A 48,131-nucleotide genomic window follows, 5' to 3' on the forward strand; every position below is an offset into this window, starting at 1 on the left:
ATGTCAATAATTGCAATGCTTTTAGTAATTTTTTAATACAATTTTTAATATCCTTTTGAATTTGTAACTAATAATTTAGCATAACAAGTACTGAAGAACCATCAAATCACAGTGCCAACCCAGTCAGTGGTTTGTTGAAAGTTTGCAAAAGCTTGATTTAATTCAGACTTTGTTCGAGTCAGCCCAATAGAGGGTATTAAGTGAAAGCCCGGTGCGATCGCTCAGATACAGCACTTCCGGCGGCTATGAGGTACATCCTCAAAACTGAAAGCTATGATAGGAGAGGGGCAAGAGGAAAATCGTATTGCATAATAGCCGGAAGCGCTGTATTCTTGGGTAAAATGCTTGCCCCAAGTCTCCTCAGATTCTGCTTGCTGTTTTGCAGCTTGAAATTGCTGCCACCCTTGAGGTGATAGGATCACCCCTCGAACCCGCCCATGAGAGGAACTACCGTTCCTAGATTTGGCCACATTGGAATCCATAGGCAAGTCACCACTAATAAAGGGCAGAGCGAGTCCTTTCCTACAGTTCTGCTAAAGCGCTACGGGTAACTTCGCTCTTTGCAGATAAATTAGTAAATTATTTCCCTTCTTACTGAAGACTATCAGGTTTAACCAAGTCATATCACTTCTCGTCACTATTTCACTGTCAAGATATGCCTATGGGAATAGGAAGATTAAATAGTATCTTAACTCAACGAACTGGAGTGGTCTAATTTGAATTAAAGTTGAAGAATGAAGAAAACAAGCCGCTGAACTGACTCGAACAAAGTCTGTAAATCAAGTAAGACTTTTGCAAATAATCAACAAATAAGTAAGGATTTTAGACTACAAAAATCATGTTTCAATTCGAGAAATAACTTAGTGCATTAGCACTTTTAACGATTACTTCGGTTGGTGGAACTATGTTAACCGTTGCAAATGTATTTGCTCAAACTCAACCATCAGGAGTTGTAAAAGATGTAACTCTGTGGGCTGCGGATTTAATTAAAGACCAAGGTTGCGTTTTACAACTTTGAAAACAGCATATTTAACCCTTCGGTCATCGTGGGATGAGTCAAAACGCCATCACGCAGAACGGTGTAAGGCATCTGAGCTTGCATCACCATCTGCACCGTCGAAATCACTTCTCCCGCTTCATGACACAACAGGGAACACCCTAAAATCCGACCTGTCTTGGTATCCACGATCGCCTTCATCAGTCCATCAGTTTGACCAAGAGTTTTTGCTCTAGGAATCGCTGAGGCATCCAGTTTTGCCACGCGGATGGCATACCCTTGTTGCTGTGCTTCGGTTTCGGTCAGACCCACATGAGCCAGTTCGGGATCAATGAACAGACAGGATGGAATCAAGCGATCGCACGTGCTGCGGTTGCCACCATCAATCAGATTCGCTTTGATAATTCGGTAATCGTCGAGCGAGACATGAGTATATTGCAGTCCTCCATTGATGTCGCCTAACGCCCAAATCCCCGGTATGTTTGTTTCCAGGCGATCGTTGACTACAATAAACCCGTGGTCATAAGTTACCACACCAGCAGCGGCTAAATTTAAGCTATCAGTGGTTGGCGCACGACCGATAGCGACGAGCAAATATGAACCTTGGAGGCTAAGGGAGCGATCCAGGGCGAACGCATCTTATTTACTAATAAAAACTAAAAAAGATTTGAAAATGACATAGATAATCCTAGAAGTTGCTACAATTATAAATAAAATAAATCCCTAAAACTTCAACAGTATAGATTAGCTTATCTTTTGAAAAATCACTATATATTAATATTAAAAAAACTCATTGAGCGGTGCAGAAAAGTATACTTTTACTCCAGAAAAGTGAAACTTTCACCTAAAAATTTAGTAAGGATTCAGGTCTAATATTGGGGAAGCAAAGAAGGGCGAGACAGATGACTATTAGAAGCAGCAATTAGAGCTTGTACAAAAAAATCAATCACAGATTGATCTTGAGGATGACAGGTTTGCACTACCGTCAACAAATTGGCAGTGTGTTGAAACCGCTCCATTGAACGGGAACCACCACTCACCTTACGTTTTGTCACAGCCAAACGTAGCGATCGTTCAGCCTGATTGTTATTAGGGGGGACTTCAGGATTTTCAAGAAAATACCACCATTGAGAAGCTTTATCCCGTAAAGAACGTAAAAGCTGGCCGGCTTTTGCTCCTGCCTTGTCAATCCACTGATTGAGCGTTTGTTGTAACTTAGATTTAAATTGATTTACCCAGTCGTTGTAACTGGTGGAGTCAAGAGTTTCAAACCATTGAGCGTAATTTTTAAAGGCTTCATCAATTAAATCAACAAAAACTTCCCCAATAGCCTGGTTGTGAAGACCTGGAAGTTGAATTAATTTTTTAAAGTGGCGGCGTGGATGAGCCAAACATTTCTGTTGGGCAAAAACTGGATAGCCATTGTAAACACTAAAATCGTCGGAAGAGATTACACCTTGATATTGAGTGCCTAAAATTGCTTCTAATTCTGCTCTAGAACGAGTATCAGCCGCAGTAAACAGGCAGAACTCAGAATTGGCAACTACCCACAGCCATTCTTTGACTCCTTTAACTGACCAAGGTGTTTCATCCACATGAATGTTAGGTTGTGTCTGTTTTACCCAACTACTTAACTCAATAATGCTCGGTTCAATCGCTTGAGTAACTCGTTCATTAGTTGCGACTAAAGTTCCTAATCCAATATCAACTTGTCCCAATTCCCACAGCATTTCCTGCTGTTTTTCATAGGGCATGTGTGCATAATTATTCACCCAACCCAAAAATGCCTGTAAAGACACTCCTAAATCTTGTCCAGGGATGATCTCTTGTGGCCAGGAGGCTGTTTGTACATTTCCACAGCACCCACATACGCACGTATAGCGTTGATACTCCACTATTTCAATAGGACGTTCCACTAATTGCGCTACAGACTGTTTTTCTACTTTTACTGCCTCATGACCAAATGCTTTTTGACCACAGTAAACACAATCCTCTGGACGTAAGATTTCATAACGATCTACTTTGCCAAAACCCTTACGAGTTCTCCCTGTATGTCCTGGCTGCCCACCTGGTTTTCTTTTTGGATGATTCGATTCAGATGGCGGTGCTTGTTTGTTTTCGGTCTTAAAGAGAATGTCACTAGATGGCGGTTTCGATGAGGTTTTGCTGTCTGAATCTCTGTTGGCTTTTAAACGTTCTACTTCAAGCTGTAGTTCTACAATTATTTTCTGTAACTCACGTATTACTTTGCTCTGCTCAATGATAATATCCACCAGTTCTTCTTTGGACAACTGGCTCAAACTTTCTCTGTCTACTTCTTGAGGCAGGTTTTGGTTCATAGAAGTGATACTCTTCCTCAAGTGTCACCTTTGTCAAGACTCTGCTACCTGAATCCTTACAAATCTTTGATAATTCTTAACTTGTTCTAAAACAGCATCTAAAGCAGCAGGTTGATTAGGAATTAATTTAAATGCTTCAAGCCATGTTTTTAAACCAAATCCCCTTTTCCGTTCTTCGGGTTTAACAATATAAATCCCAATAAAATTAAATTTATTACTATATCGCACTACAGAAATACAACTAATAGGTTGACCGTTTAATTCTCCAATTAAAAAACCGCCTGGGTCGGCACTATAAAAATTGTCAACATCATCAATGCCCAGATTCCAACCCTCAGAAGCAGCCCAACTTAAGGCAATTTTTAGATCATCTTTAGTCATGGAACGAACTCGAAAATTATCTTCTGTCATAGTTATTTTTTACTCCTATAAACCTGTCAGATTTATTGTGATGTAATATGAAGATGGAGCATAGAGTTGCGCGTATTCACCTTGATGGAGTTCGTAGTACGGCAAGCTCTCCAGAAAACTCAACAATCTTTGCCTGGTCTTTATGATGGTAATCCAAACCGAAAAACCCATCGCCCATCTGCTGAGAAAATGCTTCAGGCTTTTTGTAATTTAACTCTCTATTTCCTGACTGATTGTACCATTTTTATCACGCCTCTGTCTGACTGGAGTTTAGACTAAGCTATGCAAAATAGAACTCTTGCAAAAGTGTTTTGTGGTATTATAAAAGGTTTGACCAATTGCGAGCAGGACTTTGATTGACAGTGAAAATAGGAAAAGCCAAACAGCTGACTTCAAATAAATTTAAGCGTATGACAGGAGTAAGTCGTCGAACCTTTGAACTAATGGTTGGGGTAGTCAAAACTGATGAGCAAAAGAAAAAGAAACCAGGTCGTCGTCCTAAATTAATTATTGAAGACCAAGTTTTAATGGTTCTTCAATATTGGAGAGAATACCGCACTTATTCACTGAAACCAGATTTGCTGCTAATTTTTTAAAATTAGCGGTAAGCGTTCGCGGAGCGTCTCTAAGAGTTGCCATGCCTATTTTAATTGCCAAATCTCAAATTAAAATAACCAAAAATTGTACCACAAAATATTTATGCAATAATTCTTCTTGTTACGGATTTAGACTTGAAATATAACGAGTTTCTTTTTTCTCTACAATTTTTGTCCTGTACTTAGATTCTGTCCTTAACCAGTTTTTGCAACACAACCTTTAAATTGGTATAAGTTGTATGAGTTCTACTAAAACCTTCAAAAGGTAGAGGTCATCTTGAACAAGTTTTGCAACCATTTAATCAAAGGTAGAAGCAATCCAAGCTGAGATATAATCGAAACTCGACCAGGATAGAGCTAAACTTGAGAACCTCAATATACTTGACTAGAGAAATCATCATGAGTACTGCGATTGACAACTTCACTAAAAAGCTTTATGCCCGACGCGATGTGCCCAACAAAACGTTAATGTAAGTTTTGTCCACTCGTCAAGAGTCGTTCGTTGATTGCAGATGAGGATGAATCTGCTTATCCAGTTCAGGCGCATATTTCAACACCCATCGATTAATTGTGGCATGATCCACCTTAATGCCTCGCTCTCTCATCATTTCCTATTTTGTCTGGCTTTTATGTAGAGGCGCGACTAGCAGCAAAATTTCATTCTGATGCGATCACGAAACAGCGGAGATTTTTAACAGATACAATTGTTCTGACTACAAAGATGTACTTGAAGAATATGACCGCAACAGAACAAGCCGAACAACACCTCTGCGTCCGATCGCAGTTCCGACATGATATGTCAGCCTAATGATCTCACAATTGCTCAAGGCTACTATTCTATTAGAGTCTAAGAGGCAGGCGGTACAGGCAAATCTTAGCAATTAGTAAGTGTTGAGCAAAGGCACTTATTTCCGATTCAGATAGAACAGGTCATAAAGAGCGATAGAGAAAAAAGTAGCCCGTCAGCAACCAAAGAAATAAAACCGAAAGAGAAACGTCAGTGTGGGCGACCAAAAGGAAGTAAAAACAAGAATAAAACCCAGGTACTTCTCACATCTGAATTACTCAGAATTCAGAAGATGATTAAGTCGCTATTTAAGTTATTAGCTAAATTTATCACTCTTACTTAGTGTTAAATGGACACTTTACTAACAATAATGCTTTGCAGATGGTTCGGCAGTTTATTATGTCAAAAGTAAAAATTAAATATTTAAATACTTGTATTACGATTCAGAAATATCTGAATCAGCAACTTTTTAAAGAATCAACATTGTTAAATTTTTGAAAGGCTTGGCATGATTACAAAATTCGACAGAAGCTACAAAAAGCTGAGATAATGACACGATTAAGCTATTAAAAAAATCCTACAAATATGACACAATTATCCTATTAGAGGGATGTTTACAGTTAGAAAATGAGGTTAAATAATAGTAAATCAACCAAAAAATAAGTTTTTAACAGCAAAACTCAATCAGGAGAATAATTTATGTCTATCTCAAAAATACTGAAATCAATTATAAATGGGGCTATGCAAGTAATCTCCTATATTTTAGGTGCAGTCAGTAGAATTTTTGGACCTAGAGATGATGATTACCCAGCAACAGGAGTTCAACCTTTTGAAGGTGATATTGCTAATAATAAAGATGGGTATTGAGCGTACATAGGCATACTGAATTCGGAATATTCAAATAATCTTAGATGCGTTTGCACTGGAGCCTGACCTCCTTACACTGTACTTGGAGAAACTAATGAGACACTTTACCCTGTTTACTTTTCTGTATCTAGCAGCAGGAGTTTGCCTAACAGCGCTCGCACTTGGGCATCCTAACATCGCTCAAAACCTTAAAATAACCCTGCTAGTTAATGCTGGAGTGTTATACCTTGCCTCTGTCCTCAGTACCTTTCGATTTTGGCATCAAAGCGTACTACGGAACCAAGCAAGACTCCGCGATAAACCTGCTTGGCAACGGAATTTTATCACGATCGCACCAATGCTTATCATTGCATTGACCCTTGTTACAGACATCCCCGACCTGGTGAATCACAACTGGGCCACCGAGACGATCGCCGGAGCATCTGTAGGGCTACTGCTCATACTCGTAAGTGCAGAACAACTCTTTATTAGAAGCCAAATTCGGCAATAATCCTGATTACTAGACAGCCAGCACAGGTCGAGCGATAGGCTTTATGCTTAAGCTGCGCTTATCGCAATCAGGCGGGTACTTAGTCCTTCTTCTAGCAAAGACGCTGCGCTCCCGCTTGCTTGCCACTTGTGAGAGGTTAAAATAAAGCGCATTTTGTCAACAAGTTAATCGATATCATGACCATTGCCGTATGTGCGGTAATTTGTGGGGCAGATGGATGGGTAGCAATAGAAACTTATGGTTGTGCGAAGTATGAATGGTTACAAACATTTTTAGAGTTGCCAAATGGCATTCCGTCTCATGATACTTTTGCGCGAGTATTTGCACAAATAAATCCTCGACAGTTTTAAGAATGTTTTCTTTGTTGGATGAAATCAATACAGAAGATAACTGAAATTACCAAACAGTGTTAAGTTCGCAATACTTAATTTTGAACGAGTTTGGATAGCTGATGGGTCTACATTAGAAGCCTTATTCCGCTTTTCTATAAAGCCTAGAACACCTGAAAACAGGGTAACTAGCAGGGAAGATTTGTACGGTTATTGATTTGGTTAACGGGACTTAAACAAAACTGGAGATGAAAAAAGAGTATAATGCTTAACTAGCATAGCTTTCACATTAAAAAAAGCTCATGAAAGAAACTACCCCCGCAGCCATGCCCCAAGATGAGAAAGATGGTGTCAACGGTTTGATGATGTGTTTACTCATAAAGCTCAAAAAAGAGAGTTTAGGCATCCTCCACGGAGGATTATTGGGTGAAAGCGAGAGAAAAAATCTATTTTAGATTGCAGAAAACGCTATAGGGGTGAATTACTATCAATTACACCACTTTTTAACTGAAGCACCTTGGTCTGATTCCAAGATAAATGAACGGCGCTTAGAGGTTATGAACAAGTGTAGTCAAACCAGGATTAGTAGAGGATTTAGTTTAATAATTAAAGTTTGCCAACCGAGCAATGGAAAATACATTGTGTTCGCTTTGCCCCCAATTGTCCAATACAAAATCCAATTGAAGATATCTGGTTACAAGCCAAAACATGGGTTAAACGTTTTTGTACTTTGGTTCCAACATTTTCTCATTTAAAGTGGATGTTTGAGTGGTTTATTAGACACACTACCTTTGATTTCGACACTTTACAGATGTACGGAGCTTATTCAAAAATCAAATAGGATTCCTATACTCTGGCAATTGTTGGGCTTTACGGTCAACGCTGGGATGTTGAACTAGATTTAAGACATTTAAAAACTACCTTGGGTATGGATATTCTGCGATGTAAAACACCCTCAATGGTACGTAAAGAAATTTACGTTTTTTTGCTTGCTTATAATCTACTTCGGAGTTTGATGTGGGATGCCAGAACTACTTACACTACTCCTCCATTACGCCTATCGTTGCAAGGTACTCGCCACCATTTAATTAACTTTATTCCCTCTCTTATTAGCAGCAACTTCAACAAAATGCCTCCGAATTTATTGCACTTTGCTAAAAGTTATTGCTCACAAGGCTGTTCCTGAACGCCCAGGTCGCAGTGAACCACGAGTCCGTAAACGGCGTCCCAAAATTTACCCTTTAATGACCAAACCCCGGCATGAATTACGAAACCAATTGCAAATTGCTTGAACCACAAGGGTTTCGGCTTTTCTTAGTGCCATTCGTGCCATTCCATCATGATCCAATTAGCACAATACAAGGTTTGGTTAATCAACATCAGGAACTCCTGTCTATGCTTGAGTTTTAAGCTCTTAAATACTGATTAGACAGCCAGGGCACCAGACCGTGGTGGTCTTACCAGTCAAACATCGATAATCAAATACGAGTCCTACATATTGATTAATTCAAAAAGACTGAACCATTTCGTTCAATTCTCATAGCACTTCTGCCTTGAGCCGCATTGGTTGCTTCCTTAAATCTAACTTCTAAGCTTCCTGGCTCTGAAGAAGTAGTTTGTGGAGTCACTATCAACTGTCCGCCATCTTCTCGTTGAAATGTCACCGTTACTGGTGCCCTTAGACCTTGCAATGTTACATCAGACTTACCTTGTAGCGATCGCGGTCCAGTATCGCCAATCACTTGGAAAGTTACATTAGCCGCAGTGTCATTTACCAACCTGACATCAAATTTACCATTAGTCAGTGCGATCGTTGCGCTAGGGGCTTGCCGTGGTGGTTGTGGTTGGTCGCTGGAAACTGCACCTGGTTCTGAAGCTTGATCGCTAACACCCAATCTTGTTTGCTCTGGTGATGAATTAGTAGGGGCGGGAAGAAGCTCTTGAGCATCTAGTCTTAGTGTTAGCGCATTAGGAGGACATCCCGGCGGCACCACAACCTGACTATTATGTGGTTCTTCGTAGAAAATACTAGGGCAGGGGTTAATTTTGGGAGGAGATTGTTGTGCTAATGCTGGAGAAATTGCTGGCGCACTAATCAGTAATCCTCCAAAAATAGCACTAAATAGTTGAGCAAACTTGCGAAAATTTTGAGACTTCATATTCTTTTTTGACTCCTAGAAAACTTCAATTTTTTTCTTAGATGAATGATTTTTCAAGCAGTAGATTAAATTAGGGATTATTATTCGTTGAATACATTTAAAATGTAACAACCCATTCGATTTTTCGTATCTAGCTAAGGAAGCGGAAATAATCTGAAAAAATAAATATATTTCATTCTTAAGACTGAAAATCTCAATGACAAGTTCTTAGAATCCTCCGACTTGAGTCGTAGGGTGGATGTCAAGCTAATTAGATACTTACTAAATAAGCCGTCGAACTTACGTTGATTTATATCGTCGGCGCTGGCGTATTGAAGATGCTTTTCACACGGTAAAACGCTTGTTGGGACTATCTTATTTATGGACTAATTCTATTAATGGTATCAAATTGCAGGTGTGGGCTACTTAATTATTTTATTTAATTTTTTTTAGCTCATATCATACAACTTATACTCTACTAAACCGCTTGCTCAAACATGATTTCAACTACTCAAATGTCATACTAAAAATAATTAGCAAATTATATACAACCAAGTGAAATAAATAGCTGATATTTAATGCCGCCGTTACCTCATAGGCTTTGAAAATGACAAATTTATTAACGAGTCAAAATCAAAACCCATTTCCCAAAGGATCAGATAAAGAACTGGCATATTATGCCCTACGGAATGCGGTAGAAAAAATCTGTCAAAATGAGTACCAAGCCGAATGGGAAAGCTACAAAAAACGGCATGGAAAGAAAGCCAATAAAGATAGATTTCACAACCTTACTCGCCCTGTACCGCCAGAAATAGTGAATGAACTAATAAAGATGATGGACGACTTAGGGAGAAATAAAGTCTCTCCCGAACAGGTGATGGCAACTCTGTTGCATAACTACGATATTAATGAGGCAAGATTTCCTAAATAACGAGGGAATCTAGAAGTGCGATCGCCTGTCTATCACCACACGCGATCGCACTTCCCACTCATCAACCCCGTGAAATTCCTGATTTTATAAGTTCGTTCCCAAAACAGGGAAACATACACCACTTCCAGAGGTGTACTCAAAACTTTTGGACAAAAATTCCGCGTTGTTCAACCTTTAAAACTAGCTAAATTGAAGTCAGAACACATAAAGTTCTGACTCCTAAATAAGATTCGGTACTGGTATCAAGAACTAGTGTCATTTCCATTCCCTCCCATGCCTTGAGAAATTGCTCCACCAGAGGGTAATAGAAAGTTTCGGCATTAATTTTCGGGTTATGGAGAAAGTAGTTTAATCTTTCCATGTGGCTGCGAGCTTCACAATCTCGATGACTCAAATAAGGCAACCAGTTGCTTAAACAGGCGCTTTGAGCTTGTAAAATCGCTGCTATGTTTTCGCAAAATACTTGGAGATGGCGTTTATCCATTGACTTAATTGGGCTTGTACTTGACGATACAGCGCTTCCGGCTATTATGCAATACAGTTTTTCTCCTTGCCCTCTCCTATCAAAGCTTTCAGATTTGAGAATGGACCTCATAGCTGCCGGAAGTGCTGTATAGATGGGGTACTTGCATGGTATGACTTTTTGTGTGGAAACTTGAGCATCTCATGCTGTGCCCCTTCCTGTCACCTCTGTCTGTTTTTATGACAATGAATTAAGAGATTACCAGCATAAATGGATAAAAGATATCTGGAAATCTTGGCAATTAGGTAATAGGATAGGTAAGAATTCAGTATCCAGGAGCGGAGCCAGAGATGCTCTGCCTCCGGTCAGAAGTCAGAAATTATATCTCCGGATGATTCTTTAACTATTAACCCAAATTGCTAGTTATTGATTCAGGCAACGCGCTTTCTTGCCCAATTCAGCATAGAGCCAAAAATTTCGGATGTTTTTCTTTCCCCTCCTTTTCATCAACGTTCATAGTGACCGCGAATCCATACTCGATGGTGATTTCTTCTCTCCCAATGTCCAGGAATCCACCTGTGATGATGATGCCCACCAATATCGATTACTAATGCTGATGCTTGTTTTGGCATGGCAGCAATAAATAGTGGTAATGCAACTAATAGACCTGCAAGCATCCGTTTCATAACTAATTTTCCTTTGTTGAACTATTGGAGATTAAGTCAGTTAAATTGTTTGTGAGTTATTTTTCAGCAATTTAACTGATTTCTAAATTGAGACTGCTGCTTTTTTCAAAAGGTTTAATTTAGTGTATAGGCTAGTACCGCAAGGCGGAGTTCAAAATTCAAACAGGTATACAGCGTAAGCATTTCATTGATTTTGGATCGGTGGTTTATTTACGCCGTGTTGTACGTGTTCTATTAGTGAAACTCGTTTCATCGGGACTGGCTTCTGCCTTATAAAGCTATTTCTTCTTCTTTGTGGGTAATAATCGTGCAATCTGAGGTTGGATGAGCAACACAAATTAGTACATAGCCTTGAGCGATCTGCTCATCGTCTAAATAAGACTGTTCTGACTGATCAACGGAACCATCAACCAACTTTCCAGTACAAGTCGAGCAGACTCCCTGACGACAGGAATAGGGTAACTCCATCCCCTCAATTTCAGCAGTTGAGAGAATATATTCATCTTCGGGAACATTTACCGTTTGGTTAATTCCTTCTTCTTGATTCATAAATTGAATTTTCTATGTCGTCGTCATAATTGTAGACCTCGTTATGAAAGTAATACTCTTCAATTGTTGCGGAATCAACACCAGATATTGTCAGAGATTGGAATCAGCAAATACCAATGGCTTTTAGAAGTAAGTCTAACTTGATGATTTCGGCTTTTTCTCTCCCATAAGTTCAGGAAATACTGCTAATTTATTCTTCTGAGAGAGAGATTTTATAAAGTGTAACAACCAGACGTTTGAAATCAAGTATATACAAGAGTTTGATGGATAGTTGAATTGTATAAGTTGATTAACGATGCAGATAAAACCTAGCCAGATTAATTTTAATTAACCAACAAAGCGATCGCCATTCCCTCTCCTGAAATTACTTTTGTTGCCCTGATGATTTTTCAGGAGAAAGCAGAAGAGAAAATATTTAGTTCTTGAAGCCTGTTTCGCAGATATAACCCAAGTTGCTAGTTACTCTTATAAGCGATCGCTTTCGGACGATAATTGATAATTATTTACATTAGTTAACAATAAACTTATGGGTTAACTGATAAAATTTACTTAACTTTGTAGGTTAAATACTGAGCCTCGGCAAGGGGATGGGAAATTGTTCTGGGGTGGATTGGGGTGGGTGCGATTGGCTCTGCCACTGCCCCTTGGGCAATCGCTGTTCTAGCGGTCTGCTGATGGTAGAATAAGTCTAAAATTAAGAATATTCATAATGTTACATAAATTTCTCTTAGCAGAACGTGACGAAATTCTCGCCTTGTGTTCAAAAAAGATCGCGCGTCTTGCTGATTCCATGAGTTCGAGCGACGAAATGGAAAGAGGATTACCTGTGTTCTACGATGAACTCATTGAGGTATTACGTGGTGATGCTGATATAGATGAATCTAGGGAACCAGATAACAATTCTATAGAAAGTCTTCACAAAGCCTCCGCAGAGCGTCGGGGGAAAGAGTCGTTAAAACTTGGCTACAGCATTTCTCAGGTTGTTCATGGCTACGGCGCTATTTGTCAAGCTATCACTGAGTATATTCAGGAGAATACTAATCAAACAACATCCCCTCGTGAATTCAATCGATTAAATTTCTGCCTCGATATCGCTATCGCTGAAGCGGTTACAGAGTTTAATCGAGGTCAGCGCGAGAATGCAGAGCGGGATGAGGTTCTACGTCTGGGATTTCTAGCACATGAGTTGCGAAATGCGTTGACCTCTGCTAGTTTAGCTTCCCAACTTATAATCACAGGGAAAGTCGGAGCCAATGGAAGTACATCTCGTATTCTTGAAAATGCCCATAGGCGTATGAGAGAAATTATTGATCGTTCACTTGTTGAGGTGCGACTGCGGAACGAATCAACCGGACAATATAAGAGATGTCGAGTTATTCACCTAGTTAGTGAAGTTGAGGCTACTGCATGGTTTGAAGCAAGTGCGAAATCAATTAAGGTGTGTGTTGAGGTAGCGCCGGAATTGGAGGTTTTAATAGATCGTCACCTAATAATATCTGCCTTATCGAATCTGGTTCAAAATGCCATTAAGTTCACCAAGCAGGGTGGGATTGTATGGATACGCGGTAACGCTGTAGGTGGGCGTGTTTTGCTTGAAATAGAGGATCAATGTGGAGGACTCCCGCCTGGTGAGGTGGAAGAACTTTTTAAGCCTTTTTCTCAGATGGCAACAGATAAATCTGGATTGGGGATTGGGCTTACAATTTCACGACGTGCCGTATCGTTAAACAAAGGTCTACTCTCAGTTCGGGATATCCCCCATCAAGGATGTGTCTTCTCAATTGATTTACCCAAAGCCTCCTCCCCTCTCCCCACTACATAATCCTCTAACTCCATCTTCGCTGCGCTCACTTATGTAAACTCCAACTATTTTTCTAGTCTTTTTATCCAAAGCTAAAAATAAATAATTTTAGTTATTAAATCTCTATTATCACTACATATTTACCACTACCAAAATGTTTAGAATTGCTAAAAATAAACTATATGTTAGTATTTCCAAAGCATAACGGCAACCAAGGTTAGGACTCAACTATTTAACATTGAGATTAAGTATTGCTCCAAGTTTCAAATGTATAAAATAAGTTAGTAGTGTTTGAGTTGATGACAAAAATTAATATATGTAACAGGATCTCACTAGAGCTAGAGTATTTTTTCTTAATTGTGTATATCCTTAACCAAGGAGAGAGTGATTACCACAGAAAAAACTCTAGGATGAAAGATGTTAATAAAAGTTTGAGTGCTTGATTTTAGGATCAAGTTTACTTCCTATGGTCAAGCGATCGCTCGAAGCATCACTCACTGGGATTCAAGAGGCTAAAAGAGCGTTTGTTCGCAAGGGGTGGACACAAGACAATCTAGCAGCAGAAGTCAACCTCAAGACTAGACAACCAATTTGGCGGTTTTTCAGTGGTCGTCCAGTTGAGCGTCATACCTTTATTGAAATTTGTTTGATTTTAGAACTGAATTGGCGGGAGATTGCGACTAATCCTCCAGCAGAATTCTTGTCACGAGAAGAATACGCCCAGCCTCTTGCGTCGGATATTGATAAGTTAGTGCAGAAAGTGCGATCGCAACGCTTTGACAAAATTCAAGACCAGTGTGGTATTTTGCAATTATTGGATATCGGCCGTCCAGTTGCGATCGATGACATATATATAGATGTGAATATTTTGGAGTCAATTGCCAGTCTTCAGTGGTTAGAGATCACTGATCTGCAAAACCTTGATCCCAAAGAATTTGACCGTTTTGGCTTAGGTGAAGTTGACGAGAAACAAATACCTGGTACAGAGGCAGTTGAAACTTACTCCAAAATTAGGGTACTAGGTAAACCAGGAGTAGGTAAAACCACCTTTTTGCAACATCTTGCCATTCAATGTAACCAAAGCGCATTTGCGGCAAATCAAGTACCAGTCTTGATCACACTGAGAAACTTTGCCCAAGAGTCTAAGATTACCAACGAGTTCAGCCTATTAAACTACATCCGCCAGGAATTTATCACATCTGGAATTTCCGATCCCTCAGTCATCGAAACCTTGCTGAATGAAGGTAGGGTATTACTGTTGCTTGATGGCATGGATGAAGTTCTTAACCAACAAAGCAATGCTGTCTTAAACGAAATTCGGAGGTTTTCAGAGAAGTATCACAAAAATCGGTTCGTGGCGACCTGTCGAACAGCAGCTCAAAAACTCAGACTCCGAGGCTTTACCGATGTTGAAATTGCCCCATTTACCTTAGAACAAATCCGAGCTTTCGCTCAAAAATGGTTTGTGGCCTTTACCAAGACCAACCAAAAAGATGGTCTTGCCCACTCCGTTAAGTTTATTCAGAAGTTGGAATTAGATGAAAATTGGCAATTTCGCCAACTCGTCGTCACACCTCTATTTTTGCATCTTGCCTGTTGGGTGTTTCACGGTAAAGAAAAATTTCCGACTAAGCGGACTGACTTTTATAAAGAAGGTTTAGACCTTCTATTAGGCAAATGGGATGAAGCCAGAGGCGTTGAACGGGATGACGTTTACCGAGGGTTTTTATTATCACAAAAGCTCAAGTTATTCAGTCAAATTGCCGCAGCGACATTTGAGCAGGGTCAGTACTTTTTTGAGCAACGCATCGTTGAGCAATACATTGGTGACTATATTGACAATCTAAGCAACGTGCCAATGGATGCAGAAGAACTGCAAATAGAAAGCGAAGCAGCGCTGAAGTCAATCGAGGCTCAACATGGGCTACTGGCAGAACGGGCGCGGGGAATTTTTTCCTTTTCCTATCTAGCATTTCAAGAATATTTCACAGCGAGGAAAATCGTTGCCAGCCATAACTTAGAGGCATTTGGGCAAGCGCTATCCGGTCTAGTCAGTCATATCACCGACCCCCACTGGCGCGAAATCTTCTTGTTTACCGCCACCATGCTCAAGAGTGCAGACTCTCTAGTACTGTTGATGAAGCAAGAGATTGATACACTGGTTGCCCAAGACGCTTATTTACAAGAGTTTTTGACCTGGGCCAGCCAAAAATCTCGCAGTATTCCCATCCAATCCAAAGATGCGACAGTTCGAGCATTTTACCTAGCCTTGAGTCGGACTCCTCACATAGCTTCTCACTTTGCCTTAGCCAGCAGCCTCGACCAGGGGATGTTTCTGGATGCGGCATTAGATGACCTGCTGGTGGAGTGTGCAATTGATGGGAGCCAGGACTTTGCCCACATCCACGCCTGCGGAGATGCTATGAGCAACATTCTGGGTATTGTTCTGGATGTTGGACTCCATAAATCCCTGCAACAACTCTCTGACCAATTGCCAAATTCTCATCAAAGTCAACAACGGTTTGAGTTATGGTCGCAAACGAACTATTCAGCTTGGGCTGAACAGGTAAAGATGACGGTGATTAATTATCGCAATATTAACCACGAGTGGCAGTTTAGCTCTGAGCAACAGCAAGTGCTGCAACGCTACTATGATGCCAATCAACTACTACTCGATTGCCTGCATAGCAATTGTGAAGTAACATTTGCTATCAGGCAGGAAATTCAAGCCACCTTATTGTTGCCGATAAAGGAACTTGAGGATAGGGAATGGCAATAATTCTTTTGGTTAATTCTTGAAAGAGGTTTGGATTGTAAAAATCATCTTGAATAAGTTTTGTGTCGTAGTTAATCAACTAATTCACAAAATCAAACAACACTAAATCATAGTACAGGAGCTAGGCTAATACGAAAATTCCGAACATTTATATCTTCAAAAGAAAAAGAAATTCCAGCGATCGCTTTTACTGGCAATTCTGAGGGACCTTGCGTCTGTAGATCCAAAAACCTTTGGTGAAGCAGTTAGTAACAGAAACAGCAAAACTGCACGGCGTAAATAAACCACCCATTCCAAATCAATAAAACGCTTACGCTGTATTCATTTTGAATTTTGCTAGCGCAGCGTAAAGCCTTCTCTTTCAGAGACGCTAACGCGAACGGCATGGCAACTCTTAGAGAGGCTGCACCAACGCTTAGAGCGAGTCTGCGTACTCTTTCAGAGAAGCAAGCTACGCTTTTAGCGTCTGTCTGCGACACGCTGCGCGAACGTAGAGAGCGTCATTTTGAATTTTGAATTCCGCCTTGCGGTACTAGGTTCTTAGGTATATCCATATTTCTTGATGAACCAAGTTTTCACAAATTGAGTCAATACACAATAGCAAGTTAGGATTAAAGCTAACCAAAGAAAATAAACGGCTGGCAAACGAACAAACCCCAAACTAGCTCCAATTGGAGAAAATGGCAGATACATTCCGACTCCCATCACAGTGGCGGTGATCAACAGCATGGGCAAAGAAGCCCGACTCTGGAAAAAAGGGACTTTAGCCGTGCGAATCACATGGACAATCAGCGTTTGAGTCATCAGACTTTCGACAAACCAACCTGTTTGGAACAAAGCTTGATTCTCTACAGAAGTCGCCCCAAATACAAACCACATCAGGGCGTAGGTGGAATAGTCGAAAATGGAGCTAACTGGGCCAATGAAGATCATAAAGCGCCGGATATTATCAACTTTCCATTTCGGCGGCTTGATTAGGGCTTCTTGATCCACATCATCGAATGGGATGCCCGTTTGCGAAAAGTCGTAGAGGAGATTATTTATTAATATCTGCACTGGCTGCATCGGTAAAAATGGCAGAATCGCACTCGCACCCAAGACGCTAAACATATTCCCAAAGTTAGAGCTAGTGCCCATTCTGATATATTTGATGATATTGGCAAAAGTCTTGCGACCTTCGATTACCCCAGATTCCAGGACTAACAAGTTTTTTTCTAACAAAATAATGTCTGCCGACTCTTTGGCAATATCAACTGCCGTATCAACTGAGATGCCCACATCAGCCTCCCGCAGAGCAGCTGCATCATTGATGCCATCTCCCATGTATCCGACAACGTTGCCTTTTTTTCGCAGCACCTGTATAACTTTGGCTTTTTGAGTGGGAGAGAATTTCGCAAAAATAGTTGTGGTTGCAGCAGATGAAGCTAATTCATCATCTGATAAAGATTCAATATCGCTACCTAATAAAACATTTTGGACAGGCAAGCCAACATCTTTGCAGATTTTACGAGTAATGATTTCATTATCCCCGGTGATAATTTTTATCTCAACTCCATTGCGTTTAAGTGCTTTAATTGCTTGGGCTACGGAATCTTTAGGCGGATCGAGAAACGCAATATTGCCCAACAGAACCAAATCACTCTCATCGGGAATGCCGTAATGCGATTGATCGGTTGGCATGACTTTGTATGCCACTGCAACTACCCGTAACCCTTCAGAGTTTAGTTTTTGTTGTAAATCGGCAACCTTGGTGCGGACTGACTCATCCATTGGCAAAACCTTGTCATCAACTTTGAGTTGGGTGCAGACTTTTAGAACTTCTTCAACTGCACCTTTGCAAATCAGGATATGCTGTTTTCCCATTTCTTCAACGACAACAGACATCCGACGACGCACAAAGTCAAAGGGAATTTCATCAAATTTCTGGTAGTTTTTCTCAATGTCTAAAGATTCAAGTTCTTGATTGTGAGCGAGAACGGCGACATCTAATAAATTTTTTAAGCCAGTCTGGTAAAAGCTATTGAGATAAGCATATTTGAGAACATCTGTACTCTCTTGACCGTAGGGATTTAAGTGTCTCTGCAAGACGATTTTATCTTGAGTTAGTGTACCTGTTTTGTCAGTACACAAAATATTCATAGAGCCAAAATCTTGAATTGCATCAATGTTTTTGACAATCACTTTTTTGTTAGACATGGTAATTGCCCCCTTGGCCAAATTGGCCGTGACAATCACAGGTAACATTTCTGGAGCCAATCCCACAGCAACAGATAAACCAAATGTGAATGCCTCGATCCAATTGCCTTTAACCACCCCATTGATCAAAAAGACTAGTGGAGCCATGATCAGCATAAAGCGCAACAGCAGCATAGTCACGCCATTCACGCCTTTGTCAAAGCTCGTTCGTGGTTTGCGTCCACTAACGGTTTTAGCCAGTGATGCTAAATAAGTATGACTACCCGTTTCGGCGACAACGGCTGTTCCAGAACCACTGACTACGGTAGTGCCCATGAAACAGAGATTAACTAGCTCCAGTGGGTTTTTCTCATTGTGATCTGGGAGTTCTGGGTGTTTTTCAGTGGGTAGAGACTCTCCGGTGAGGGTTGACTGACTGAGGAATAAATCTTTGGTAGCAATCAGCCTCACGTCAGCTGGAATCATATCTCCGGCTGAAAGAAAGATGACATCACCAGGCACCAGCAACTTTACGGCAATTTCCTTTCCTGCTGTTATTCCCTTCTCTTTTTTCGGTGCGGCACCCAAGCGACTCACTGTTGCCGTTGCACTCACCATTTCCCGCAGCTTTTCGGCGGCTTTGTTCGACTGAAATTCTTGTGAAAAGCGCAGCAACCCACCGAAAATCACCATCGCAAAAATGATCAAGGCGGCTGTCGGACTCCCAGTTAACAGTGAAATCGTCGCTATAACAATGAGTAAAAGCGAGAGGGGATTAGTCACCGTTTTCAGCAGTTGGATATACCACGCGATCGGTTTTTCACGGGCGATCTCATTCAGCCCAGATTTTCCTAATCTCTGCTTGGCTTCAGTCTCAGTCAGCCCCTCCAGGGAAGTGTCGAATAAGTGTAGAACTCCATCTACATCATGTTGAGCGATATCGATGAGCGCGTTGGATGCATCTCCAGATGAGCTAGATCCCGTTTTAGGCTTTTTGGATGAATTGGGAGACTGGCTTAAGGTCTTCATAAGGTAAGCTCCAAAACGTGGAGAGTTGGGGATTCATCGGTTTGATTTTTTAGGTTTAATCAACTGATTTGCGTTAAATCTTTTTGCTGCCTTTTTGCTAACGCGACTCGGCAAAGTGGTGTCGAATCTTCACCGCGATCTGACGCTCCGTCATCTTGTCAACTGTTTCAATACCTACGATGCTTCCACTGAGGTTATTTCCTTCAAGACGTTTTTTCAGTTCATCCTTTGCCTCGCCTGGGCCAAATATCAAAATAGACTCTGCATCACGAATACTCGCAATGACCGCATCATAAGCTAATCGGCATTGAAGTTGCATGATCAAGGTGGGCAAGATGCCCACCCCATAAGAATTTGATAAAATTTAATATGCAAATTAGATGTGTTTTAGCTTAGTAAATATTGAGTTGTCCTGTAAAATTTCTCTGGAGGCTATCATCTGCGGGTACTTGATGTGATTCGTAAGCACCCTTAAGAGGTGAATCACCAGAACGGCGAGGCTGTTTTTCTACCTCCGATATTATCTCTTTTATCTCTTCCCCTTTCTCCGTAACAGTCACGACAATAGCTTTCCTATGGTCAATCCACAGCCCTACTTTTGTTCTCATCGATATCTCCTTTATTTACTAGTTACATCTAACTAAGTATTTATGAAAATTCATCTTGCATTTTTTAAGTCTGTATCCCTCATTGGATAGGGTAGAGAGTCAAATCACTGCAAATAATTTTGCCTGACTATTTATTAATAGGTCTAAGTAAATACATTTCAACCTTTAACTGAAATTGTTGAGTAAGGCTTGATTAATATGGCTATCATTCTGCCACTTGCAACGTAGTTTATTGTTAGCTTACCCTTTAAAATTGGCGAAGGTATTGTTCTTGAGGAAGATTTTCTATGAAAGCAAGGTTTTATTTAATTTGCGATACTTTGGAAGTTATTGGTCTAAATCTTGTCGTGCTAATGCTTGAATTTCAGTTCGCAGTGCGGCGACTTCTGCTTGCAAGGCTTGAATTGATTTTGCACCTGCCAGTTCTGCTTGATCATTCTCGGCATCCTGATCAACAAAAAATACTGCTAGCGTTGCCGTTGCATAACCACAGACCGCGATCGCATACAGTGCTAGTAAAAAGCATAATACCCTTCCTTCTGCCGTCTTTGGAAAGTAATCAGATCCCATCGTGGTCATCACCATTGCCGTCCACCACAGTGCAGTGCCATAGTCAGTGATGCCAACAGTACCAACAGAAAGTTTGTGTTCAAACGCATAAATTCCAGTTGCTCCAACCAGGATGACGAACGCGGTTAGTCCCACCACATAGCCTACTCCTCGACGCTGAACACTTGTTGCAAGTAACCGCATTCCTCTATTGGTTCGTGCCATAACTCCCAACAAATGTAACCCACGAATCACATGAACTGATTGCAAAGACTGTATGACTCCCACAATCCGAAAGGTTCGCACAGCCGGGATCAGCAGAGAAAAGACGATTAACCAGTTGTGTTTGAGGTAAGAAATTTTGCGGGGAGCGAGAAGAAATTTGATCCCAAAATCCACGATAAAGGTGATCCAAATGATGGCGGCGATCGCTACTAGGAGAGGATTCAATCCCCAAACTAGCTCAACGATAAACAGTCCTAACCAAGCGAAGCCCAGCACCAGCATCGGCATTTCTAGCCAATCTTCCCACTGTTGCAGCACTTCGCTGCGCTCTTGATCTAACGCGGGCTTTGACCGTTGGTTCAGATCGCTCATAACGGGTTCGTTCGCGTAGCGTGTGCAAAGCACTCTGGATGAGACTGATACACCTTTAGCTGTGCCCGTAATTGGGCAATTTCAGTCGTCATATCTAGCACCATTGCCGCTCCGACTAAGTTCAGCCCCAAATCTCGACGCAAGCGTTGAATCTGAGCAATTCGCGCAATCTCGCGGGAATGCAGCAAATCACCGATGGGTTCGATTACGCCTAACTCAACATAAAACTTCACCAGGGTAATCGAAGTCTTAGTGATTAACGCAGCATAACCAAAGGTGTAGAGTTGCTCACCTTCGGGTGAAACCACGATTTTGGAAAGGCTGAAGGTCATAACTTAATCTCCTCTAATTGGGTACGTGGGTTAAAGCTAGTGTTTGCCTGGATTTTTTCGTAGTATTCTTGCTCGATCGCACTCAGGTCTTTTGGTGTGACAATTTGAAGTTTGGCAAATAAGTCACCTCGTCCCCCTTTGGGCAATGTCCAGCCTTTGCCGCGCAGCCTGAGCGATTGCCCCGATCGCACCCCTTTAGGAACTTTCATCGTCACGCTACCATCAGGGGTTGGCACGCTGATTTGTGCCCCTAAAACCGCTTCATCGGGGCGAATTGGAATGTCACAAACCAAATCATCGCCCTCAAATCGATAGAAGGGATGGGTTAAAACTTCGATAGTTAAATACAAATCGCCACGCTGTTGAGAGAACGGACTAGGAAGACCTTTACCCTTGAGCCGAATTCGACTACCTGGTTTTGCGCCTGCGGGAATACGGACGTTGATCGTTTCCTCATCGAGTTGCAAACGCTTCTGGACACCGTGAAATGCTTCAGAAAATGTGAGTGCGATCGCAGCTTCAGTATCCGGTGCAGGTGCTTGAGAACGAAATCCCCCATTAAAATCATCAAAGCCACCAGTGGAGGTTTTACGTCTCGAACGACCCAGCAGATCGTTGATAAACGAATCAAAATCGCCGTACTGATCGAAGTCGGTCGTACCAACATTAGTGGAACCGGGTGGCGGCGCTTCAGTGTAACCAGGGTGATTCCAGTGCTGACCAAAGCGATCGTACTTTTGCCGCTTCTCTGGATCAGATAATACCTCATTCGCTTCGTTCAGTTCTTTGAACTTTGTTTCTGCGTCTTTATCTCCAGGATTCAGGTCAGGATGATATTTGCGGGCAAGCTTGCGGTAAGTCCGTTTGATTTCTTCAGGAGTTGCGGTTTTGCTCACTCCCAAGATGGCATAGTAGTCTTTAAAGTCTGTTGCAGTTGGCATCACTGACCTCTCGATTGCGGGCTATTTTTGAATTTTGAATTGTTAATCTCCTTCTTCTTGGTTGGAAGAATCTGCTGGAGATTGAGGAAAATCATCGGGTGGTTGAGTTCTTGCCATACGTTTCTGCTCCTTCGATACCCATTCCCATGCAGTTAAACAACCAATGGTTAAACCTGCTAGCATCAGTGCTAATGTCCATGAAAACTGACTGGGAAATCGGAAATCGAGCCAGATGCCTAGTGCCATCGCTAACAAAGTTGGTGCGACCACTGACCAACCGATCAAGCCTGCAAAACCTAAACCAAACCAAACACCACCATAAGGTTTCGCTTGGCGAGCATAAAGTTTGCGACGTTCTTTATTAGCGATCGCATTGGCAAATAGATGGGTTTGCGACTTTCGGGAAGGAGTTTTCATGTATATTCACCTAACTCAATAAAGTGCCGAATCGTGTTTATCTCTAGCTTTTCTAAAACGGAACGTGCTGTTTTTTCGCGTTCATCGATTAAGTGAAACTGCTGCTCAACGGTTTTTTTCAACATTCCCAAATCGCCCCCTTGGACGGCATTTTGGGTAGCAACTGTTACCTCATCGCCATGTTTGATCAAAATTCCTTGGTCGATGGCAAAGAATTGTTCTTGTCCTTGCGGTGAGATGAAGGATAGCAAACTCGGTATCAACGTCGCCACAAAATCTATATGGCGAGGTAGTAAGCAAAATATCCCATTCTCCGCTTCAGCAATCACTTTAATCGCGGCTGTTTCGATCAGGATTTTGGTGGGTAAGACAACTTTGAGCCGCATTTCTGATGGTGTGGAGGTCATGATTTTTTATCACTGATTTAACTGATTTAAGGATTTCACGGAATGAAGGATATGACAGTAAATGAAAGGTTTAATACCCATTACAAAACTTAATTACGAATTACGTTAGCGTTCGCGTAGCGTGCTGTAGGCATAGCTCCTCTGAAAGAGGCATTACGAATTATTTAAGACTTCATTAATTGAGCCGATCATGTAGAGCGATCGCTCTGGTGTCTCAGAAAACTCGTCATTGAGAATGCGATCGCATCCATCTAGTACATCGTCTAATTCGACTAATTTCCCTGTCAAACCTGTAAACTGGGCAGTGGAAAAGAAAGGTTGAGTCAGAAAGCGTTCTAAACGTCTCGCCTGGGATACCACTTGGCGATCGCCTACCGATAATTCTTCTAAGCCCAACATGGCGATGATATCTTTCAGTTCTTCGTAAGTGGTAATGGTTTTGCGGACTGCTTGAGCGATCTGATAATGGCGATCGCCAACGATATGAGGCATCAGCATTTTGGAATTGGATTGCATCAAATCCACGGCGGGATAAAGCCCTTCACTCGCCCGTTTGCGTGACAACACAATTGCAGCTGACAGATGCGAAAACACAGCAACAGCCGAGGGATCGGTGAAGTCGTCCGCAGGGACATAAACCGCTTGAATAGAAGTAATCGCCCCTGCGGATGTATTGCAAATGCGCTCCTCTAGTTGAGCGAGTTCAGTGGCGAGGGTTGGTTGATAACCCACCCGCGAAGGTAGTATCCCCATCAGTCCCGATACTTCTGAACCCGCTTGGATAAAGCGAAAGATATTATCGATCAAAAGCAATACATCTTTTTGGGAGCGATCGCGGAAATATTCTGCCATTGTCAGCGCCGCGTGTCCTGCCCAAAATCTGACTCCGGGCGGTTCATTCATCTGTCCAAAGACCAAGACAGCATTTTGGAGAACGCCCGTTGCTGCCATTTCTTGATATAAATCCAGACCTTCGCGGCAGCGTTCGCCAATGCCACAAAATAAACTTACGCCTTGGTGCTGCTTGACCATGTTATGGATCATTTCCGTAATTAGCACCGTTTTACCAACGCCTGCACCGCCAAGCAAACCTGTTTTACCGCCCCGTTCCAAAGGTGTAAGCAGATCGATCACTTTGATCCCAGTTTTGAGGATTTCGGCTTTGGTGACTCGTTCTGACATAGCGATGGGCGTGGCATGAATCGATCGCCATTCGCCACCTGTGATCGCCTCTTTCTCATCGATCGCTTCGCCAAATAGGTTTAACATTCTCCCTAAGAGGCGATCGCCTACGGGAACTTGTAATGGGTGCTGAGTATCAATGACAATCTCGCCGCGTGTCACCCCAGCGGTTGGGACAAGTGCTACACCCCGCACTACCTGAGCGCTCAGATGTGCAACCACCGCGATCGCAATATTACCTGCTTGTAACTGGGTATGTATATCTGGCAACCGTTTGGGAAAATGGATATCGATGATGCTGCTCCGCACGGAGAGGACGGAACCAAGATTTTGCTCTTGGGAATGATTTGAGGTGGAAGATGTAGAATTTTGCATAAATTCGTGGCGAATTGAGGGTGGAAATTTAAACGCAGAGGAACGCAAAGGTTAACGCAAAGGAACACAAAGGTTTAATTAAGGCAATTCTTTTTGCTAGGAATTTGTGAAATTATGTATTTAGAACATCCCCTTCCAAGTTTCCCCAGTCCCTAATCCCCAGTCCCTTTTTCAATGGCTTAATTCAAAGGCTGAAGTAATTTCTAGTAATTCATCTGTAATTGCAGTTTGGCGTTGTTGCTGAAATTGACCAGTAAACTCTGTAAGCCGCTCTGCGATGTTTTTCTCGGCAACTTGCATAGAAGCGAGACGGCTAGCATTTTCGCCGGCGAGGGACTCACCAAAAGCACGATAGAGCAAGATAAAGAAATATTGTCGTAATAGAGACGCAACCAAAGTATCGCTCGGCATCGTAAAAGTTGGTAGAGTCCGCGATCGCGGTTCGACTGCGCTCACCTCTGGCCATGTTTCGTTTTCGATATGTTGTAGCCATGCGCGATCAAGTGGCAACAGTTGCAGCTTGTACGGTTCGCATAAGGTATTGGAATGTAAGTGGTTGTAGAATAAGAAAATTCGGACAATTTGCTTGCTATCGCGCCATTCGGCAATGTGTAGTAAAATTTCTTGAACCATTGATGTAATCTCAGTTAGCGAACCTGCCATAGGGAAAGTTTGCTCGATCGCATAGCCTGCGGTTTCTAAATGGGAGATAATTCTCGATCCGACGGCAAAAATCGCCAGATGTTCGGGTGAGATATTCAACTTCTCTAATTCCGCGATCGCATAACGGCTAATCTGTTCGTTAAATTGACCGCACATCCCTTGCTCAGAGCCAAAGATAATCACGCCGCAGGAAGCAGAGGGTAGGGGGCAGGGGGCAGGGGTATCAAGCCCCCATATTTGTCTCCCCTGCTCCGTTCTCCCTGCCCCCTGCCTCTCATGTATTGCCTTTAGTACGACATGCAAACCCATTTCGATTGTATGGTTATACTCAGCGAGGGAAGTAACCGCCTGTTCATACTGATGGATATTTAACGCCGCTAATACTTTCATCATTTTCACCACGGCTTGCAGTTCTTGTGCAGTGTTGATTTGGCGTTGGAGAAGCTCAATAGATGACATAGCTACTCCTTTATATCTTTTGTATCAACTGGATCTTTTGAATCCTTTGTATCAGTTGGCTCTTTTGTATCAGTTGGCTCTTTTGTATCAGTTGTATCCTTTACAACTGTAGCGATAGCAGTTTTGGCAGTCTTTAGTAAGAGATCGCGATCGCCATCAGTCAATACGGCTCCGCTTTCGATTTGCAGGCAAAGATCGGCTAACTGGGTGGATATGGCTTGGGCGATCGCTTGCTCTGCAATGGCAATTTTAGCGATGGGGACGGCATCGAGCAAGCCTGCTGTCACCGAAAGCATGACGGCTATTTGCACAGCAGCCGGCATTGGTGCATATTGCTTTTGTTTAAGCATCTCGCGCACCCGTTGTCCGCGTTCTAAAGTGAGGCGAGTCGATTCTTCTAAGCGCGTACCAAAGCGAGAGAAAGCCTCTAGTTCTTCAAATTGAGAATAGGAAAGACGTAAATCTCCTGAAACAGCGCGATAAGCAGGAAGTTGAGTTTTACCACCCACCCGCGAAACCGATTTACCGATATCGATCGCTGGCAATACTCCCTTTTGAAAGAGGATTGGTGAAAGATAAATCTGTCCATCGGTAATGGAAATTAGATTAGTTGGGATATATGCAGCAATGTTTTGTGCCTCTGTTTCGACAATTGGCAGCGCAGTTAAGGAACCACCACCTCGTTTGTCGTTGAAATGCGTAGAGCGTTCCAGTAAGCGCGAGTGAATATAAAAAATATCCCCTGGATAGGCTTCGCGTCCAGGTGGGCGGCGCATTAAGAGAGATATTTCTCGATAGGTGCGGGCATGGTTGGTGAGGTCATCGTAAACGATTAGCACATCACGCCCTTGATCTGCAAAATATTCCGCCATCGCAGTAGCGGCATAAGGAGCGACATACTGTAAGCCCGGCGGTTCTTCTCCTGCTGCCATGACAACTGTTGTGTATGGCATTGCGCCCTGTTCTTCGAGGTCGGCAATTACCTTGGCAACAGCCGCACTACGCTGTCCGATCGCGCAATAGATACAGAGAATATTTTTGCCTTTTTGATTGATGATCGTATCGAGGGCAAGACCGCTTTTACCCGTTTGGCGATCGCCTAAAATTAATTCTCTCTGTCCGCGTCCAATGGGAATCAGGGCATCGATCGCTTTGATTCCCGTTTGCAAAGGCACATTCACGGGCGCACGATCCATGATCGCTGGGGCATTGCGTTCGGCGGGACGGCGTTCTGAAGTTCGCACTATGCCTTTGCCATCAAGGGGGCGACCGAGGGGATCGATCACTCTTCCTAGTAGTGTGTCACCCACAGGGACATCAAGTACTTTACCAGTGCGCTGCACTTGGGTACCTGACTGGAGTTGATCGCTAGAATCAAGCAAAACTACACCAACTTCTTCGGGATCGAGGTTAAACACCAATCCCAGACTACCACCAGTAAAACGGACAATTTCCTCTGACTGCACATTGGGCAAACCGATGATTTTGGCAATTCCTTGGCCAATCGATTGGACAATCCCAATCTCAGTAGATCGCAATTTTGCTTCCTGCTGATCAAGAACTTGAGTATAAAGTGCAAAAGTATTTTGTAAAACTGTCTGTAAACCTTCTTCCTTCTTCACATCATGCGTCCTCTGAGTTCTGATTTGTTCCAGCTTCTTCTGCAAAAACCGTAACCAAATTTTCGGTGATGCTATCTAAGTAAGTATCCATACTCCACGCTAGTTTGTAGCCTGTGCCGCGCAGTTCGATCCCACAAATCAGACTAGATTCAATTTCATAAGTCGGTTCGATTTTGCCTGCAATTTCATAACTCGATTCGATTTTGCCTGAACCCACCGCTTTAAAGTAGTCTTGCAAAACCGTAGCGATCGCTGTACAAATATCCGTCGGTAGGGTGAACGTACTAACCAACGTCAACGGAATGCTATCTTTTGTCGAAGCTGTTAAAGTCGTCACCAATTCAGCACGCTCTGTTTCGGTAAGATCGCGCAACTTCTGCAAAAACACCCTGGCAATCTGCGTTTCTAGTTCTGACTCTGCCAAATCTGTCAACACCCGCCGCACGGTTGCTTGTAATTGCTGCATAGTGCGATCGCCCACCTCGCGCAAAAAAGCATCTTTTTGGCGTTGCAGACTGGTTTGCCATTGCGATCGCTCTGTCGCCACTGATTCCTGCATTTCTTTCAACAAGTTTTGGCGGGTTTGCTCCACTTCTGATTTTGCTTTGGTGAGCAATTCTGTCTTTTGGTCTGTAAATTGCTGTTGCATTTCCTCATAATGCTTAACCTCCTGTTCAGCTTCTTCTTTTTGTTGAGATGCCGACGATAAGCGATCGCGGATCGTTTTCTCGCGGCGTGCCATTGCCTTGGTAATCGGTTTATATAGGAAGCGTTGCAGCACAAATATCAACACAAAAAAGTTGAGGATTTGCGCGAAGAAGGTAAACCAGTTAATCTCCACTTGATCAGCCTCCTGCTTTGGCGAGCGCACCGACTACATAGTTCCAAAATGGATTGGCAAACAGCAAAATTAGCGCGATTACAAAGCAATAAATTGCGATGGATTCAATAAATGCTAATCCCACAAATAAGGTGCGGGTAATTGTATTTGCTTCGTCGGGTTGTTGGGCGATGGAACTAAGTGCCTGGGCAACGGTTTTACCTTCGCCGAGGGCTGGGGCAATGGAGCCGATGGCCATAGTCAGACCCGCCGTTAATATTGATACAGGTCCAATAATTCCCAGTACAAGTGATAGCGATTCATTTTGAGCCATTGTCTTCGTTACTCGTAGAACCAATATAAACAACTGCTAAAATTGCAAAAATATATGCTTGAATTAAGCCTGTCAATAAGCCTAAAGCTTGCATAATGGCTGGAAAGAAAAATGGCGCGATCGATATTAAAATCGCCGCAATCATCCCGTCACTCATCACATTCCCAAACAAACGCACTGCTAAAGCTAAAGTCCGTGAGAGTTCGCTAATTATATAAAAGGGAAATAGGATAGGAGTCGGTTCTAGGTAATGGTGCAGATATTTCCAGATTCCTTGCTGACTGATACCAAAAACGGGGACGGCAAAGAATACACAGATAGCGAGGGCGGCAGTGGTGGATAGTGAAGCAGTGGGCGGGTCATAGCCAGGAACGATCGCTAATAGATTGGAGGTGGCAATAAAAACAAATAGGGTGCCGACAAAGGGCAAATAGCGATCGGGATTTTGTCCACTGGTTTGCTGAATTTGATCGCGTAAATTGACAACTAAGACCTCCAGCAGATTTTGCCAGTGGGATATCTGCGTATCAGTGGAGAGTTTGCGCGTTACCAACCAAGCACCGATGCCCAACAGTAGCATGATCATCCATGTAAAGACCAAAGTGGCATTGATCGACACAAATCTCCACTGCCAAAACACGATCTCATCTGGACTAAGACTAATGTGCATTGAGTCTCCTGGGCCATTTCGGCTGCAACTTTTCAATGGTGTGATTGCGTACCCAAATGAACGCGCCTAAGCAAACGAGCAGATGCCAAAGTGCGTTTTCTTGGGCGAACGCTAGGACTAAAGCAAATCCTGTGATTGCGATCGCTAGCCGTCCAAAAAAACTGCCTAACGTTAATAAAATTGGGCTTTGGGCTGTAGGTAATTTCTGCACCGTCATCCACAAGCCACGAAAGTAGAGATTTCCTACGAAAATTCCTAACACCAAAGTAACAGGTAAAAAGAAGAGGCTGTTCATCTTAAATCTCCTAAGAGGCTTTTTCAGACTCTAATATTGGAATGTATTTGATAATGAGTATTGGTTACTGAAAGAAACGTTTTTTAAACACAAAATAAACATTAACCAATGACCACCGCCTCAATCATCCAGATAATAAGCCCCCAAAAGTGTGAGAGTAACTGCATCACTGGGCTAACCATTTCTTTGGGTAAGTCGTTGTAGCCATCTTGCGATCGCCATTAATTAGTCTGACACACTTCTGTTAGAAATCATGTTTAACCAAGCGTTTGATTAGCGTATAAGTTGTATTGTTTGTACTAAAAACTTTCAAATCGTTACAATCAAGTAAAATGTTCGTCATATTTGCTTATAAGCTATATTTAATAATAAAATCGGCTTGATTCTAAATTCTCACTTAAGGGACAGTAGTCAGAGCAATCAAGTGCTTGTTCTGTGAGGACAATAGAGGGGTGTACTGTGCAGTATAAATAATGGTTGTTTGTAAAGAAGCGACAGTTCTGACAGGGAAGTTGATGGAAGCAGTTGAGCGCTATAATTTTTGCTCTTGTAACTTTCCAAACATCTAGCAATTTCAAAATGAAAATTGCCAAAAATATCATCGAGCATAAGGGAATGAAAAACAATGCTTCATCAGGTGTAATGGCTCCTTCCGGTCTTGTCAAATCTGGTTTTTTCACAGCCGGGTTGACAATAATCAGCTTGGCTTTACTTAAAGGAAAGAGATTTAAATTCCTTTTCTCCAAAATATAAAATTTGATAAGTTTATCAGTAGACATATTATTTACATTCATAGAAACTAGAGTTTTGTGAACAATACAGAGTTGGTGAGTTATTCAAGATAAGACGAGAACAGCATTGAAAGTGCAAAACTCCCGATAAACGTTAAGGTAGATAAGTTTGTATCTTGAGTTTGATGGGCTTCAGGAAGAATTTCTTCAACGATCGCCACCATCAAAGTACCTGTTGTAAATGCAAGTACAATTAACTTGGGCAGATCAGTTTGTCCGCGCAACCCCCAATAGCCCAGCGTCGCACCCAGCCAAACAGGGATAAGAAATGCCGCAAGTAACCAAAATCGCTGTGTTCGCGGCATATTTTGACTCTTAAACTCTGCATTGGTGACAAATCCTTCGGGAATATGAGCCACAACTCTCCCCGATGCCAGAACTACCCCTAGATGAGGTGCGATCGTCAAACTGGTGCCAATCATTAATCCATCGCCAAATAAGTCAATGGCAATGCTCAGAAAGATCACCCAACTAACACTATTATGATCAACGCCACGCAGTCGATTTTTGCTTAAATTGAGAAGCTGATTAATCCAGACAAAAAAAGCTCCACCTAAAAACAATGCTAGAATAGCTGCCCAAACAGGTTTAGCGATCGCAACTCTCGGTATTAGTTCGGTAGATGCGATCGCTAGCAGTACGCCAGCAGCAGCGTGCAGTGCAAGTCCTAATATTTGTTTTGATGACGGTAAGGCTTCAGCAATCATTGCTCCCATAAAGTTGCTGACAACGGGCAAAGCTGATAGTGTTAGAGCAAATAGAAATTCCTGCATGGTCACGCTCCGCTAGTCGTAACAAACTTTTTGATGTTTGATCGGTCTACCGATAGATTGCATCATCGATTGTGGCTCGGAAGAATTCGCCCTCTGACTCAAACCGCTCAGTGCCGAAGTACCATCCAACTCGCAGACGGGTCGGAATAGTGTAGCCAGAGAATGTGCGTTCTTCCTCCATAATTCCACCGAAGTCTATATAATGAAACTCAGAGCCATCAAGGTTATTCCAGCGCGGTAGCTTGAAGGTCTTGATCCGACCCGTTTGTTGACGTAGCCTCGGCTTTGCCGACTCGATGGTGAAATCTAGTTCGGCTCTCTCACCTTGTACTACAAAACTAGAATGAAGATGCGATGAATCGGTTGTTGTCCATGAAATATCATCACTACAAAACGCAGATGGCAACCAGATTGACTCACACTGAAGACGACCAACAGCAGACCGCGTAATATCGGAACCCGAAGCTACCATCACCGGGAAAATTCCTAAAAGCTTCCACTGCATAGCACCTACACCGTCTATAATCCGATCCGATCCCACAATTGGCAAACCATTCATCCATGCCGTAGCACTCCAAATCAATCCATGCTCCCAGCAAATGACCTGCTCTGCTTTGAATGGAATCCAACTCTTCAATTTGATTTCGCCGTGCATTTGCAATCGAACCGCAGATGCGATCGCAGTTCCAGGAGCGATCGCGTGTTCGAGATATCGTCTTACTGCTTCTGGTAGATGAGCGAATTCGTCTGAATGAAATACACGATCCTTAGATGTCGCTGAATCCCATAGCGTATTGAGAGAAATCTGTTTAGTCATCATTGCCGCCAGTATTTTTAATTCAGAATTTGATAGATTGTGATGATAAGAATAATTGCGAAAATAGCTGTATAGATCGATTTAGTATATTTGGCTAGCCAATTGGGAAGATAAATAGAAAAATTGCCTTTTGTGGAATTTGAATATTTACGGGCGATTAGAGTTAATGGGCAGGAAAATTTAAAATTCAGTAGGGTTATACCTTCTATAAATACAAATCCATAACCAATCCAGAGCCAGAAATCGAGTTTATTTGCGTAGCTTGCCGCCGTAGGCATCGCGGCATAAAGCATATAGAAAATCACAAAGTTGAAGAATACCTATATCAACGTGTGAATAATTTTAATCAGCGTCAATTTGGTTTCACTTTTCATAAAAGCAACGCAAGAGCCAAAATGTCTTTACTTTATTTCGACTACCTACTTATCGGTATTTTTGACTTAATTAGTATTGACTCATGATAAATTACCCATCATTTCCGTATAAACCAATCAACGGGGCGGCATAGTGAAACTGGCGAAGGATAATTCTTCAAATAACCCGATCGCAAGATAAATTGAATATTTTCGCTAATCCCAATTGATTGATTTAGAGTTTGTCTCGTTGAGGCTTCTTCCAATATCTGAGTCATCGGATGAATGGCTATACTCTTTTCCCGCACTTTCAGGAAAAGTCTTTGCATTCGTTTGCCAGTTTCCAGCAGTGTTGCCACCGAATTGTCCTTACTGGTAATGAGAAGCCAACCAGCCGATTGCGACACTTCCTGTTTAATTTTATCAAGCCCTGTCTCTCGAAAATCCTTTTTCATTACATTATCTTTACTGTAAAAGTTCCGCACCACCCAACCAGAAAATCCTTCTATTTCCATGCTTGCCGTTGTCAGCCCGTCACGATATTTCTCAGCATCCTTACTAGAGAATCTCATCCAGTCGGCTAACTCTTGCTGCGCTGGGTCGCGATGCCTTCGGCGAGCGTAGCTATCGCATTGAAGGCGGTTAGCAACGATAGTTTGTTCATTAATAAATTGACTTTCTTTACTGGTGACAGGCAGATAATGAATAAATTCCGATTCGGAATTGAGAAGATATTTGATATCTTCTTTTTTCAGCACATTAGTTAAAAAATCGGAACGAACAGTGCGGCGATTTTTTATTTTTGCGATATCAAAAGCATTTTTTAACTCTTTTTTTTCAATTTTACTTCCATCACCTGTTTGTCCTGATTGGTCTTAGCTAGCAAATTCCAATTGCAGCCGTAGCCAAAATAAGTAGCGGCATATTCCAGATTTTGAATAAAAGTACCGATTGATAAAATCGTTTCTCTCTGAGTTGGGTCAACGGCAGGTAGCCATTTACTTTTATCGTTGCCGATAATCCAGTGATAAGGTTCGAGATATTGAACAAACCACGGCTGCGTGTTGTGTCCACTCGGCGCGAGGGAGGCGAGAAACAGAATTTCTTTTTCATCCAGTTTGAGAGCTTCTTTGTTATCGTTTGCTGGTTTTATATCCGTCCTTAAAAGATTCCTTTTATCACTTAACAAATAAGATGTTGTCACAGTTGCAATTATTGTCCCTCCTGTAATACTGATAAAATTTTTCCTGTTCATAACGCTCGTAATTGAGGGTAAAGAGCAACTAATTTGAATTATGAAAAATTAAAAAATGCGGAGTATCCTTTTATATAAAGATTGGTGGATAAATCCCGCACTGTGGTTTTTAACCTATTTCAAAGTTCAGTCAAAATCAAGTCTTCTAGTTTGAATATGCTCGTGGTGTTGCGGCACTGACAGCATTGCTTCAATGTGAGGATTTGCCCATTCTGCGGCTATTTTCAGAAAATCAGGAGCGTCATTGACACAATCAAGTCGTGTGTAAGTCACCGTTGGATATTGACGCTGCAAAAATTGAATCGCATCTTCGACATCGAGAATAGTTTCATAATTATCTGTCACCCAGCCGAGGGGTTTAAATAGAATAGTTTGGGCACCTGCTGTAATCAAGCTTTTGGCAGCTTGTTTCAGATCGGGCTGTGACCAATTAATGAAAGGCGTGTCATGATTTACCCAACCGATGGAGATGAGCGGATATTGATGCTGTAACTGTGCTTGGACGCGATCGTAAAGGGCTTGTCCATCAATTACCCCGGTTAACAGTCCTTGCGCTTTTTCTGGGCCACCGTGAACCGTTAATACAATCCCAATTTGAGACTCAAAGAAGCGACCAACAAATAGCTGATTCAGAGTTTCCTTAATCCGACGCACCATCAAATCAATGTATGTTGGCTCAGTTGCAAAGGCTGGAATATATCGAATTGCTTTGAATGGCGAATGTTGAGGCTGATTTACAGATGCGGTTGCTGCAATAACTTCATTGACTTGCTCGACAGCTATTTTGCCCGTGAATGCAGAATCGACCACAAGCATTGGATAAATTAGCAAATTCTGAAAACCTTGCTCAATGATATCTGCTACAACTTCTTGCACAAAGGGTTTACAGAAATAAAATCCTTTGAACACTTGCACCTGGTTTCCCCATTGGTGTTGTAACTCTTCTTCGATACCAAGACGTTGTTTTTCAAAAATATCATTTTCGGGTGATATAAAATGATCGTGCTTGACTCCAAAATTGTACAAATCTTGAAGTGCGAGAAACCAACCAGCAAGAGGATATAGCCATTCTGGAATTGGCACAAACTGAGATGCAATGTACTTCGTTGCAGCTTGATTGTAAACGCTCAGAGCGCGGTAAGATTCTACTTCACCATACCCTGCAAGCAAAACTGCAACGCGATTCGGCAGCGTCGGCTCTGCCGAATCGCCGTTGTGGGTTGCGACGGGCTGCGTCCCTTGAGATTGATGATTAATAATCATTTCTTTAAGCCTAAGTAAATTGTTTTTTAGAAGTACGCCGCAGACGAAGCAATGAGTTACGGTTAAAAAAATTACCACGAATGAAGCGCCCGCAACTGTGGCGTTTTTTTCAAAGGTGCTGGGCAGACTCAGAGCAGGCAAAACCTAGGCAGTATTGCGATTACTGTTGCTTCAAAGCTTTAGACAGCTATCGACAGAATGATTTTGTCTAGCATCTGCTTTTCTACTGTAAAGCACGTCGCTGTCCTGAATGCAGAGTTAGCATCCAAACTCCATCGAACAAAAGATTGATTCCAATGAAAGTGCCAATCAGCCAAGGTGCGTTAAATGGAAAGTTAGACCAAATGAAAATACCGAAAATAATGCCGATGATTCCGCTTACAAGCATTAATCCCCAGTTAGATGAAATTCGGCGCATTTGAAATGCGATCGCTACTTGAATCATGCCTTGCACAAAAATGGTAATACCCAAGACTAATGTGAGGGCAAGCACACCTTCAAATGGATTTGACACTACTAAAATTCCAGATAGGAGATACAAAAGACCTAGAATTAGCTTCCCGACAACTTTACCTGCACCTCTTGATTGAAAGGCATAAACAATTTGAGTAATTCCGGCAAAGATGAATATCCAGCCAAACAGTAAGGTTGAAGCAACGCTGGCAAAGAAAGGAAATGCAATCGCTATTATCCCCAACACAATCATGAGAATAGCGATCACGGTTGTCCACCCAGAACTAACAACTTGCTCATCAATTTCAGGTTCAATAACTCTCATATTAATCTCCTTTTAAATAGACATTTTTGGCTCCATTGAGTCTGCCGATTTCCCTAATCTGCTTAGGCAACTCACTTAAATGCTTTGACTAAAGCCTTAAACTCGACTTCCAGTGACTTGTCATGAGGCGAGATCGGTGGGATCTGGCGATCAATACCGAGGAATTTGTAGACCGCCATCTGAGCAGCTCGCACCGAATACTCAACTGTGAAGACGACATCATCAGGAATTTCGACAAATTGGCTGATGAAAGCGAGGTTCTTCGAGCTACGAGGGATCGGCAAAGGTCGATCGGTGCATAAACGAGGCATAAACATACTTGTGATGTACGGCATTCTGCAAGGAATGCAGTTTGCTGATTCCACAGTATCTAAATCGAATCGTAAATGACCGCAGAGTTCTCGCAGAATTTCTTCACCGTTGCACTCGCTCATTGGCTTGGGAACAAAATCACCCACGCGATCTGGGAAAAGGGCATATCCCCAAAAGACCTGTACATCAGCAGGCTGATTTATAAAATGGGGTTGATAGGCGAGTACAATAGACATCAGCCAATTTGAGTCTTTAAACGTGATCAGCCCGCCAGTCCCCGCTTGATTGCCGCTAAATTTGGCGATTTTATCGAAGAATGCGGGGTTTTTTAGTGTCACCGTAAAAGACTCCCAGAGAGACTCGGCAATGCTGCTATTGAAAGCAGCAGGATTACCAAAATCTGGGCTTTCTGCTGCCAGCTTTTCCCACAAAGTCCAACTAGTGCAATCCTGTTTAGTCAGCTTCTTGGGCGCACTTGTCATCGACCCCAAACTTGAGGCATCGGTCATCGAGCCATTTTGCAGAAAAACCAAATCCCTGTCTTTAACGGCAATGGTTTTGCTTTCACCACTCTGCTGATAATGAATGCCTGTCACTACTAACTTCCCCTCTGCGGTGGTGCGCTCAATATCCGTCACCTTGCAATTGACGAGGAAATGGACATTTTGGGCAGCAAGCCAACTCTGTAAGGGCAGAATCAATGAATCGTACTGATTGTAGATGGTGCGCTTAACCCCTGCAAGGGTTTCAATCCGAGAGAATTCCAGCATGAAGCGATGCAAGTAACGCTTAAATTCAACAGCACTGTGCCACGGCTGGAAAGCAAACGTAGTAACCCACATATACCAAAATTCAGTCTCGAAGAATTCTGGGGAAAGCCAATCTGTGATACAACTAGCACCCAACTCAGTTTCATCAGCTTGGGTAAGCTTCAGCAATTCCCGACGATTTTGCATAGAAAAGCCCATCGAACTTACAGGGACTTTCGCCCGTCGGCTGTCAACGAGACGCGCCATAGAATTTGACTTGTGCTGCTCATTGAACTCCATCGTTTCGTCAAATACTGTTTTACCGGGCGAACTCAGGGAGGGGATCGACTTGAAAAGATCCCAAGTGCATTCGTAATTGTCGGTCGTTAACATCCTTCCACCGCGCAGGGAATAGCCATCTGTAGGGTTCCCGGCTCCATCCATACTTCCGCCCAGGAGGGGTTTTGCTTCTAGGATAAAAATATTTCCGCCAGGGAGTCCGCCGTCTCGAATCATGAAGGCGGCGGCTGCCAAAGAGCCGATACCACCACCCAACAGATAAGCATTAGATTCCTTAACCATGTCAACTAAGTCCCTGCAAAGCTTGATTTAATCGTGTTTTACGTCTTTTCTTAGCCGAAATCTAAAGTTCTTGACGTGTGGGACGAATGATGATTTCATTCACATCAACATCATTGGGCTGCTCAATGGCGTAGGCGATCGCTCGGGCAATAGCATCTGCATCAATAGCGATCGCATAAAGTTGATTAATTCCTGCTGCTGTGTCTTTATCGGTAATCGTGGTAGTCAACTCAGTGGCAACGGCTCCTGGTGAGATATTAGTCGAACGGATTTCACCGTTTGACTCTAGTCGCAGCCCTTCAGAGATTGCTCGCACTGCGTATTTAGTAGCACAGTAGACTGCTGACCCAGGAAATACCTTATGTCCAGCCACGGATGATAGGTTAATGACGTGACCAGACTTTTGCTGACGCATAATCGGCAATACGGCAGCAATCCCATACAGAACGCCCTTGATGTTGACATCGATCATCCGATCCCACTCCTCCACCTTTACTTGGTCGAGGGGAGAGAGCGGCATCAAGCCGGCATTATTAATTAGCACGTCGATCCGGCTGTATGTACTCAAAGTTTCCTTCGCCAAGGCTTCCACTTGTGAGCGATCTGTTACATCTGTTACTCGATAGGTTGCAGTGCCTCCTGATTTGGCAATCGCTGCAACCAAATCTTTGAGCCGATCTTCGCGGCGGGCGGCTAGCATTAGTTTGGCTCCACTAGCAGCAAGTCGCTTCGCAGTCGCCTCACCTAAACCACTGCTGGCTCCGGTGATGATGACCACTTTGTTTTGAATAAGAGACATATTGATTAATCTGGGTTATCAAATATTGGGTGCTGTTTTATCTAAACTCAGCATTATGTAACTATATTAACTAGCTTGTAGCTGGATCAACGTTTTTGTCCCGGCAGCGTCACTAATCCGAACCGCTATCATCACACCGTTTGAGTTCTGTCCCGTTAAAACTTCAGTTGGTGAATCGATTGTGTGAGCGTAAGTCACTTCATCTCGACCGACTTCAATCACCAAATCATCCCCCTTTCCAGGACGATCGTAAACCATTGCCATCAAAGGTGCGTTTTGAATCAGTTCTGCATTATCGAGTTCTGAATCGATGATTTCGATTGAAATATACCGTCCACGATTACCACTTGAAAACAGATCAAAAAATTCACCCCATCGCTCCTGCGGCACAGATTTGCTGATGTCAATTTTACTTACCATGATGATTCCTTTAAATATCTCCAGAAATTAAATATGCGTTATCCAGAATCCTTGTAGAGACGTAGCACTGCTACGTCTCTACATTCTTTTTCACTGGATGTCTAATGTTGGCAGGTTAAGAGTTCAAAGCCTTAGACAGGGATCGATATGCTCATTCCATGACTAATTCTGTCTAGCATCTGCCTTGCCTGACTGACATCCTGGTTGCTGCCTGTCACAAGGATTATGAACTCGCCTGCTTGGATTTGAGTCTCGTACTTCAGTACCTCGTGTTTCGGGATTCCTAACCCGGACAACGCACCCGCAAGTCCTCCTACAGCAGCAGCACCAACAGCACCAACAAGCGTTCCTTCTAACCAACCTGCCAGCACTCCAGCAATGGGGCCAGCAATGATGATCGGAGCTACTCCGGGAATAAATAACACTCCAGCCCCTGCTAAAATGCCAAATAAACCTCCGACGAAGCTACCCCAATAACCACCTCCTGCGGCTCCAGCAATGGCAGTATCTTTCCAGGTGAGAAATCCCCGCACATGTTCAGTGGTTTGGTAGTCTTTGCCAATGATTGAGAGCTTTTGCATATCGAAGCCTGATTTTTGCAGCTCCAATACAACCCTTTCTGCTTCTGCATGGGAGGGGAAATGAGCAACAACCGTATGTGTATATGTCATGAGTTTGTCTCCTTTATCTATGTCAAGCTAATTCATAATTATTAATTCCTAATTCATAATTAAAAAGGGTTTATCCCTAATGCTTATCAAGCATTCGGAGTTTTTTTTAGGGTCTGAAACAGTCTTTAATTACGAATTACGTTAGCGTAGCGGTAGCGAGTCCGCGAGCGTCATTACGGATTATTTCTTTGTAGTTACTGTTGCGGCTTCGGCATCTAGTCTGGCGGCGATCGCTTCTAAAGTTGCTTTTTCAGCCTCTTCGAGGGTTGCGATCGCTAAGAAGGTCGCCGTAGCTGCATGGTTTTCAGCTCTATCTGCCCGATGTTCGAGTTTCTTTGCTTTGCGACCCGTTTTCCATTCCTCGACATGGGACTTCACTTCAGATTCTTTTTCCTCGAATTGAGCTTTGAGCTTTGCCCGGTACTCATCGAATTCTTGTTTCATAGCGTCTAGCTTTGCTTTCGCTTCATCAATTTGAGATTCAATTTCAAGTTGAGTTTTTTTCGGCGCAGATTGAATACTTTCTCTCAGCGATTTTACCCGAACTTCAACCGCTTCTAAATTGTCATGAAGATTTTTGGTGAAGTTATCAATTGCAGTATTCATGATAATTACTCTACTATGTTGAATTTCTGAAATCTGGCTATATTATTATCAAGTTAAGATTGAATCTCAGTTTTGAGTTTGTTTAGCCACACATTTAATGTTTACAAATTTTGACCAACATAACCTCTACCTTTGGAACGTTTTAGTATAATTCATACAACTTATACACTATTTAAACCCTTTATGACACCTATTTTCTACTAGAAGTAATTCTTTTTTGCTGCTTTTAGCAAGACTTACTGGCTTCTTCACAAGCTGCATTCTGTGAGCAATTTGCTTTCGCAGTTCATCTTAATTTTCACTGACTGCTAACTCCATCAGTGGTTCGTCCACTTATTTCACTCTCGTGGATGCAGTAGATTGCGATGGCTACGCCCGCCGCAGGCATCGTTTCTGAACGTCCCTCAGCATCAATCCAAGTTCGATTGATCGCAGGAGAAAGTACTGGATTGCGCTCTTTGCTCAAGTGCATTGCGCGATCGATGTCTGAATGCTCGGTGAGGCGCAAGGCTCGACCATTCACAATCACGCTGCGCCAATGAAGGGGCCCGTGAATTTCTTCAACCTTCGCCCCGACGCGCCGCCCAATTGCACTTAGCTCTATGCAACAAAGCCTGCTGTGCCGTTGACACATTCGCCTCTTTGCCTTGCCAAATCTCCAAAGCTGGTTGCTGGATGGCGCGGGCAAAGGAAAACGCCAATGCCCAGGGCGATCGCGATTTGAATCTAAAATTCATCGCATTCAAACGAGCCGAAGCCAGTTCACCGGATTGTCCGCCCGACAAGAACGCAATTCCCGGAACGGCAGCTGGGACTGCCCGCAAGAGACAGTTCACCGTGGCATCAGCCACCTCGTCCACCGATTCTTGTTGAGAACAAGTCAATCCCGGAAGCACCATATTCGGCTTCAGGATCATGCCCTCCAACATCACCCTTTGCCTGTAGAGTTGTTTGAAGACAGTTCGCAGGACTTCCTCCGTTACCTCGCCGCACCGTGACAGGCTATGCACTCCGTCCATCAGCACTTCCGGCTCGACAATCGATACTAGTCCGGCTTCTTGGCACAACGCAGCATAGCGAGCCAACGCCTGGGCGTTGGCCTCGATGCAACCCCGGCTGGGAATGCCATCGGCGATGGTAATCACCGCGCGCCACTTGGCAAAACGAGCGCCCATTTGAAAATATTCCTTGAGGCGATCGCGCAATCCATCCAGACCTTCGGTGATCTTTTCTCCAGGATGACCTGCCATATCCTTAGCACCGATGTCAACTTTGATGCCGGGAATGATTCCCGCATTGATGATAACTTGAACAAAGGGAGTGCCATCTGGTGTTTGCTGGTGAATCGTCTCGTCGTAGAGGATCGCGCCACTAATGTATTCACCAAGACCGGGCGTGGTGATAATCAACTCTCGATAGGCGCGTCGGGCTTCTTCGGTTTGGGGAATGCCTAACTTTGCGAATCGTTTGTTACAGGTTGGATTGCTCTCATCCATTGCCAGCAGACCCTTATTGTTAGCAACAAGCATCTTCGCGGTTTCTATCAGCTTTTGGATATTCATTTCAGGTTGCTCCATTCTGGAAGGTGCATCTTTTGGATGCAAAGAAATGAATCAGGTGAATTTGATTCGCCCGTTGATTTTAAACTTTCCCATCCATCGGCGCCGGATTGGTTTTCGTTGACAATCTGGCGCATTTTTTTCACGGCGGTTTTCAGGCTGGGTGCACCGAACAAGCTCGTACCCGCCACAAATGTATCCGCTCCGGCGCGGGCGCATTCGGCGGCAGTCTGGTCATTGATACCGCCATCTACGCTGATGCGGTAGGACAGGTTTTTTTCGCACCGCCACCCTTGGGCTTGCTGGATTTTGGGCAGGCATTTGGGGATAAATTCCTGTCCGCCGAATCCCGGATTGACAGTCATCACAAGCAGCAGATCAATTTGTTCGAGAAACGGCTCGACGGCTGCGATCGCAGTAGGTGGATTGATGGCGAGGCCAACTTTTTTGCCGAGGGATTTTATTTTGTGGATCAGGGATGGGACTTGTTCGCCAAGTTCAACGTGAATGATCATTTCGTCCGCACCGGCTTTCGCAAACGGTTCCAGCAGGATTTCCGGCTGCGAGCACATGAGGTGAACGTCGAAGAAAAGTTTGGTGAGTGGGCGGATGGCCTTGACAACTTGCGGACCGAAGGAAATGTTCGGGACGAAGTGGCCATCCATGATATCGAGGTGCAGCCGTTCGGCACCAGAACGTTCGGCACGTTCGGCTTCTTGTCTGAAACAAGACTGGTTGGAGGCAAGGAGCGAAGGTGCAATCATCATTTCAGCAACGTTTGATTTCATATTTTTTGCTGGCGTACAGTCAGAATGTATGTTTGTCCTGAAAGTTTCTTCCTATTGCCCGTTAAGAGTTCCTTTTCATCTCAATTCCAATGCTGCTACTTTCTCAAGACGTCGCTGGAAACGTTCATCTTGCTGGAAATGAGCAGCCAGAAATGTCTGAACCAATTCCCAGGATTCAGCATATCCGGTGACTTGTCCGCCCAGACACATCACGTTCATGTCGTCATCTTCCACCCCCTGATGAGCGGAGAATGAATCTGCGATTAACGCCGCCCGCACGCCTGCTACCTTGTTGGCAGCAACACAAGCTCCTACCCCGCTACCGCAAATGGCCAAACCGCGAAGGATTGTGCCCTTGGCCACCGCCTGGGCTAGTGGGACTACAAAATCCGGGTAGTCATCTACTTTAACCAACTCATAAGCACCAAAATCCTCAACCTCGTGACCAGCCTCCTTTAGAGCAGCCGTCAGTTGCGCTTTCAACTCAAACCCACCATGATCCGCCGCCATCCCAATATGCATTATTTTCCCCCCAAGCCGACGAGCGATTTCTCTATCGGTGTTGCACCGAAACTCCACTTCCAATTGCGGATTTCCGGCAAGTCTTCGCCGTGCTTGTCGATGTAATGCTTATGCTCGATCAACTTGTCCTGCATCATCTGCTTGAGATAGTCTCCCTTACTACCCAAATGCAGCAAACGATCCACCACGTCTTGCACCAGATGAAAGCGATCCAGGTCATTTTGCACCCTCATGTCAAAAGCCGTTGTGATCGTGCCCTCTTCCTTATAGCCCCGGACGTGGAGATTCCGATTGGTACGGCGGTAGGTTAGCCGATGCACCAGCCAGGGGTATCCATGAAAGCCAAAGATGATATGCTTGTCTTTGGTAAAGAGTGAATCGTAATCCGTTTCGCTCAGTCCGTGCGGATGTTCGCTCTCGGACTGCAACTTCATCAGATCGACGACATTAATTACCCGAATTTTCAGATCGGGCAGATGTTCGCGCAGGATAGAAACGGCGGCCAAAATCTCTAGCGTCGGCGTATCTCCACAGCAAGCCATCACCACATCCGGCTCGGTATCCTGGTCGTTGCTAGCCCATTGCCAGATGCCAATGCCTTCAGTGCAATGCACGATCGCCGCGTCCATACTCAACCATTGCGGGAGCGCGTGTTTGCCAGCAACCACCACATTCACGTAGTGTCGGCTGCGTAAGCAGTGATCAAAAACCGATAGCAGACAGTTCGCGTCGGGTGGCAGGTACACACGCACGATATCAGCTTTCTTGTTGATCACGTGGTCGAGAAAACCGGGGTCTTGGTGCGTGAAGCCGTTATGATCCTGCTGCCAGACGTGGGAGGCGAGCAGATAGTTCAGCGATGCGATTTTCCGTCGCCAGGGCAGTTCCGATGTTACCTTTAGCCACTTGGCGTGCTGGCTGAACATCGAATCAACAATGCGAATGAACGCCTCATAGCTGTTGAATAGCCCGTGCCGCCCAGTTAGCAGATAGCCTTCCAACCAACCCTGGCACTGGTGTTCACTGAGCATCGAGTCCAGTACTTGTCCGGCTGGCGCGAGGAATTCATCATTTTTTTCTTCCCGCGCTTCCCACTGACGATTAGTGACTTCAAACACCGCGCCCAAAAGATTCGAGAGTGTCTCATCGGGACCGAAGATGCGGAAATTCCGCTGATTCAGCTTGACTACATTACGCAGGAATTTGCCCAGCACAAGGGTATCTTGACCGTCAACGGCACCAGGTGAAGGCACATACACCGCGTGGTCGCGGAAGTCTGGCATTTGCAGGTCGTGCAGCAGTATACCGCCGTTGGCGTGGGGGTTCGCACCCATGCGGCGATCGCCTTTCGGTGCCAGTTCAGCCAATTCCGGCAGGAGTCGGCCATCCTCATCAAATAGCTCTTCTGCCTTGTAGCTTTTCATCCAGCTTTCCAACTGCTGGACATGATCGGGATGCTCGGAGTTCACCAGTAGCGGCACCTGGTGCGATCGCGATGTGCCCTCGATTTGCAAACCATCCACGACTTTTGGCCCCGTCCAGCCCTTGGGCGACTTCAGGATGATCACCGGCCAGCGCGGGCGAGTAGTATCGTTCTGGTTCCGCGCATTGCTTTGGCTTTGCCGAATGTCCTCGATCGCCTTGTCCAAGGTGCTGGCCATAAGTTCGTGCATCTTTTCCGGCTCGTCGCCTTCCACAAAGTAAGGTGTCCAGCCGCAGCCTCTGAGAAATTGTTCCAACTCCTCATGCTCGATGCGAGCCAAGACGGTTGGGTTGTTGATTTTGTAGCCATTCAGGTGCAGGATTGGCAGCACGGCACCGTCGGTAATTGGGTTGAGTAACTTGTTGGACTGCCAAGCAGTCGCTAAGGGGCCCGTCTCCGCTTCCCCGTCGCCGATGACGCAGGCGACGATCAGATCGGGATTGTCGAAGGCAGCGCCGAAAGCATGACTGAGGGAGTATCCCAACTCACCACCTTCATGAATCGACCCCGGCGTTGTCGGTGCAACGTGGCTGGAAATCCCACCAGGAAATGAGAATTGCGTGAACAGCTTTTTCAACCCAGCTTCGTCCTGAGTGACGTTGGGATAAACTTCGCTCCAGGTGCCTTCGAGGTAAACGTTGCCCACAATTGCTGGACCACCGTGACCAGGGCCAGCGATGTAGAGCATATCTAGGTCATATTTCTTGATGACTCGATTCAAGTGTACATAGATGAAGTTCTGTCCCGGTGTCGTACCCCAGTGTCCAACCACCAGGGGCTTGACATGGGACAGTTTCAGAGGCTCCTTCAGCAATGGATTGTCGTAGAGATAAATTTGCCCAACCGACAGATAGTTGGCGGCACGCCAGTAGGCATCTATCTTGTGGAGTAGTTCTGGTGAAAGGGTCTTTGTTTTTATGGTTAATCGCCCAATTTCTAAGCCCAATACGCCAGTCCGATCAATTGTGTTCACGGTTCTTCCCTCTTTATTTATTAGGATTTATGTCTTTTATGACTAAAACAGAACAATTCGCATGATCAACCACATGATTGCTGACACTACCTACGAAAAACTCTGCGATCGCTTCCAGCGGGGCGAAGCCCATCGCAGAGTGGTCATGCCGACCTAGTACGATCAGATCAGCATTCCACTCTTGAGCAACACTAGAAATCGTTGCCCCTGGCTCACCAAAATGGTGTTGATATTCAGTTGAAATATTTCGGGCAGTTGCCTGATGACAGTATTCTTGTAACCAAACTTTCGCCTGCTCAATCTCTAGCTGAAGTGTTTCCTCACGAAATGGTTGAGAAAACCCAGTGTTGATCGGATAGAGTCCAAACGTCCCACCTGACTCGAATCCTGGATTGATCGCAGTAAAGTCTACGAGGCAATGAAGGATCATCAATTCAGCTTGCTCTTGCTGCGCTAAATTCAGTGCCCGATCAAACACAATGGATGTTAAAGGAGAATGATTAATGGCAACCAGAATGCGTTTAAAGTTCATTATTTCGAGCCATCAGGTTAATCTCACTTAGAGGATGTTTGAAAAGTATTGGGCGAATAGAATTCGCTACTTCAAATTCATCATTAAACCCAATCACAATTAAGTCACTCATAGTATTCTCTTCTAATGGTGTTCTACACGACTTGCAAGCCAAAATGGAATTCCAATTCCCACAAATTGAGCCACAATCATACAGATATTTGCTTGTACAACAAAAATATGAATTGGCTCAATCAATTGCCCTGTCCGATAGATAGCGGCTCCTTGCGGAACTGAAAGCGTTTTGAGGAGCAATGTTCCAACAATTGTTTCGATGCCGACTAACGTCATTAACATTGCCGCCAAGTTAACTACAACTCCTAGTTGTAAAACTTGAATGATTTCCTTGCGGCTAGGATGTAAAGCTGGTTCCGGGGCTGACAATTGTTGCCCAAGATGAACGTAGCGAAAGAACCAGTAAATGCTTAAGCCTAAAGCCGCAATTCCCCCAATTGCGGACAGCAAACCGATCCCTGATTTGAGATTGAGGTTGAGAGTCGGATCGAGAATCGCGAACCCTAAAATCAGAAGAGAAACAATGGTTAAAACAAACTGTATCCAAAACCCACTCCACCCCAACGATCGCAGTAAACTAGCAGCTTGCTGCCTCTCTGAAGGATGAGATTTTGATTCTAGGTAGCTAGACATAAGGGGCATTGCTCTCTAAATCTTGGCTTTCCAGACGACTTTACCTGCACCTCTCGATTGAAAGGCATAAACGATTTGAGTAATTCCAGCAAACATGAATATCCAGCCAAATAGTAAGGTTGAAGCAACGCTGGCAAAGAAGGGAAAGGCGATTGCAATGATGCCCAACACGATCATGAGAATAGCGATCGCGGTTGTCCATCCAGAGCTAACAACTTGCTCATCAATTTCAGGCTCAATAGTTCTCATGTTGATCTCCTTTTGAATCAAATCTTAAATGACCGCAGAGTTCTCGAATAATTTCTTCACCGTTGCACTCGCTCATTACTTTCTGTTGATTAACTCTCGACCTCCGCAAAATTCCTGATTAGCTGCCTGACATATCATTAAATCAGAAAGCATCAAATACTTCCTGTATCTTGCTAGATAAATAAGTTCAATTTCATCTACCACTTTTGAATGTTTTATTAGATTTTGTATAACTTATACATTAACTAAAACACGAACTTTGACGGCAAAAGGTTATACTTTTTCTTGTCAAAATAAGGGTTACTTAATTTGTCTTCACTGATTTTTCTTTATCAGTGACCAAAACTTTGTGAAACATCTTAATCTCCTTCATTGCAATGGAATTTCGGCATCCGCAGGCATTCCCGGTTTTGCTAGCCTACTCGGTTGCTCCAAGTTCAGTTTCACACCAAACACCTGTTGTACTCGATCGCTCTGAAAATAAACGTTCTCTGGGGTAAACGAGGCTTGAGAATCTATAGCGGTAACAGTTGCTTTAAAAGACTTTTGGTGTTTGGGATCGTTGTCTAGATAAACATTGGCAAGTTGTCCGACGCGAACTTGAGCAATTTGCCCACCTGGAATAAAGCCCCGCATATAAACTTGGCTCAAGTCTACAACTCTCCGCAAGGGACGCGATAGCAGAACCATCGTACTGGGTTCAACACTGCGTGTCGTCACAACGCCATCAATCGGGCTTTTCACCGTCAGATTGTTCAAGCGACTCTGAATCAGTTGTTGATTCGCTTGGGCAGTTTTTACGTCAGCTTGGGCGGCTGCTAGTGTGTTGTGTGCCTGTTGTGCTTGTGTCTGCAATCGACTGACATTAGTTTGTTGTTTCCCTGGATTCAGGGTTGTGGTTTGTGCTTGTGTCAATTTTGCCTGAGCAATGTTAACAGCTGTTTGTGCCGCTTCGACAGCAGCTAAACGGCTTTGCAAAGCAGCTTCGGCAGTGTTGTGAACGCTTCGCGCCACGTCAGAGCGCTGTTGCGTTTCGGCTCCTTCGATCCCCAGATGGGCATAGCGATCACTTCGCTATCTACCCGCGCCTGTTCCAGTAATGCCCGCGCTTCTTGGACTCGTGCTTGTTCTTGTTTCACAACAGCCTGTGCAGTTGAAACGAGGGCTTTACCTTCCGCGACTTTCCCTTCGGTGTCGCCCTGAGATTGTTGTAAATATTGAATATCCAGTATAATTTCGAGCATCGCGGGCAGGCAATCCGAGAATTTGAGCATCGCCTGCGGTTGCCTCCATCACCCCACCTAGAATATTGAATGTGCTTGTCTTACCTGCGCCGTCAGGCCCAATCAATCCAAATAATTCGCCACGGCGGATTTGAAGATCGATGCCGCGAATTGCAATTGTTTTACCATAAGTGTTTGTAGAGTCCCCGAACGTCAATTGTAACCTCATTTAGGTTTAGAGAAGCAGCAGGTAAGCTAATCGGCATTTAAATTGCAACATAGTCACTATTACCCTTGTTTTTTATTTTTCG

The 48,131-nt window shown here is 43.6% G+C and carries 52 protein-coding genes and 9 pseudogenes; 13 read left to right on the forward strand and 48 right to left on the reverse strand.

Annotated elements, in window-relative coordinates:
• Positions 1 to 221: 221 nt before the first annotated feature.
• From HWQ38_RS18120 to HWQ38_RS18135, 4 genes are all read right to left on the reverse strand, one after another.
• Positions 222 to 482, reverse strand: coding sequence for a hypothetical protein (locus tag HWQ38_RS18120; protein WP_292796007.1), 261 nt, complete (start codon positions 480 to 482; stop codon positions 222 to 224).
• A 524-nt stretch (positions 483 to 1,006) separates the two neighbouring features.
• Positions 1,007 to 1,624 carry an FAD-dependent oxidoreductase gene (locus HWQ38_RS18125; protein WP_292796129.1) on the reverse strand — a complete coding sequence of 206 codons (618 nt, stop codon included), beginning with the start codon at positions 1,622 to 1,624 and terminating at the stop codon, positions 1,007 to 1,009.
• A 242-nt stretch (positions 1,625 to 1,866) separates the two neighbouring features.
• Positions 1,867 to 3,336, reverse strand: a complete 1,470-nt coding sequence (locus HWQ38_RS18130; protein ID WP_292796010.1) for an IS66 family transposase — start codon at positions 3,334 to 3,336, stop codon at positions 1,867 to 1,869.
• A gap of 33 nt (positions 3,337 to 3,369) precedes the next feature.
• Positions 3,370 to 3,747: a GNAT family N-acetyltransferase gene (locus HWQ38_RS18135; RefSeq protein WP_292796013.1), complete on the reverse strand. Its 378-nt coding sequence runs from the start codon at positions 3,745 to 3,747 to the stop codon at positions 3,370 to 3,372.
• Between the two features lie 66 nt (positions 3,748 to 3,813).
• Here HWQ38_RS18135 and HWQ38_RS18140 point away from each other — a divergent pair, with 66 nt between their 5' ends.
• Both HWQ38_RS18140 and HWQ38_RS18145 read left to right on the forward strand, forming a co-directional pair.
• Entirely contained in the window at positions 3,814 to 4,026 is a 213-nt protein-coding gene (locus HWQ38_RS18140; protein ID WP_292796016.1) for a hypothetical protein, read from the forward strand.
• An 83-nt stretch (positions 4,027 to 4,109) separates the two neighbouring features.
• Positions 4,110 to 4,307, forward strand: a pseudogene (locus tag HWQ38_RS18145) (IS5/IS1182 family transposase); the annotation flags it as partial.
• A gap of 527 nt (positions 4,308 to 4,834) precedes the next feature.
• Here the strand turns inward: HWQ38_RS18145 and HWQ38_RS18150 are convergent.
• Positions 4,835 to 4,954: pseudogene (locus tag HWQ38_RS18150) on the reverse strand (IS6 family transposase); the annotation flags it as partial.
• 270 nt (positions 4,955 to 5,224) lie between these two features.
• Here HWQ38_RS18150 and HWQ38_RS18155 point away from each other — a divergent pair.
• The 7 genes and pseudogenes from HWQ38_RS18155 to HWQ38_RS18185 form a co-directional block, all read left to right on the forward strand.
• Positions 5,225 to 5,523: pseudogene (locus HWQ38_RS18155) on the forward strand (transposase); the annotation flags it as partial.
• 306 nt (positions 5,524 to 5,829) lie between these two features.
• The gene (locus HWQ38_RS18160) at positions 5,830 to 5,997 is read left to right on the forward strand and encodes a hypothetical protein (RefSeq protein WP_292796019.1); all 168 of its coding nucleotides are present in this window, start codon (positions 5,830 to 5,832) and stop codon (positions 5,995 to 5,997) included.
• A gap of 94 nt (positions 5,998 to 6,091) precedes the next feature.
• A complete protein-coding gene (locus HWQ38_RS18165; protein ID WP_292796022.1) occupies positions 6,092 to 6,487 on the forward strand; it encodes a hypothetical protein in 396 nt (131 codons plus the stop codon).
• 158 nt (positions 6,488 to 6,645) lie between these two features.
• A pseudogene (locus HWQ38_RS18170) lies at positions 6,646 to 6,834 on the forward strand (ISAs1 family transposase); the annotation flags it as partial.
• A gap of 284 nt (positions 6,835 to 7,118) precedes the next feature.
• Positions 7,119 to 7,424: pseudogene (locus HWQ38_RS18175) on the forward strand (transposase); the annotation flags it as partial.
• A gap of 2 nt (positions 7,425 to 7,426) precedes the next feature.
• Positions 7,427 to 7,657, forward strand: a pseudogene (locus tag HWQ38_RS18180) (IS630 family transposase); the annotation flags it as partial.
• Between the two features lie 18 nt (positions 7,658 to 7,675).
• Positions 7,676 to 8,002, forward strand: a complete 327-nt coding sequence (locus tag HWQ38_RS18185) for a transposase (protein WP_292796132.1) — start codon at positions 7,676 to 7,678, stop codon at positions 8,000 to 8,002.
• Positions 8,003 to 8,318: 316 nt separating this feature from the next.
• Here HWQ38_RS18185 and HWQ38_RS18190 read toward each other — a convergent pair whose 3' ends face one another.
• A complete protein-coding gene (locus HWQ38_RS18190; RefSeq protein ID WP_292796025.1) occupies positions 8,319 to 8,975 on the reverse strand; it encodes a hypothetical protein in 657 nt (218 codons plus the stop codon).
• 265 nt (positions 8,976 to 9,240) lie between these two features.
• Between HWQ38_RS18190 and HWQ38_RS18195 the strand changes: the two are divergent.
• Positions 9,241 to 9,381 (forward strand): annotated as a pseudogene (locus HWQ38_RS18195) (transposase); the annotation flags it as partial.
• Between the two features lie 180 nt (positions 9,382 to 9,561).
• A complete protein-coding gene (locus HWQ38_RS18200) occupies positions 9,562 to 9,885 on the forward strand; it encodes a hypothetical protein (protein ID WP_292796028.1) in 324 nt (107 codons plus the stop codon).
• Positions 9,886 to 10,120: 235 nt separating this feature from the next.
• On the opposite strand, the pseudogene HWQ38_RS18205 reads toward HWQ38_RS18200, so the two are convergent.
• From HWQ38_RS18205 to HWQ38_RS18215, 3 genes and pseudogenes are all read right to left on the reverse strand, one after another.
• Positions 10,121 to 10,401: pseudogene (locus tag HWQ38_RS18205) on the reverse strand (IS4 family transposase); the annotation flags it as partial.
• Positions 10,402 to 10,854: 453 nt separating this feature from the next.
• Positions 10,855 to 11,034 (reverse strand): hypothetical protein, encoded by a 180-nt coding sequence (locus HWQ38_RS18210; protein WP_292796030.1) that lies wholly within the window; start codon positions 11,032 to 11,034, stop codon positions 10,855 to 10,857.
• A 270-nt stretch (positions 11,035 to 11,304) separates the two neighbouring features.
• Positions 11,305 to 11,583 carry a 2Fe-2S iron-sulfur cluster-binding protein gene (locus tag HWQ38_RS18215; protein WP_292796033.1) on the reverse strand — a complete coding sequence of 93 codons (279 nt, stop codon included), beginning with the start codon at positions 11,581 to 11,583 and terminating at the stop codon, positions 11,305 to 11,307.
• 709 nt (positions 11,584 to 12,292) lie between these two features.
• Here HWQ38_RS18215 and HWQ38_RS18220 point away from each other — a divergent pair.
• Positions 12,293 to 13,405, forward strand: a complete 1,113-nt coding sequence (locus tag HWQ38_RS18220) for a HAMP domain-containing sensor histidine kinase (RefSeq protein WP_292796035.1) — start codon at positions 12,293 to 12,295, stop codon at positions 13,403 to 13,405.
• A 445-nt stretch (positions 13,406 to 13,850) separates the two neighbouring features.
• Positions 13,851 to 16,163, forward strand: coding sequence for an NACHT domain-containing NTPase (locus HWQ38_RS18225; protein ID WP_366933317.1), 2,313 nt, complete (start codon positions 13,851 to 13,853; stop codon positions 16,161 to 16,163).
• A 537-nt stretch (positions 16,164 to 16,700) separates the two neighbouring features.
• On the opposite strand, the gene mgtA is transcribed toward HWQ38_RS18225, so the two are convergent.
• The 39 genes and pseudogenes from mgtA to HWQ38_RS18420 all read right to left on the reverse strand — a co-directional run.
• Positions 16,701 to 19,364 carry a magnesium-translocating P-type ATPase gene (gene mgtA, locus HWQ38_RS18230; protein ID WP_292796039.1) on the reverse strand — a complete coding sequence of 888 codons (2,664 nt, stop codon included), beginning with the start codon at positions 19,362 to 19,364 and terminating at the stop codon, positions 16,701 to 16,703.
• A 97-nt stretch (positions 19,365 to 19,461) separates the two neighbouring features.
• Positions 19,462 to 19,698, reverse strand: a complete 237-nt coding sequence (locus HWQ38_RS18235; protein ID WP_292796041.1) for a hypothetical protein — start codon at positions 19,696 to 19,698, stop codon at positions 19,462 to 19,464.
• Between the two features lie 58 nt (positions 19,699 to 19,756).
• Positions 19,757 to 19,972, reverse strand: a complete 216-nt coding sequence (locus tag HWQ38_RS18240; RefSeq protein WP_292796043.1) for a hypothetical protein — start codon at positions 19,970 to 19,972, stop codon at positions 19,757 to 19,759.
• A gap of 327 nt (positions 19,973 to 20,299) precedes the next feature.
• Complete coding sequence (locus HWQ38_RS18245; protein WP_292796044.1) at positions 20,300 to 21,118, reverse strand: potassium channel family protein; 819 nt, start codon at positions 21,116 to 21,118, stop codon at positions 20,300 to 20,302.
• Complete coding sequence (locus HWQ38_RS18250; RefSeq protein WP_292796046.1) at positions 21,115 to 21,450, reverse strand: chaperone modulator CbpM; 336 nt, start codon at positions 21,448 to 21,450, stop codon at positions 21,115 to 21,117. Before HWQ38_RS18250 ends, HWQ38_RS18245 begins: the two co-directional genes overlap by 4 nt.
• Positions 21,447 to 22,391 carry a DnaJ C-terminal domain-containing protein gene (locus HWQ38_RS18255; protein WP_292796048.1) on the reverse strand — a complete coding sequence of 315 codons (945 nt, stop codon included), beginning with the start codon at positions 22,389 to 22,391 and terminating at the stop codon, positions 21,447 to 21,449. The genes HWQ38_RS18250 and HWQ38_RS18255 overlap by 4 nt, the downstream gene beginning before the upstream one ends.
• Before the next feature lie 42 nt (positions 22,392 to 22,433).
• A complete protein-coding gene (locus HWQ38_RS18260; RefSeq protein ID WP_292796050.1) occupies positions 22,434 to 22,808 on the reverse strand; it encodes an AtpZ/AtpI family protein in 375 nt (124 codons plus the stop codon).
• Positions 22,805 to 23,215 carry a F0F1 ATP synthase subunit epsilon gene (locus HWQ38_RS18265; protein ID WP_292796052.1) on the reverse strand — a complete coding sequence of 137 codons (411 nt, stop codon included), beginning with the start codon at positions 23,213 to 23,215 and terminating at the stop codon, positions 22,805 to 22,807. The genes HWQ38_RS18260 and HWQ38_RS18265 overlap by 4 nt, the downstream gene beginning before the upstream one ends.
• 153 nt (positions 23,216 to 23,368) lie before the next feature.
• A complete protein-coding gene (atpD, locus tag HWQ38_RS18270; RefSeq protein ID WP_292796054.1) occupies positions 23,369 to 24,772 on the reverse strand; it encodes a F0F1 ATP synthase subunit beta in 1,404 nt (467 codons plus the stop codon).
• Positions 24,773 to 24,943: 171 nt separating this feature from the next.
• A complete protein-coding gene (locus tag HWQ38_RS18275) occupies positions 24,944 to 25,894 on the reverse strand; it encodes a F0F1 ATP synthase subunit gamma (protein ID WP_292796056.1) in 951 nt (316 codons plus the stop codon).
• 2 nt (positions 25,895 to 25,896) lie between these two features.
• The gene (locus HWQ38_RS18280) at positions 25,897 to 27,516 is read right to left on the reverse strand and encodes an alternate F1F0 ATPase, F1 subunit alpha (RefSeq protein ID WP_292796059.1); all 1,620 of its coding nucleotides are present in this window, start codon (positions 27,514 to 27,516) and stop codon (positions 25,897 to 25,899) included.
• Between the two features lies 1 nt (position 27,517).
• The gene (locus tag HWQ38_RS18285) at positions 27,518 to 28,357 is read right to left on the reverse strand and encodes a hypothetical protein (RefSeq protein ID WP_292796061.1); all 840 of its coding nucleotides are present in this window, start codon (positions 28,355 to 28,357) and stop codon (positions 27,518 to 27,520) included.
• A gap of 4 nt (positions 28,358 to 28,361) precedes the next feature.
• Complete coding sequence (locus HWQ38_RS18290; RefSeq protein WP_292796064.1) at positions 28,362 to 28,670, reverse strand: F0F1 ATP synthase subunit C; 309 nt, start codon at positions 28,668 to 28,670, stop codon at positions 28,362 to 28,364.
• Complete coding sequence (locus HWQ38_RS18295) at positions 28,657 to 29,340, reverse strand: F0F1 ATP synthase subunit A (protein ID WP_292796067.1); 684 nt, start codon at positions 29,338 to 29,340, stop codon at positions 28,657 to 28,659. Before HWQ38_RS18295 ends, HWQ38_RS18290 begins: the two co-directional genes overlap by 14 nt.
• Positions 29,330 to 29,635: an ATP synthase subunit I gene (locus HWQ38_RS18300; RefSeq protein ID WP_292796069.1), complete on the reverse strand. Its 306-nt coding sequence runs from the start codon at positions 29,633 to 29,635 to the stop codon at positions 29,330 to 29,332. The genes HWQ38_RS18295 and HWQ38_RS18300 overlap by 11 nt, the downstream gene beginning before the upstream one ends.
• Positions 29,636 to 29,997: 362 nt before the next feature.
• Positions 29,998 to 30,414, reverse strand: a complete 417-nt coding sequence (locus tag HWQ38_RS18305) for a hypothetical protein (RefSeq protein WP_292796072.1) — start codon at positions 30,412 to 30,414, stop codon at positions 29,998 to 30,000.
• Between the two features lie 53 nt (positions 30,415 to 30,467).
• Positions 30,468 to 31,199, reverse strand: a complete 732-nt coding sequence (locus tag HWQ38_RS18310; RefSeq protein WP_292796074.1) for a zinc/iron permease — start codon at positions 31,197 to 31,199, stop codon at positions 30,468 to 30,470.
• 46 nt (positions 31,200 to 31,245) lie between these two features.
• The gene (locus tag HWQ38_RS18315; RefSeq protein WP_292796076.1) at positions 31,246 to 32,019 is read right to left on the reverse strand and encodes a DUF6544 family protein; all 774 of its coding nucleotides are present in this window, start codon (positions 32,017 to 32,019) and stop codon (positions 31,246 to 31,248) included.
• Between the two features lie 469 nt (positions 32,020 to 32,488).
• The gene (locus tag HWQ38_RS18320) at positions 32,489 to 33,127 is read right to left on the reverse strand and encodes a hypothetical protein (RefSeq protein ID WP_292796079.1); all 639 of its coding nucleotides are present in this window, start codon (positions 33,125 to 33,127) and stop codon (positions 32,489 to 32,491) included.
• Positions 33,128 to 33,192: 65 nt separating this feature from the next.
• Positions 33,193 to 33,573: a hypothetical protein gene (locus tag HWQ38_RS18325; protein WP_292796082.1), complete on the reverse strand. Its 381-nt coding sequence runs from the start codon at positions 33,571 to 33,573 to the stop codon at positions 33,193 to 33,195.
• A 177-nt stretch (positions 33,574 to 33,750) separates the two neighbouring features.
• Positions 33,751 to 34,887, reverse strand: coding sequence for a ferrochelatase (locus tag HWQ38_RS18330; protein ID WP_292796084.1), 1,137 nt, complete (start codon positions 34,885 to 34,887; stop codon positions 33,751 to 33,753).
• 223 nt (positions 34,888 to 35,110) lie between these two features.
• Complete coding sequence (locus HWQ38_RS18335) at positions 35,111 to 35,665, reverse strand: HdeD family acid-resistance protein (protein ID WP_292796087.1); 555 nt, start codon at positions 35,663 to 35,665, stop codon at positions 35,111 to 35,113.
• Positions 35,666 to 35,736: 71 nt separating this feature from the next.
• Complete coding sequence (locus tag HWQ38_RS18340; protein ID WP_292796091.1) at positions 35,737 to 37,308, reverse strand: oleate hydratase; 1,572 nt, start codon at positions 37,306 to 37,308, stop codon at positions 35,737 to 35,739.
• A 61-nt stretch (positions 37,309 to 37,369) separates the two neighbouring features.
• A complete protein-coding gene (locus HWQ38_RS18345; RefSeq protein ID WP_292796094.1) occupies positions 37,370 to 38,107 on the reverse strand; it encodes an SDR family oxidoreductase in 738 nt (245 codons plus the stop codon).
• Between the two features lie 66 nt (positions 38,108 to 38,173).
• Entirely contained in the window at positions 38,174 to 38,527 is a 354-nt protein-coding gene (locus HWQ38_RS18350; RefSeq protein ID WP_292796096.1) for a DUF5335 family protein, read from the reverse strand.
• A gap of 131 nt (positions 38,528 to 38,658) precedes the next feature.
• Positions 38,659 to 39,198, reverse strand: a complete 540-nt coding sequence (locus HWQ38_RS18355; RefSeq protein WP_292796098.1) for a general stress protein — start codon at positions 39,196 to 39,198, stop codon at positions 38,659 to 38,661.
• A gap of 180 nt (positions 39,199 to 39,378) precedes the next feature.
• Positions 39,379 to 39,804, reverse strand: a complete 426-nt coding sequence (locus HWQ38_RS18360) for a hypothetical protein (protein WP_292796101.1) — start codon at positions 39,802 to 39,804, stop codon at positions 39,379 to 39,381.
• Positions 39,805 to 40,102: 298 nt separating this feature from the next.
• Positions 40,103 to 40,327, reverse strand: a complete 225-nt coding sequence (locus tag HWQ38_RS18365; protein WP_292796104.1) for a hypothetical protein — start codon at positions 40,325 to 40,327, stop codon at positions 40,103 to 40,105.
• Between the two features lie 37 nt (positions 40,328 to 40,364).
• Positions 40,365 to 41,381, reverse strand: coding sequence for a class I fructose-bisphosphate aldolase (locus tag HWQ38_RS18370; RefSeq protein WP_292796106.1), 1,017 nt, complete (start codon positions 41,379 to 41,381; stop codon positions 40,365 to 40,367).
• Positions 41,363 to 42,151 carry a ribulose-phosphate 3-epimerase gene (rpe, locus tag HWQ38_RS18375; RefSeq protein WP_292796108.1) on the reverse strand — a complete coding sequence of 263 codons (789 nt, stop codon included), beginning with the start codon at positions 42,149 to 42,151 and terminating at the stop codon, positions 41,363 to 41,365. Before rpe ends, HWQ38_RS18370 begins: the two co-directional genes overlap by 19 nt.
• Positions 42,152 to 42,226: 75 nt before the next feature.
• Positions 42,227 to 42,673: an RpiB/LacA/LacB family sugar-phosphate isomerase gene (locus HWQ38_RS18380; RefSeq protein WP_292796110.1), complete on the reverse strand. Its 447-nt coding sequence runs from the start codon at positions 42,671 to 42,673 to the stop codon at positions 42,227 to 42,229.
• The gene (locus tag HWQ38_RS18385; RefSeq protein WP_292796134.1) at positions 42,673 to 45,090 is read right to left on the reverse strand and encodes a phosphoketolase; all 2,418 of its coding nucleotides are present in this window, start codon (positions 45,088 to 45,090) and stop codon (positions 42,673 to 42,675) included. The genes HWQ38_RS18380 and HWQ38_RS18385 overlap by 1 nt, the downstream gene beginning before the upstream one ends.
• Before the next feature lie 52 nt (positions 45,091 to 45,142).
• Positions 45,143 to 45,661: a universal stress protein gene (locus HWQ38_RS18390; protein WP_292796113.1), complete on the reverse strand. Its 519-nt coding sequence runs from the start codon at positions 45,659 to 45,661 to the stop codon at positions 45,143 to 45,145.
• On the reverse strand, positions 45,651 to 45,773 hold the full coding sequence (locus HWQ38_RS18395) for a hypothetical protein (protein WP_292796116.1): 123 nt from the start codon (positions 45,771 to 45,773) through the stop codon (positions 45,651 to 45,653). The genes HWQ38_RS18390 and HWQ38_RS18395 overlap by 11 nt, the downstream gene beginning before the upstream one ends.
• Before the next feature lie 11 nt (positions 45,774 to 45,784).
• A complete protein-coding gene (locus HWQ38_RS18400) occupies positions 45,785 to 46,348 on the reverse strand; it encodes a DUF3611 family protein (protein WP_292796121.1) in 564 nt (187 codons plus the stop codon).
• A 15-nt stretch (positions 46,349 to 46,363) separates the two neighbouring features.
• A complete protein-coding gene (locus HWQ38_RS18405; protein WP_292796124.1) occupies positions 46,364 to 46,597 on the reverse strand; it encodes a DUF308 domain-containing protein in 234 nt (77 codons plus the stop codon).
• A gap of 369 nt (positions 46,598 to 46,966) precedes the next feature.
• Positions 46,967 to 47,611 (reverse strand): efflux RND transporter periplasmic adaptor subunit, encoded by a 645-nt coding sequence (locus tag HWQ38_RS18410; protein ID WP_292796127.1) that lies wholly within the window; start codon positions 47,609 to 47,611, stop codon positions 46,967 to 46,969.
• Positions 47,560 to 47,871 (reverse strand): hypothetical protein, encoded by a 312-nt coding sequence (locus HWQ38_RS18415; protein ID WP_292796137.1) that lies wholly within the window; start codon positions 47,869 to 47,871, stop codon positions 47,560 to 47,562. The genes HWQ38_RS18410 and HWQ38_RS18415 overlap by 52 nt, the downstream gene beginning before the upstream one ends.
• Positions 47,819 to 48,086 (reverse strand): annotated as a pseudogene (locus tag HWQ38_RS18420) (ATP-binding cassette domain-containing protein); the annotation flags it as partial. The gene HWQ38_RS18415 and the pseudogene HWQ38_RS18420, both read right to left, overlap by 53 nt.
• Between the last annotated feature and the right edge of the window lie 45 nt (positions 48,087 to 48,131).

The sequence above is a fragment of the Nostoc sp. NMS7 genome, from assembly GCF_017115085.1.
In the GTDB taxonomy this organism is placed as follows: Bacteria; Cyanobacteriota; Cyanobacteriia; order Cyanobacteriales; family Nostocaceae; genus Nostoc.

Excerpts from the sequence above, each read along its gene's own strand:
- HWQ38_RS18120 (WP_292796007.1), bottom strand. The coding sequence starts at position 482 with ATGGATTCCAATGTGGCCAAATCTAGGAACGGTAGTTCCTCTCATGGG.
- HWQ38_RS18130 (WP_292796010.1), bottom strand. The coding sequence starts at position 3,336 with ATGAACCAAAACCTGCCTCAAGAAGTAGACAGAGAAAGTTTGAGCCAG.
- HWQ38_RS18135 (WP_292796013.1), bottom strand. The coding sequence starts at position 3,747 with ATGACAGAAGATAATTTTCGAGTTCGTTCCATGACTAAAGATGATCTA.
- HWQ38_RS18160 (WP_292796019.1), top strand. The coding sequence starts at position 5,830 with ATGTCTATCTCAAAAATACTGAAATCAATTATAAATGGGGCTATGCAA.
- HWQ38_RS18165 (WP_292796022.1), top strand. The coding sequence starts at position 6,092 with ATGAGACACTTTACCCTGTTTACTTTTCTGTATCTAGCAGCAGGAGTT.
- HWQ38_RS18190 (WP_292796025.1), bottom strand. The coding sequence starts at position 8,975 with ATGAAGTCTCAAAATTTTCGCAAGTTTGCTCAACTATTTAGTGCTATT.
- HWQ38_RS18200 (WP_292796028.1), top strand. The coding sequence starts at position 9,562 with ATGACAAATTTATTAACGAGTCAAAATCAAAACCCATTTCCCAAAGGA.
- HWQ38_RS18210 (WP_292796030.1), bottom strand. The coding sequence starts at position 11,034 with ATGAAACGGATGCTTGCAGGTCTATTAGTTGCATTACCACTATTTATT.
- HWQ38_RS18215 (WP_292796033.1), bottom strand. The coding sequence starts at position 11,583 with ATGAATCAAGAAGAAGGAATTAACCAAACGGTAAATGTTCCCGAAGAT.
- HWQ38_RS18220 (WP_292796035.1), top strand. The coding sequence starts at position 12,293 with ATGTTACATAAATTTCTCTTAGCAGAACGTGACGAAATTCTCGCCTTG.
- HWQ38_RS18225 (WP_366933317.1), top strand. The coding sequence starts at position 13,851 with ATGGTCAAGCGATCGCTCGAAGCATCACTCACTGGGATTCAAGAGGCT.
- mgtA (WP_292796039.1), bottom strand. The coding sequence starts at position 19,364 with ATGAAGACCTTAAGCCAGTCTCCCAATTCATCCAAAAAGCCTAAAACG.
- HWQ38_RS18240 (WP_292796043.1), bottom strand. The coding sequence starts at position 19,972 with ATGAGAACAAAAGTAGGGCTGTGGATTGACCATAGGAAAGCTATTGTC.
- HWQ38_RS18245 (WP_292796044.1), bottom strand. The coding sequence starts at position 21,118 with ATGAGCGATCTGAACCAACGGTCAAAGCCCGCGTTAGATCAAGAGCGC.
- HWQ38_RS18250 (WP_292796046.1), bottom strand. The coding sequence starts at position 21,450 with ATGACCTTCAGCCTTTCCAAAATCGTGGTTTCACCCGAAGGTGAGCAA.
- HWQ38_RS18255 (WP_292796048.1), bottom strand. The coding sequence starts at position 22,391 with ATGCCAACTGCAACAGACTTTAAAGACTACTATGCCATCTTGGGAGTG.
- HWQ38_RS18260 (WP_292796050.1), bottom strand. The coding sequence starts at position 22,808 with ATGAAAACTCCTTCCCGAAAGTCGCAAACCCATCTATTTGCCAATGCG.
- HWQ38_RS18265 (WP_292796052.1), bottom strand. The coding sequence starts at position 23,215 with ATGACCTCCACACCATCAGAAATGCGGCTCAAAGTTGTCTTACCCACC.
- atpD (WP_292796054.1), bottom strand. The coding sequence starts at position 24,772 with ATGCAAAATTCTACATCTTCCACCTCAAATCATTCCCAAGAGCAAAAT.
- HWQ38_RS18275 (WP_292796056.1), bottom strand. The coding sequence starts at position 25,894 with ATGTCATCTATTGAGCTTCTCCAACGCCAAATCAACACTGCACAAGAA.
- HWQ38_RS18290 (WP_292796064.1), bottom strand. The coding sequence starts at position 28,670 with ATGGCTCAAAATGAATCGCTATCACTTGTACTGGGAATTATTGGACCT.
- HWQ38_RS18295 (WP_292796067.1), bottom strand. The coding sequence starts at position 29,340 with ATGCACATTAGTCTTAGTCCAGATGAGATCGTGTTTTGGCAGTGGAGA.
- HWQ38_RS18300 (WP_292796069.1), bottom strand. The coding sequence starts at position 29,635 with ATGAACAGCCTCTTCTTTTTACCTGTTACTTTGGTGTTAGGAATTTTC.
- HWQ38_RS18305 (WP_292796072.1), bottom strand. The coding sequence starts at position 30,414 with ATGTCTACTGATAAACTTATCAAATTTTATATTTTGGAGAAAAGGAAT.
- HWQ38_RS18310 (WP_292796074.1), bottom strand. The coding sequence starts at position 31,199 with ATGCAGGAATTTCTATTTGCTCTAACACTATCAGCTTTGCCCGTTGTC.
- HWQ38_RS18315 (WP_292796076.1), bottom strand. The coding sequence starts at position 32,019 with ATGATGACTAAACAGATTTCTCTCAATACGCTATGGGATTCAGCGACA.
- HWQ38_RS18330 (WP_292796084.1), bottom strand. The coding sequence starts at position 34,887 with ATGATTATTAATCATCAATCTCAAGGGACGCAGCCCGTCGCAACCCAC.
- HWQ38_RS18335 (WP_292796087.1), bottom strand. The coding sequence starts at position 35,665 with ATGAGAGTTATTGAACCTGAAATTGATGAGCAAGTTGTTAGTTCTGGG.
- HWQ38_RS18340 (WP_292796091.1), bottom strand. The coding sequence starts at position 37,308 with ATGGTTAAGGAATCTAATGCTTATCTGTTGGGTGGTGGTATCGGCTCT.
- HWQ38_RS18345 (WP_292796094.1), bottom strand. The coding sequence starts at position 38,107 with ATGTCTCTTATTCAAAACAAAGTGGTCATCATCACCGGAGCCAGCAGT.
- HWQ38_RS18350 (WP_292796096.1), bottom strand. The coding sequence starts at position 38,527 with ATGGTAAGTAAAATTGACATCAGCAAATCTGTGCCGCAGGAGCGATGG.
- HWQ38_RS18355 (WP_292796098.1), bottom strand. The coding sequence starts at position 39,198 with ATGACATATACACATACGGTTGTTGCTCATTTCCCCTCCCATGCAGAA.
- HWQ38_RS18360 (WP_292796101.1), bottom strand. The coding sequence starts at position 39,804 with ATGAATACTGCAATTGATAACTTCACCAAAAATCTTCATGACAATTTA.
- HWQ38_RS18370 (WP_292796106.1), bottom strand. The coding sequence starts at position 41,381 with ATGGAGCAACCTGAAATGAATATCCAAAAGCTGATAGAAACCGCGAAG.
- rpe (WP_292796108.1), bottom strand. The coding sequence starts at position 42,151 with ATGAAATCAAACGTTGCTGAAATGATGATTGCACCTTCGCTCCTTGCC.
- HWQ38_RS18380 (WP_292796110.1), bottom strand. The coding sequence starts at position 42,673 with ATGCATATTGGGATGGCGGCGGATCATGGTGGGTTTGAGTTGAAAGCG.
- HWQ38_RS18390 (WP_292796113.1), bottom strand. The coding sequence starts at position 45,661 with ATGAACTTTAAACGCATTCTGGTTGCCATTAATCATTCTCCTTTAACA.
- HWQ38_RS18395 (WP_292796116.1), bottom strand. The coding sequence starts at position 45,773 with ATGAGTGACTTAATTGTGATTGGGTTTAATGATGAATTTGAAGTAGCG.
- HWQ38_RS18400 (WP_292796121.1), bottom strand. The coding sequence starts at position 46,348 with ATGTCTAGCTACCTAGAATCAAAATCTCATCCTTCAGAGAGGCAGCAA.
- HWQ38_RS18405 (WP_292796124.1), bottom strand. The coding sequence starts at position 46,597 with ATGAGAACTATTGAGCCTGAAATTGATGAGCAAGTTGTTAGCTCTGGA.
- HWQ38_RS18415 (WP_292796137.1), bottom strand. The coding sequence starts at position 47,871 with ATGCTCAAATTCTCGGATTGCCTGCCCGCGATGCTCGAAATTATACTG.